Source organism: Paraburkholderia podalyriae, assembly GCF_014397785.1.
Taxonomy (GTDB): Bacteria; Pseudomonadota; Gammaproteobacteria; order Burkholderiales; family Burkholderiaceae; genus Paraburkholderia; species Paraburkholderia podalyriae.
The window spans coordinates 1-43,357 of sequence record NZ_VZQQ01000052.1 but is presented as its reverse complement, the minus strand read 5'-3'; the positions used below and the strand labels follow the sequence as shown (position 1 = coordinate 43,357).

Genomic DNA, 43,357 nt, shown 5'->3' with positions numbered 1-43,357 from the left:
GGATCGTCAACAGGTTTTTATCACTCGCCTGACCTGCCCACGCCGCTGAAACCCCCGCCATCCAAGGCTTCCCGCTTCTCCGTGCCCCGGCGTCCGGAGCACGAAAGAGCGGAATTCTAGTCGCCGCCATCGGGACTTGCAAGCGATATTTTGACGCGCGCGGCGCAACCTACCGCGACCCAACGCACCTCGACTCAAGCAGTCGCATGCGCGCGCATCGCCCGTTCGACCACGGCCAAATAACGGTCGATCTCCGGCGTCGCGCGACCCTTCTCTTTCGCGCGATCGTCCCATCGGCGCAAACGCATCGCGTCTTCCGCGTACGGTTTCTGCATAAACGCCTGCGCCTCTTCCTCGCTGAAGATCCCGCCCTGCAATTGCAGGCTGCGCACCGAGTCGGCGGACAGCTGGCCGAAATAGGTGGCGTCGATCGCGCATAGGCAGCGCTTCGCGTCGACGTGCAGACGAATCGGCTCCAGCACCGCATCCGACAACACCGGCCGCAAAAACGGCAAGGCGAAATACTGATGCAGATCGTCGACACCTCGCTCCGTCGGCGTCTCGCCTTGCAGGTTCAGCAGATGCCCGAGGTCGTGCAAAAACGCCGCGGCGACCAGTTCGTCGCTCGCGCCCTCTGCCTCGGCCAGCGCGCCGCTCTGCAACGCATGCTCGAGCTGCGTCACCGGTTCGCCGCTATACGCGAGGCTGCCGTGTCGCTCGAAAAGCACACGGATATCGTCGAGACTCAATGCCACCTGTTACTCCCAAGGTAACGACAACGACTTCAGATTAGTAAAGCTCTTCATCGCTTCCTGAACGCCTTCCTTAGCCCAGCCCCGAATCCTTGATGCCGCCGAATGGCGTCAGCCCGATCCGGTAGCCCGGGACTTCGCACACATTGACCGTGCCCACGCGCAGCTCATTAATGAAGCGCGTGATCGCGTCCTGCCGGTTCGTACACACGCCCGAAGACAACCCGAACCGCGTCCCGTTCCTAATGCGGATGGCGTCGTCGAGCGTCTCGAATGCCCACTTTGTGCGCGACCTCGTTCATCGGATGATTAAATGGTGTGATCGCGGCGATCACGCCCGCGAGCGGCTCGCGCTGCGAGAACACGCGACGCTTTTTGCCATGCGGCGTCAGATCGGCAGGAGAAGCGCTGAGCGTCGTCGCGCAACGCCTCGATCGACGCAAAGCGGAACACGTCGGCGACGCGGCCGCCCTCGTAACGCGAGTCCTGCTTCGACAGCCCCGACTCGAGCGAGATCAGATCCGACGCCGGTTCGAAGCGCTCGCGCAGCAGCACCGCCGCGCGCTCGAGAATCTGCGAACGCTCGAACACGTCGAGCGTGCGGGCGCGTGTCGCGCGCTCGCCGCCGAGGCGCAGCGCTTCGGCGCGGAACGCCGGATGGTCCCGCAGCGCCGTGTTCATGATGCCGATACGTGATTGAGCGCGACGTCGAAGATATCGAAATTGCGCAGCCGATTGCCTTCGCTGCCGGCGGCCGAAGGCTGAACGCGCCGGTTGAACAGCAGCGGCACTTCCTGCTCGGAAAGTCCGCCATGCGAGCGCAGCGGCACGGTGAGCCCGGACAGGTCGTGCTCGTCGCGCCGCGTGCCGAGCACGACATGCCTGGTGCCGATCACGACGAGATCGCCGATGCGATCCTGGGGCAACCCGAAGCGCGCGCACGCGGCGCGCCGATCGAGCGCGACTTCGATTCCCGGCAGGCGACCGATCCGCGCAATCACGGACACAGCGTCGATCTCGCGCGGCAAATAGACCGTCGCGAACGAACCCAGCGCGCCGTGATGCACGACATACGGGTCGGTGATCGGCAAAATCACGCGCGCCGTCGCCGCGCCGAGCCAGTCATCGAGCAGGTCCTGCAGATAGATCACGTTCGGCTCGCCGGTCTTCGGATCGTGCTTCGCGTTCATGCCGTGGTCGGCGGTGAGGCCAATCACCCAGCCAAGTGCGTCGAGCTTCGCGAGATAGCCGTCCATCATCGCGTAGAACGCGTTCGCGCCTTCGGTGCCGGGCGCCCATTTGTGCTGGATATAGTCGGTCGTCGACAGATACATGAGGTCGAGCTCGCGTGTCTGCGCAAGCCGCACGCCGGCCGCGAACACGAACTCCGACAGCCCCGCGCTATATACGTCCGGCAACGGCAGACCAACCAGAGCGAGCACGTCGTCGATTCCATTTTCCTCGCGCGTCACCTGGTCGGCTTTTTCCGCAGAAAAGCAGATGCCCTTCAACTGCCAGCCGAGCAGCGCGCGCAGTTTGTCCTTCGCGGTGACGACGGCGACCGCGGTGCCTGCGTCGGCGGCGGCCGCGAGCAGCGTGGGCGCGCGCAGGTAGGCCGGATCGTTCATCAGCACCGCCGCGCCCGCGCCGTCGTTCGCGTCGGTGTCCCAGAAGTAGTTGCCGCAGATGCCGTGCACGGACGGCAGCACGCCGGTCACGATCGACAGGTTGTTCGGGTTCGTGAACGACGGGATCACGCAGTCGCCGCGAAACGCCGCGCCGTCCTCGAGCATCGAACCGATGAACGGCGCGACGCCGGCCGCGACCGCCGCTTCGAGATAGGCAAACTCACAGCCGTCGACACAGACGACGACCGTCGGTTGCGAAGGCAGCCGGTAGCTTCGGCCGTTGACTTCGATCGTGCGTTGCTCGAGGTGTGTCATCGCGTGCTTTTCCATTACAGGGTTGTCACTGTCAAGGTTTGATCGCCTGTCGTCCGTTCGCGGGTCGTGTTGCCGAAGCGTTCGCCGCAGCGTCATCGCCCGCGCGAGCGAGCCGCGCCCGCGGCCGCCGGGATGCGTCGCTCGTGCACCGCATCGCCCGCCACCGCACAGGCCGCATGCGCGCGCATCAACTGTGCGGCCTGCTCGGCATCGCGCGACGCAAGCGCGGTCAGAATCGCGCGATGCTCGGCCAGCGAATGCGCCATCGCGTCGCCCTGCACGACCAGCGCCGCTCGCCGAAACAGCTTCAACTCGCTGACGAGCCGGCGATACGTGTCGTACAACTTCGAATTGCCCGCCGCCGCGACGAGCGCATCGTGAAACGCGACGTTCGCGCGCGCATACGCATCGTGATCGTGCGACGCGAGCGCGGCGCGCATCGCGTCGACCCAGTCGCGCAGCACCGCGAGCTTGCCCGCGTCGATGCGCGCGGCCAGCATCCGGCACGCCGCCTCTTCGAGCACCGCGCGGACCGCGTAAATCTCGTCCGCCTCCGCGAGCGACACCGTCCGCACGAACACGCCGCGATTCTTCACGGTGCGCACCAGCCCCGCCTGCTCTAGCGCGCGAAACGCCTCGCGCACCGGCCCGCGCGACACCCGCAGCCGCGCCGCCCAGTCGGCTTCATTGAGCTTCTCGCCCGGCGCCAGCGAGCCGTCGACGATATGCCGCTCGATCTCGTCGCGCACCAGCGTCGTCAGCGAGTGGCGGCGCACGACCTCGATCGGATCGACGGAAGCTGAGTGCATATAGTCAGTCATTTTGACACATTTCGCCACATCGATCGACGCCAACTGGTTGACGTGCGTGCACCAGATCACGAAAATCGCCCGGCGGTCAGTCGGGTCGGACGGGTCAGTCGATCCGGCGGCGGGGAGCGCGCGCCGCGATCAACAGCAGCGCGACCAGCGACACCAGCAGCAGAATCAGCGACAGCGCGGAAGCCGGCAGGTAATAGCCGCGCTCCACCTGCCCGACGACGACGATTGGCACCGTCGCGAAGCCCGGCGGATACACGGTCAGCGTCGCGCCCAGTTCGCCGAGCGAAAGCGCAAAGCCGAGCGCGAGACTCGCGCGGATCGCCGGCACCAGTTGCGGCAACACGACGCGGCGCAGCACCATCGACGGCGGCGCTCCAAGGCTCGCGGCCGCTTCGCGCAGCACGGTCAGCTCGGGACGCAGCGCGGCGGCCGCGCAGCGGTAGCAGAACGGCAGCACCAGCGCGAGCTGCACGAACACGACGATCGCCGCCGAGCTCGATAGATCGAGCGGCCGCTTGTGATACGCGATCAGCACCGCGAGGCCGAGCACCACGCTCGGCACGCCGTTGGGCATCATCGCGATCGTATCGACGACGGCGCCGAGACCGCGGCGGTCCCGTCCTTCGAGCGCGAGCGCGAGCCACAAACCGAGGATCGTGCCGAGCACCGCGACGCCCATGCCGACTTCGAGGCTGGTCGTCAGCGCGTCGAAGTCGCTCGAACCGAGGCGCTCGAACCAGCGCATGCTGAAACCGTCCGGCAGAATCGTGCCGGACCAGTGTGAGGCGACGCTCGACAGCGCAACCACCAGCACCGGCAGCACGAACAGCCAGAAGCACAGCAGCGCGGCGAAGCCGAGAAACAGACTGCCCAACACACGCACCGCGAAGCCGTGCCGCACCGGCCGGCCCTTCTTGTGCATGACCGGCAGCACGGTCGGATCGAGTTCAACGGCCATGACCGGCTCCTTTCACCTTGCGACTATTGACGCGCCGGTACAACGCGTACAGCGACAACGACATCAGCAGCATCACGACCGCGCCGGCGGCGGCGGTCGGCAGATCGAGATCGACGGTGGCGGCGCTATAGATCGCGACCGGCAGCGTGATCAGATGCGCGCTGCCGAGCACCAGCAGAATGCCGAACTCGTTGAGCGTCAGCAGAAAACACAGGATCGTGCCTGCCGCGATACCCGGCCACGCGAGCGGCAGGATCACCTTGAACGCGACCATCAGGCCGTTCGCGCCGAGACTGCGCGCGGCTTCGATCAGCCGCTGGTCGAGCAACGCGAACGATGCCAACGTCGGACGCACGACGAACGGCGTATAGAACACGACTTCCGCGAGAATCACGCCGCCGATGCCGAACAGGAAATCGAGCGGCGGCGCCTGCAGGTTGAACAGCCGCTGCAGCCCGATGCTGACCGAGCCCTGCGAGCCGTACAGAAAGATCAGCGTGAACGCGACCAGAAACGACGGAAACGCGACGAACAATTCGAGAAAGCGCGTGACCATGCGCGCGCCCGGAAACGGCTTGAAGAACAGCAGCGACGCAAGCGCCACGCCGAGCAGGGAAGCGAGGCTCGCGCTCGCAAACAGGATGCCGAGCGTGGTGCCGATCACGCCGCGCGTTTCGGGGTTGCTGAAGAACGTCGCGTACGCGTGGCCCGAGAGGCCATGCGCGTCGGTCAGACTCAGCATCACGAGCCGCACGAGCGGATAAATGACGAGCGGTCCGAGCACCACGACCGCAATGAACAGCAGATGCCATTGCGCGAGGCGCTCACGCCGCTTCACGGCGGCCGCATGCGCCGCGGCGCTCGCGAGACGGCGCGCGGCGGCGTCGGCCTCCGCTTGCACGGCAAGGCCGAGCGGATCAGGCGTGTCAGGGCTTGATAAGGACGACATCGTCAGCCTCGTAACGCAGGGAAACACGCGCGGCCTTCTCCGGCGTCACGCCGTGACCGCGCTGCATCGTGACGAGCACAGGGTCGTTCGGCAGCGCATCGAGCACGACCGATACCGACAAGGCCGCGCCATACCATTCGACCGACGCGATCGCGCCGTGCACCTGCCCTTCTCCGGGCGGCACGATGCGCAGCGCCTCCGGACGCAGACACGCGACACGTTCGCGTTCGTTGTAGCGCGCGTCGTCCATACCGAACGCGACCTGCGGCGGCAGCAGATTGGCCGCGCCGAGGTAACGCGCGACGAAGCCGTCGGCCGGCGTGTCGTACAGCTGCTGCGGCGTGCCGAGTTGCGCGATACGGCCATCACGCATCAGCAGCGTGCGGTCGGACAGCACGAGCGCGTCGTCCTGATCGTGCGTCACGCAGATGATCGTCAGATTCGGCAGGCGCTCATGCAGCGCCTTCAGTTCAGAGCGCACCGACGCGCGCAGATTGGCGTCGAGCGCGGACAGCGGTTCGTCGAGCAACAGCACGTCCGGCTCGATCACGAGCGCGCGGGCGAGCGCCACGCGCTGCTGCATGCCGCCCGACAGTTGCGCTGGCATCACGTGACCGGCGTCGCCGAGTTGTACGAGCTTTAGCGCGTCGGCGACGCGGCGCGCGACGTCGCGTGACGGAATCCGCCGTGCGCGCAAACCGAACGCGACGTTCTCGAATACCGTCAGGTGCGGAAACAGCGCGTAGCTCTGGAACAGCAGACCGAGATTGCGCTTGTGCGGCGGCACGTGCGTCAGATCGCGGCCGGCCACCGTCAGCGTGCCGGCCAGACCGTCGGCCTCGATAAAGCCCGCGATGAAGCGCAGCAAGGTGGTCTTGCCGCAGCCGCTGCGGCCGAGCACGGTGAGCAACTCGCCGCGCTCGATGGTCAACGACAGATCGTCAAGCACCGTGCGCGCGCCGAAGCGGACCGTCAGGTGATCGATCTGCACGCCGCCCGGCGCGTCCGCACGCGCGGCGTCGAGCGCATCCAGCGGAGCGCCAGGCGCAGTTGGGTGAGCGAGACTGGCCGTATTCACCGGGGTCGTCCTCCAACAGAATCAATGCTGAGGCGGCGCCGCGCACTACGCGCGAAGCGCCGCCTGAATCGACTTACTTCGGCTTGACCACTTCGGTCTGTTTGCCCGACGAACCGATCACGTCGCTCTTCCAACGGGCGGTCCAGTCGGCCTTCTTCGCCATCACGTGGTTCCAGTCAACCGGAATCAGCTTGACGCCGCTGATCGCCTGCTTGACCGCTTCGCCGTTCTTGCCCGCGAGCGGCACGTCGCTGCGCCCCGGAATGCCGAAGATGTCCGGCACCTTCGACTGCACTTCGGTCGACATCAGATAGTCGATCAGCTTCTTGCCCTCGGCCTGGTTCGGGCCGTTCTTGATCAGCCCGATCGCGTACGGCAGCTGGAACGTGGTCGGCTGACCGCCGGGGGCGGCGGCGAGGAACACCGGCTTCAGCGACAGTCCGCCGTTGGCCGCGTCGTCGAGATCCATCTGCAGATCGCCGTTGGCGACCGCGATCTCATTACGCGAAAGCAGCACGTCGAGATAGCCCGTGCCCTTGGTGTGGAACTTGGCGCTCTGCTCGAGCTTCTTCAGAAAGTCGAACGCCTGGTCTTCGCCCATCAGCGACGAAGTCAGGATGATCACCGCCATACCGTCGCCGGCGGTCGCCGGATTCGAATACGCGACCTTGCCGCTGAAGTCCGGGTGCAGCAGGTCCGCGAACGTCTTGGGCTCGGTCTTCGTGACTTCCGGGTTGATCGCGAACGAGAAGTAGTTGTTCACGAAGGTCGCCCACGCGCCGTTCGGCGCCTTCGCGATGGCCGGCACGTTCTTGTAGTTGGCGCTCTGGTACGCCTGCAGCAGACCGCTCTGGTCGGCCTGCTGGATGAACGGCGGCAGCGTGACGAGCACGTCGGCCTTCGGCTGATCCTTCTCGATGGTCGCGCGGTTCACGACTTCGCCGCTACCCGCCGTGACGATATTGACCTTCACGCCTTCCTTCTTTTCGAAGGCGGGCAGCACATCCTTGTACAGATTTTCGAGGCCGTCGGCCGTGTACAGCACGACGGCGTCGGCCGCATGAGCCTGCATCGCGGCACCACCGAACGCCGCCGCGGCGACGAGCGCCGGCAGCAGTTTGCGCGCGAGACCGGCCGCGGCGTGAATGGAATTCGTCGTTTTCATGTCGCTCTCTCTCCGAAAGGCTAAAAACCAGACGGTCGGGGATAACCCATACCTGTAGTGATTGAACGGCGGCACGCGCCGCTTGCGTGTTGCCCGCTGCGGTTGCCGCGCCGGTCTGTCGTGGATTGCAGATTGCCGACAACTTTGCCGCTACTCGCCCAGCCTGACTGACAGCCGCCTACGACCCCGCGCCGCCTGCCGCGCCTGAACGGGCACGGCAAGAATCACAAGTTTCGATGACAAGGCCGTGACCATTTTGCCGAATTCCAAAAAAAGACACAATTTGCCAATTCAGGCCAACCGATAGACCTCGCCGCGCCACGCAAAAGCGAAGCGCCGCGCGCCGATACGGTGTGGATCGTACATGGCGAAAATGACGATGTATGCACGATGCGTCGGAGAAATTGCGGAGGGTGCGCCGGCGGCGGCGGCGGGCGGTGCGGTGCTCGCGGACGCGGGACTCGCGTGTCGCGCTGGCCATGCTCGGGGGCCTGCGCAGTGCGGAACCTGAAGCGAAACCCGCAGCTTTTTTTACTTAGATTTTGGCGGGTGCGCAATGGCGCTCAGAACGAGTGGCATAAGAACGCGGCCGAGACCGCCCCACCTGGCCATCTCATGCGATCAGAATCTCGGGGCCATGCGCGGTGATCGTCTTGCCGAGCGTGCGCTCGGGCGCGAGCTCCGTGACCAGATAACGCGCCGACTCGATGCCGTTGATGCGCACCGGCGTCACACGTCCGAACTTCGAATGATCGGCGACGATCAACACCATGTCGGCCGCGGCGATCATGCGGCTGCGCACTTCGGCCGCCATGCGGCTGTAGTCGGTCAGATAGCCGTCGGGTGAAATCCCGCCCGCGCCGATGAACGCAAAATCGGCGTGGTATTGCGTCAGCTGCTGCACGGTGTCGAGGCCGAAGGTGGCGTCCTCGATATCGGACAGCTCGCCGCCGAGCAGCGTCACGCGATTGTCGTTGCGCCGGCCGAGCAGCAGCGCGATGCGCCAGTCGTTCGTGTAGACCGTCAGCCGATGCCGGTCGAGCAGCGCCCGCGCTACCGCCTGCGTGGTGCTGCCCGAATCGATGATCAGCGACGCCCCGTCCGGCACGAACTCGGCCGCGCGCTCGCCGATCGCGCGCTTCGCGCCGGCATTTTCGGTTTCGCGGGTATCGAGATCGGGCTCGCGCCGATCGCTCGACAAGGCGCCGCCGTGCGTCGTCACGAGCAGGCCGCGGCCGGCCAGCGCATTGAGATCGCGGCGGATCGTTTCGCGCGATACGTTCAGTTCGCGCACCAGTTCGGCGACCGACAGCGCGCCGTTCTTTGCGACTTGCGCGAGGATGTATTGATGACGTTGTTCTGCGAGCATCTGTGAAGACCGGAAACCGGCACGCTTGAGTTTCGCCGTGGTTGAGGAAGGCCGCCGTATTGTATTACGCGTATTACACGTTGTTGGTGCTGGTGAGCAGGCGGCGCTAAGGGCGCGCTGTTGGCACGCTCACGTCGCCTCGCACCGCCGTTGCGCGCGAACCCGCCAGCCATGGCGCCGACCTGCTAACCTTGACGGCTCGACTCGTCGACCATGCGGTGAGCGCAACGTCGCCGCCCAGCCGAGTCCCGCGCACAACGCCTCGACCGTCAACCGAACCACCGATGCCGCCACTGTTTCGCCGTCTACTGCTGCTGTTCCACGCGCTGCGTTACGGCGCGCGCCTGATCTGGCTCGCCGCCCCACCCGACCACAAACTGCACTGGATGATCGAGCTGATCGGCCGCGTGCATGCGTCGGAGCGTAGCGGCGAGCAGTTGCATGGTCTGCTGCCGGCGCTCGGTCCGCTCGCGAGCCGCTTTGCGCAGACGCTCGCCGGGCGCCCGGAGCTCGCGACCGGCACGCTGCATGACGCGCTGGATGCAATCGATCACATGGAAGTGCCGCTGTCGCCGGATGACTCCGCGCTGGCTTTGGCGCGCGCTTTCGGCCGGCCGCTCGCCGAGTTGTTCAGCGCGGTCGACCTCGAGCCGGTACGCAGCGGCTTTGCCGAGCAAACCCATTTCGCCCGACTCGCGGTGCCGATCAAAGGTCACCACGAAGTCGCGGTCAAGCTCGTGCGCGCGCGGCAGTTGCAACAGATCGGCGATGAACTCGCGCTGTTGCGCTGGGTCGCGCGCTGGCTCGAAAAGCTGTCGCGCGTCGCACGCCGGCTGCAGTTGCGCGCGCTCGCGCAAAGCTTCACCGACGACATCCTGCGCCGCTTCGACCTGCGCGCGGAAGCCGCAAACCTGAGCCAGACCGGCCACCATTTCGACGGCGACAAGCGCATCGTCGTACCGGACGTGATCTGGGAACTATGCACCGACCACACGCTGACGATGCAGCGCATCAACACGCTGCCCGCGAGCGACCTGCCCGGCCTGCACGCGCACGGCATCAAGCTGGCACCGCTCGCCGCGGATATCGTCGAGGTGGTCACCGAGCAGGCATTCGAGCATGGCTTCTTCCATGCGACGCTCGATGCGCGCCGCGTGCGCGTCAGCATCGAGCCGGACACGTTTGGGCGCCTCGTGCTCGCGGAGTTCTCGATCATGGCGACGCTGTCGAGCGACGAGCGCGAGTTCTTCGTGCACGGCGCGACCGCCCTCTTCGACCAGGACTACGGGCGGCTCGCCGACATGCATCGCGAGGCCGGCCACGTGCCGCCCGACACGCGTGCCGAGACCCTTGAAGCCGAGTTGCGCACGCGCGCCGAAGCGCACTTCGCCGCGGCGCCCGAGGATCGCTCGGCGGGTTCGCTGTTTCATCATCTGCTGCACGGCGTGCAGCCGTTCGACGGCCACGTGCCGGGCCGGCTCGCGACCGCGCAGCGCTCGTTCCAGCAGGCAGAGATGCTCGCGCGGGCGCTGCATCCGGGCGTCGATACCTGGAACATCGCGCGCGGCGTGCTCGCCGATATCGCGCGACGCGATCTCGGTCATCGCGGCTGGCTCAAGCGGCTGTCGCAGGAGGTGCCGCATCTCGCGCATATGCTGCCGCGCGTACCACAACTGGCGGTGCGCTATCTGCAGCGGCACGAGCGCACCGGCACGCCGCAGCAGAATGCGCAGCTGCTCGCGGATCTCGCGCGTGAATACCGGCGCACGCGCTGGCTATTGTGGGCGTGCGTCGTCTGTGGCGGCGTGCTCGGAGCGGGAATGACGCTGCTGGCATGGTGACGGCCCCGAGCGTGCGTTGCAGCTTCGAACAAGACGCGAGCCGCCTGTGCCGCCAACATGGCGGCTTTTTTACGCCGTCCGCTTCAATGTCCGCTTCAATGCCCGCCTCAATGCCCGCTTCGATGCTCGCTACCTTTCTTGCCGCCGTCTTCGTCGTGCTGTGGTCGACCGGTTTCGTGGTCGCCCGCGCGATCACGCCTTACGCCGATCCCAATCGGTTTCTGCTTGCCCGCTTCGGCGGCACCGCGCTGGTCTTCGCGCTGGCCGCGCTCGTCGCGCGCGCAGCCTGGCCGACGGGACGCGACTTCGGCAAGCACCTGGCCGCGGGCGCGCTGCTGCAAGGCGTCTATCTCGGCGCCGGCTACTGGGCCGTCGCTCAAGGTCTGAGCGCCGGCGTGATGGCTCTGCTCGGCGCGCTGCAGCCGCTCGCGACGGCCGCCGTCGCCGCGCCGCTATTCGGCGAGCGCTTGTCGCGGCGCGGCTGGAGCGGCATGGCACTCGGCCTCGCCGGCGTGGTACTGGTGCTCGCGCCGAAGCTCGCTGCCGCGACGCCACCTACGCACGGCAACGCACCCGCGTGGCTGGTCGTGCTGATATCGATCGTCGCGGTGGGGGCGATCACCGCGGGCACGCTGTTCCAGAAGACCTCGCTCGCGAACGCCGACATTCGCAGCGCGAGCGCCGTGCAGAATGTCGGCGCGGCGGTCGTCGCGGGGGTGCTGGCGCTGGCGCTCGGCGAGCATCGCTGGATCGCGTCGCCGACGCTATGGGCATCGCTCGCGTGGGGTGTCGTGATGCTGTCCGGCATCAGCGTCACGTTGCTCGTCTGGATGGTCCGGCGCGGCGATGCGGCGCGCGCGACCGCGCTGATGTTTCTCGCGCCGCCGCTCGCCGCGCTCGCAGGTTATCTGGGGTTCGGCGAAACGCTGCTGCCGGTGCAGATCGCCGGGTTTGCGGTCGCTCTGGCTGGCGTGCTGCTGGCGAGATCGTAACGGCCACCTGACGGCGACGATGCGACACAGCGCCCGTCAGTCCGCCGTATCCGCGCGCGCGGGCATTTTCGCGCGCGCAACCGCGCCGGGCGCCGGCGACCACGCCGGCCGACTCTTGCGCTGCGAATCGACGACGACGATATAGCGCCCCGCCCACGGCATGTTCTGCCGATCGCTTTTCAGCACCCACAGCGATTGGCCGGAATCGACCAGCTGCGCATACCCCGCGTCGAGAATCCCGTAGTGATCGAGAAACGTATTCAGCGACGCGGGTATCCGTATGCAGCCCTTCGAATGGCGAATGCCGAGCAGCGGTTCGAGCCGATCGGGGTCGGTCGCGTGCATCTGGAAGCGCATCTGCGACATGCCGCCCTTGCCCCAGCCGCGTTCGCCCTGCGCCCAGCCGAGGTCGAAGATGCGCATGTCGCGCCGGCCGTAGCCGCGAATGTGGTTTTCGTTCTGCGTGCCCTCGGAGCGGAAATCCATGTTGTCCGGCGTATGCTCGAACACGCCGAGCGGCGTGACGAAGTGATCGTACTCGCCGGGCCGTCCGGTGGATACTGGCGATGCGCCGATCATCTGCCAGCTATCGGCCGGCGCCGGGCGGAAGTAAATCAGCAGCGCCTGCGCGTTCGGATTGCGATCGACGAGCACCACGTACTCGCCCGACAGATTGCCGAGCTCGTTCTCACTGAGCGCCGTCTCCAGACGGCCGGCGTACGCGCGCTGCTCCGCGGCGGGCAGTCTGAGCCGGCGCGTCACGTCCTGCGCGAATATGTCACGTAGCAGGAACGCGCGGCGCGGATCGACAACGCCGGCCGCGTCGGGCGCGGCGATGGTGGCGGCGTCGATCGTGGTCAACTGCCGGCTCGCGCTATTCGATGCTTTGGCCGGATTGGTCAGATTCACCGCATGCGCCGCGGATGCCGGCAGGGCTGGTGACTGTGCGGTGTCGAGCGCCGCGGCATGAACTTGCGTCGCTATTGCGCCGGCACTCGATACAACGCCTGCGCAAACCCACGCGCAAATCCTCAGGCGGTTCAATCCCCGCTGGCCACGCCGATCTGGGTATGTCATCGCGTCTTGGAGCAAACATGATTATTATTGATTGCACGCCGTGTCCCTACGGCGCTCGGAACGAACGATATTACTCAGCGAACTGAGGCGTGTCGATGAAAATACCGTCGAGTCCTCTCTCTTCGAAATGATTGGCTATTTTCCGACAATCGACGTATCAGACAAAAGACAATTAATGCGCGATTAAAACCGCCATCGGAAAATCAAGCCAATAAAGCGGAACACGATTCATTCCACGAAAGATCCACCGAAAGCCGCGGCGCATCCCGATACTCAAACCGTTTTTCAAGGCCGCTTTTAATCCGCTTCAAACGATTTTTCTCACGAGGAAAACAAGATGATGGCTCAATTCGATCCAGCCGACCGCCAGGCCAGCATCGCGGCCGAAATGCACATCGCCGCCGAATTCGACGCGAACCGCGAAATCGAGCGCCGGGTTGATTTTCTGGCGCACTATCTGCGCAGCAGCCACCTTAAAACTTATGTGCTCGGCATTAGCGGCGGCGTCGATTCGACAACAGCCGGACGTCTCGCGCAACTCGCGGTCGCGCGTTTGCGCGCGAACCATTACGACGCGCGTTTCGTCGCAGTCCGCCTGCCTTACGGCAAACAACGCGATGAAGCCGATGCGCAACAGGCACTGCGTTTCATTCGCGCCGACGAAAATGTGACTATCGATATCAAGCGAGCCGCCGATGCGATGCTCGAGTCGCTCGATAAAAGCGGCGTATCGTTCGCGGACGAATCCCAGCGGGATTTCGTGCACGGCAATATCGCCGGATGGGCGATGAAAAGGCCGCCGACGGCTCTCCGATACGAACAAACGCGGTGGGCATGCGCGCGTCGTCGCCCATGTGCCCCGCCGTCGAAAAGAATCGAGCTTACCGCTTGGCCGGCGGTTCGCCGCTGAACAGGTCGGCGCTCGCTTCGAGCGGCTGGCCGCCCAGATGCTTGCCGTGAATCTGCCGCGCGATCACGTCGCCGACATACGGAACGCTCGCGTCGAGTTCGACCGTCGCGTAGGCGCTGGGCTTGCCGGCGTCCACCACCTCGACGTGTTTCGCGTAATGGCCGAGTTCGCGCTTCAGAAATTCCCGCACGTCCTGCTCGCTGCACGATTCGGCGATATTGCGCACGGTCAGGTTCATGCGGCCTACCCTCGCCGCGCCTGACGGTCCGTCCGGCCGTCATGGCTTGAAATGCGCACCGGTCGCAGCGCGGCACGCTGCTTCGCCTGAGCCGCGGCGAGTGCGCGAAGCGCGACGACGCCGGTCGCGCCGGCCAACCCCATAGCGAGCCATGACAAGTAGAAGGCCATCGTTCAAATCTCCTGTGCGAATTTTGTCCTGTTGTCAGGATAGCCCGCTTCGACATCGGACACACTAGACGCAGTGTCCTCGTCGATGCACTGTACCTGAATCAGTCGCGCCAACCCTAAATAAGCATCAGCTGCTTCAGCAGCCGGCATGCCTGGCCGGCCCCGGCCTGGCACGAAGTTGTATCGTCGAAGGCATCGTACGGGGGACGTGGGCGAAGGCGGACTGATTGCGCCGATCAGTCCGCCGCTTGCACGTTCGCCGCGCTCACCCACCAGGCATTCTTGCCCTGCGGCAGACGGACCAGCACGGCGGAAGGATCGTCGACGCCGTCGTCGGCGATCTGGCACACCGGCAGGCCGTCGGGCAGACGCTTCACTTCGCCGGCGGCCTCGAATAGCGCGATGCGCCGCGCATTCAGCGGGCGCAGTTGCCGATACACGTCGAAGCTGAGCGCCGCGGGCACGTCGCCGCGAATTTCGAGCGCATCGGCGCGCGCGCAATGCGCGGGCGCGGCGGCAACTGCGGCGGCGCTGCCGCTCAGGCAGCCGATCGTCAGCGCAACGGCGGCGAGACGGGAATGGGTCATCGTGTTTCTCCGAAAAAAGTGAGGGGGCAGCGAACCGTCGTTTCGCGAGGAATGCGCGGGCGCGCCGATGCGCGACGCGCTCAACGCGGGCTCTCACGCTGACGCACGTCGCCGCGCCGGCTGTCTTCGCTGTCGACGCCATCGTCGTCGCCGGTCGCGACGTCGAGCCGGCTCACGTCGCAGGACGCCTGGCCAAAACCCGCATGTACCGCCGACCAGTTGCCGACGATCGCCGCTTGCGCCTGCGCGAGACTCAGCTTGCCTTCGCAGACACAGCGCTTGAGCATCGCCGCCGCGCGCGCCTTGCGACGCTCACCCTGCGGGCCGGCCCACGGCAACAGATCGAGATTGGCCGGCGCATCGGGCGATCCGCCGAGCACGATCGGCACGCGCCGGTCGAGCGCGAGCCCGGCGCCGTCATCCATCTCGATGCCGCGCGCGGCAAGCATGCGATCCTTGTGCGCCACCAGTTCGTCGAATGGCGGCGCGACGGTTTCCGCATAACCTCGGCGGCAAATCGTTTGGCCGATCGACTGCTGGGTCACGCGTTCGTCGAGCACGGCGCTCTGTTGCGCGACGGCGTCCCCGATGAACAGCGCGAGCAGCGCGCCGACGCTGACGAGCAGCGTACGATGCGTCGCGCGCACGCGCGGGCAAAAGACGCGCTTGCGCGCGAGCCGCGACGCGTTGGCCACGTCATTGCTGCGGGTAGTGTCGCGGGAAAGACCGCGCCGATGTGTGTCTGCGATGCCTGCGTTCATTCGTCTGCGCGCCGGCGGCGGCACGCGGTAATCCAATTCGCCAGGCAATTAAAACACATTCAATCTGGATAGTACAAAAGCCGCATATGGCTGCGCGCGTGCCCGACCGATTCGGCGGGGCCCGCGCGCAGCTTGCCGCCGCTACTTCGCAACCCGCGCCTGCAAAGCGCGGATCCGCCCGAGCGCTTGCGCGTTCGACACTGTCGCTTCGTACATCTTTGCGAGGTCGGCTTTCAGCGCGGTGCGCGAACCGCCGTCGAGATAGACCATATGCCCCGACGGATAGAATCGCGCCGACAGGTTCTGCCGCACCTGCTGACTGAGCAGCGGCATTTGCTGCAGATCGAGCACGGTCTGATAGAACGGCGTGACGAAATCGAAGAAGCCGTTCGCCGATAGCACCTTGAGGTCGGGATTGAGCGCCATCACGGCCGCAAGATCGCCGGCGGTGTACAGAATGATGTCGCCTTTCGAGTCGACGCCCTTTTGCGCGCCGGTCGGATCGATATGGCTGAAATCCCAGTACTTGAACGCCTGATCGTTGAGGTCGGTGAACGACGAGTTCGACGTGTACTTCAACTGCTCGTTCAGATACACGTTCCACATCGTCGTGTAGACGCCGGTAACAGCCGTCATCGTCGGATCGTTGCCGCCGGAGTTCGGGTCGATCTTGCCGGCGATGCCGGTGTCGATTGCGGTCACGCGGCCGTCGTAGGCGCCGAGCGCGAGGCCTTGCGACTTCAGCAACGTGGTCAGGAACAGCGAATTGCCGCGGCTGTCGTAGCCCGCGATGTCGAGGCTCCACGCGAGCAGCGTCGTTTTGTCGATGCCGGTGTATTCGCTGAGTTTTTCGACGGTCGCCGAATCTGTGGTCGGAAACTTGCGCAGCGCGGCCAGGTAGTCGGTGCGCGCGAATTGCGCGACCTCCTCGGCGAACGCGCCGAGATCGGTCGGGCGCGGCGCGGCGCCGAGCTTCTTGTGATACCACGCGTCCGCGGCCGCCGTGGGCAGCGCGCCGACCGGATTGCCCGATTGCGTGTAATCGAGAATCGACGATTGCAGCGTGATGCCGTTCAGATCGACCCCATCCTCGTGCAACCGGTACGCGAGCACGCAGCTACGAGCGGTGCCGTAGGACTCGCCGAACAGATACTTCGGCGAATTCCAGCGGTTGTTCTTCGTCAGAAAACGCTTGATGAACTGCTTGATCGAATCCGCGTCCTGATCGACGCCCCAGAAGTCGCGATTCTTCTTCGGCGCGATCGCCGCCGAATACCCGGTGCCGACCGGGTTGATAAACACGAGGTCGCTTTTGTCGAGCAGACTGTCCGGATTGTCTTCAAGTGAATACGGCGCGGGCGGTGTGAAGCCCGGCATCGACGTTTTGATGCGGCTCGGCGCGAACGAGCCTAGCAGCACGAATACTGACGAGGACCCCGGGCCGCCGTTATAGAAGAACGTGACCGGCCGCGTCTCCTCCGTCTGATTGTCCTGCGTGAACGCGACGTAGAACATCCTCGCCGACGGCTGCGAGCTGCTCGGATCGACGATCACCAGATGGCCCGCAGTCGCCGTGTAGTGGATCTGGTGTCCGCCGATCGTCACCGAATGATGCGTGATCGCGGCCGTCTCGACCGTTTCGGTGACTGAATCGTCCGGGCCGTTGCCATAGGCAACCGGATCGAATAGCGGCTGGTCGCCGGCCTTGTGCGGCGCGCTTGTGGCGGTGAGCGCGCCTGACGAGGCCACGGTATGTGTGTTGTGCGGCGAATGCTGACTACCGGAAGCTGATTCTGTATTCATGATCGCTCCAAGGGTTCGTTTTACGTGCCGTGCGTCTTCGTTCTTACGTCTTGTCGTTGTGTTATGGGCTGTGTTGCAGACTATAGTGCGCCCGCCACCTTCGCGCCATTGGGACTGCCAAGTCCGGTGCAGGCGTCCCAGCCCTTCGACGCCGCGAAGCTGCCGTTGTTGCCCTGCGTAATGTCGTTGCACACGCCCGGCGCCTTGTACAGCTTCGCGTTGACGAAGCCGGCCGGCTGTCCCTTCGCCGCGTTGATGCGCGCGATCAGCGCCGCCCACAGCGGCGCGACCGCGCTGGTGCCGCCCACCACCGTTTGCGTGCCGTCGATCAGCACGTCGTAGCCGGTCAATGGCGACGCATCGCCCGCGACATCCGGCACGCCGCGTCCGCTGAGCGGCTGGCTGCCGCTCCCCGTCGCCGTGGCCGACAACCCCCCCTGCCACGCCGGTACCGGAAACGCCGTGCTGACGCCGCCGCCACTCGCACCGCCCTGCGCGCCGTCGTTCCACACGACCTCGCGCGTGATCGCCGAACCCGACGCGCTCAGGTGCGTGCCGCCGCAGGCGAGCACGTACGGGCTCGACGCCGGGAAGTCGACCGCGTCGCCGCCGCCCGAGCCGTCGCTCGACCCGCTGTCGCCCGAGGCCGCGCAGACCGTCACGCCGAGCGCCGCCGCGGATTGCAGCACGCTATTGAGCGCCTGCATCGACTGGCTGGTCCAGACCGATTCCGGCGCGCCCCAACTGATCGAGATCACCGACGGCTTGTTGGTCGTGTCGTGCACCGCGCGGCTCACCGCGTCGATGAAGCCGGCGTCGCTGTTCTGCGTGAAGTACACGGCGATGGCCGCGCGCGGCACGATCGCACCGACGATCTCGATGTCGAGCGTGACCTCGCCGTCCGGCCCGTTCGGGTCGCCGCTCGGCTGGTTGCCGGCCTGATCGACGCCCACCGGGGTCACGGTCGGCTCGCTCACGCCGAGGCTCGAGAAATAGGTTTTTAGGTCCGACGTGTTGTAGCCGCCGCCAAGCTCGATGATGCCGACGCACTGGCCGCCGCCGTCACCTTGCGGAAACTGGTAAAGCGACGCGAGCTGCGGCGGCGTGTACGACACCTGCAGGGCGCGCGCCGGCACGAACGGCGGCCGGATGCGAAAGTGCGGCCGCGCCTGCGGCCGGTTGTCGAGCCCGAGCACCGCTTCGACGACGCCATGCAGATCGTCCGGCACGCTGATCGCGCCGGCGCGGCCACGGAACTGGCCGGCCACGTGGTGCTGGTAGAGCTCGAGCTTGACCTCGAACGCGCTCTGGAACTGCGCGATGGTGCCGCTTAGCAGAACCGAGCGCGCCGCCGAATCTTCGCGCGCGACGGTGAGCCCATGCGCGGCCGCGAAGGCGCGGACCTTCCCGATGTCCTCGGGCGCCGCGCCGTAGTCCTGGGCGAGCGCCTCGCGCGACAGCGGCTTAACGCTCGCGTCGCCGGCCGCGATGCGTTTCATCAATGCGTCGAACTGCGCCTGCTGCTGGCGGCGCAGTATCACGAAGACCTCGATCCGCTCGGCGGGATCGCATTGCCCGATGACCTTCGTGCCCTGCTCGACCTTCCGCTCGCTGCCCGGCAATGCATGCTTGGTGACCATGGTGTCAATTCTCCTGTTTGCGTGGCGGCGCACACGATCTCACACGACCGCGTGGCCCGGCGACGGGCAAGCACGCCACGCGCCTGCATGGGCGCATCGTTTCGCGATACGCCAGCAGGGGTTGATCAAGAACTTCTTCCAAGCGTCCGACCAAGGCATTCGAACACAGTTCCGGCGCGCGCGGCAGTCGTCCGAATGGCTAACGCGCGGCTGTGGATGCGGCACGCTATGATGCTGAAGCGGCATTCCCGCCGTTTCATTGCCGCGCGCGCCGTCTGCGCGCACGATCGAGAAATCAGAGGAACCCATGTCAATTTCGATGTATCAAGCATCACTGCCTGTGCTGATTCGCGGCCTCACGAATCTGCAGGCGATCCTGGGCAAAGCCGAGGCGCACGCCGCCGCGAAGCAGATAGAGCCGGCGGTGTTCACGAATGCCCGGCTCGCGCCGGACATGCTGCCGCTCGTACGCCAGGTATATATCGCGAGCGATACCGCGAAGGGTTGCGCGGCGCGCCTTGCCGGCGTGGAGCCGCCGAAGTTCGAGGACGTCGAGCAGACTTTCGACGAACTGCGGGCCCGTATCCAGAAGACGATCGATTACCTGAAGGAATTCAACGCGGCGCAGATAGACGGCTCGGAAAGCCGCACGGTCACGCTGAAAATGCGGCCGGGCCCGATCGAGTTCACTGGATCGTCATATCTGTTCGGTTTCGTGCTGCCGAACTTCTTTTTCCACGTGACGACCGCGTACGACATCCTGCGTCATAACGGTGTCGAGCTCGGCAAGCTCGACTATCTGGGCGGATTGCCGCAGTAAAGGAAGCGGGCGGGTCGTCGATCGCGCGGCGCCGCGCTCACGCGTGCAGGCGCGGCTGGAATGCGATCACCGCCATGCCGGCCAGCGTCAGCGCGGCGCCAGCCGCGTCCCACAGCGTGGGTCGCACCTCGTCCACGACCCACAGCCACGCAATCGCGACCGCTACGTACACGCCGCCGTAGGCCGCATACACGCGGCCCGCGGCGGTGCCATGCAGCGTCAGCAGCCAGGCGAACAGCGCAAGGCTTGCCGCACCTGGCAGCAACAGCCATGCGGAGCCGTCCTCCTTTAGCCAGCGCCATGGCAGGTAGCAGCCGAGAATCTCGGCAACAGCGGTCACGACATACAGCAGGAAGGTTTTCATCGACGGACGTGAGAAGGTGGGTTTTCATCGACGGACGTGAGAAGGTGGTTGTGTCGCAGCGGGTGGGCGCGCCCGCCTGTTCTGCAGCGCACCGGTCTCGCGGCCCGCTGCGCTATCGGCTTTATTAACACAATCACCTGGCACTGAAAAAGTAAGCGGTCGGCGACGCCCGTCGCCCGCTGACCGCAACGCCGAGCCTCAATCCAGCGAAAGCCGCAGCGCAAAGCCGATCAACGCAGCCGAAAACGTCCACCGCTGCACCGTCTGCGCCAAAGGATGGGCGCGCAGCCAGTTGGCGATGCGCGCTGCCCCGATCGCATACAACGCGTCGAAGCATACGCCGATCGCGAGCAGCACGACGCCGAGTTCGATCATCTGCCACACCACAGGCCCCGCTTCCGGCCGCACGAATTGCGGCAACAGCACCGAGCAGAACAATAGCGCCTTCGGGTTCAGCAGATTGGTCAGCAGACCTTTGACGAACGCGCTCCGCAACGGCCGCGACGCGTCGGCCGCTTGCGTGTCGCGTGAACCGGCGGGCAACGCGAACCCGGGCGAGAGGAAGATCTGAATGCCGACCCACGCGAGATAGATCGCGCCGGCATAGCGCACCGCGTCGTACAGCCACGGCGCGTTGCGCAGCAGCGCCGCCATGCCGCAGGCCGACAGCGTCACGTGGGTCGCGCGCGACACGCCGAGCCCCGCGGCCGCCGCGAAGCCGCTGCGCACGCCGCGCGCGATGCTGGTTTGCAGGATCAGCGCCATGTCCGGCCCAGGCACCGCATAAACGACGATCAATGCCGCCACATAGACGGCCAGCAGGTGAGCGGAAATCATCGGAGCCTCCTTGTTCTTCGAGGCTCCATGTTGCTATCGGATGTGGAGGGTTTGCTGGCGATTTTCTGTTCCGCACATCTCCGCAATGGTGGAATGCGCTAATATTTCGTCATCCTATGGCGTCTTCCACCCGCCCTCAACAACCACCTCCGGACCATGCCCGCCGACGACCTCGACAAAACCGATCGCGCGATTCTCGCCGCGCTGCAAAACGACGGCCGCATGTCGAATGCGCGTCTCGCCGAGATGGTCGGCCTCAGCGAGACACCGTGCGCGCGGCGTCTGAAGCGCCTGGAGAAGGATGGTTATATCGACCGCTACCGCGCGGTGCTGTCGCGCGCCGCGCTGGGTCTGGGCGTGGTCGCATTCGTGCATGTGCGCTTCGCGGTGCACGACCGCGTGGTGGCGACGCGCTTCGAGCGCGAGGTGCAGGCGATCCCGCGTATCCTGTCGTGCCACAACGTATCGGGCAGCGCCGACTACATCCTGCAGATCGTCGCGCGCGACCTCGACGACTACGGCACGTTCATGCGCGACGAACTGCGCGGCCTGCCGGGCGTGACGTCGGTCGAATCGGCCTTATCGTTGCGCGAAGTGAAAGCGTATGGCGGTCTGCCGCTCTCCTGAGCGCGAACGTGGCATAGTCACCCGTTAGTCCCTTTTTGAGGCGGCGCGAGCCGTTCCGACGCAATCCGACGACCCCGGAGTTCTCATGGATCACGACAAGGCGCGAGCCGAAGAAACGGCCGCAATGGATCGCGTGTTGACCGCGACCACGCGCGTGCAGACGGCGTTCGCGTCGTTGCAATCGCAATTCCCGCCGGCCGGCAGCGGCAAACCCTCGCAATTTGCGCTGCAGACATTCGACGCCGCGCTGCAGGAACTCGAAGACGCGCAGGCCGCGTTCGACGAACTGCTCGGCGATCTGCTCGACGGCAATCGTTGAGCGCTAGCGGGCGTTAGGCCGGCGTGTAGCCGGCTTCCCGCACGCTTCGCGCCGCCGCAGGCGCATCAACGCGCGTCCGTCTCCACCACCGGCTCGCAGAGAATCGGAAAGTTGATCGAATTCGCGACGTAGCACTTCTGATGCGCGACGTGATGCAGATGCGCGGCCCGTTCGACGTCACCGCCCGCGCGGATCGTCACGCGCGGGCGCAGCACGATCTGCGAGAAGCGACCTTCCTGCGCGGTGTCGAGCATCGTGCCTTCCGCGTCGTCGCGATAGTCGAGCACGACGATGCCCGCGTCAGAGCACAGATGCAGATACCACAGCTTATGACACGCGCTCGCCGACGCGACCAGCAGCTCCTCGGGATTCCAGCGCGTCGCGTCGCCGAGAAACGCCGGGTCCGACGAGCCCGGAATGTCGGGCTTGCCGCCAGAAGCAATCACGTGATCGCGGCCGTAGTCGCGGTAGCCGGACGTGCCGCTGCCACGGTTGCCGGTCCATTGCACCGATACGTGGTATTTGTGTTCGCCGTGCGCCATTCGCTTCCCCCGGTGGTCGGATCGGACCTGCATTCTATATGCGCTGCGCTAGCGCGGCGGCGCCGCGCGGCCGCTCACGTTCGGCGCGCGCGGGTCCGGATTCATGTACAGCGCCGTGCCGTTCGCGCGCATGTTGTTGGGTGCGGCACCCGAGCCGGTCGCGCCACCGGAGCCGAGGCCATACGAGCCGCCCGCCGACATGCCGGGCCCCGGCACGGCACTCGGGCTGACGCCAGTACCGATGCCCATCGCGCCGCCGACAGCCGCATTGCCGGTGCCCGCGCTAGTGCCGGCATTGGTGCCCGCACGGGTTCCGTTTTGACTACCGCCAGAATTGCCCAGTTGCTGGGCCTCTACCGCCCGCACGGCTCCAACCGCCAACAGAGCCGCAAGCAACACCAACCGCACGATCCCACCTGTTGCTGTCTTCATAGCTACCTCCGAGTGCATCGATCCGCCGAGCCACGACATCCATTCTGAGCCGATCGCCCGAGCGATGCAGCGGCGCCGCTCCCGCCCGCGCCCACGGCAATTCTGTGCGCGTTATGATCGGTCGTTACGCTCGAACGGCCGACCGCGCACGATGGAGCACGCCTACATCCACCTTTTGCATCTGCTCGCCGGCCACTCGACGTGGATGCTCGCGGTCGTGTTCCTCGCCGCTTTTCTCGAAGCGATCGCGGTGATCGGCACCTTCATTCCCGGCAGCACCGCGATGTTCCTCGCCGGCGCGCTGACGGGCACCGGCACACTGAGTCTTGCGTGGGTCTTCGCGTGGGCGATCGTCGGCGCGGTCGCCGGCGACGGCATCAGCTTCTGGCTCGGCGATCGCTACAAGGAACGCATCGTCATTCTGTGGCCGTTGCGCACGCATCCCGGCGTGCTCGACGCGGGTCAACGCTTCTTTCTGAAGCATGGCGCGAAGAGCGTCGCGCTCGCCCGCTTCATCGGCCCGTTGCGGGCGATCGTGCCGGTCGTCGCGGGCATGATGGGCATGCGGCCGCTGCGCTTCTTCGCGATCAACGTGCTGTCCGCGTTGCTGTGGGCGCCCGCGCACATCCTGCCCGGCGTCGTATTCGGCGCGTCGGTGCTGCTCGCGGGCGCGGTGTCGTTCCGGCTCGTCGTGATCATCGCGATGCTGGTGTGCATCGTTTGGCTCAGCTTTCGCGGCGCAGGGTTTCTGATGTCGCACGCGAACGCGTGGTCGAGCGCGGCGGGCCGTCGTCTCGGCAGTTGGGCATGCCGCCATCCGGGTCCGCTCGGGCGGGTCGCGCGGCGCATGCTCGACCCCGACACGCCCGATGCGACCCACCTCCTCGTGACGTCGCTAATCGTGCTGATGGCCGGCGCGCTTTTTTTCGGGGTCCTCGAGGATGTCGTCAGCGGCGATCCGCTGACCACCGTCGACCTGTCCGTCTATCATTTCCTGCAATCGGTGCGCACGCCGTGGGGCGACTCGGTGCTCGCGGCGCTCGGGACGCTCGGCAGCGGCATCACGCTGATCGCGCTGATCGTCACGGTTGCCCTATGGATGGTATGGGAGCGGCGCTGGCGCACGATCACCTACTGGCTCGCGGCGGTCGCGTTTTCGCAGCTGCTGATTCTCGGGCTGCAACTCGCGATGCGCCGCGCTCCGCCCAATGAGCTGGTGACGAGCCACTTCGTGTTTCCGAGCAATCACGTCGCCGCGACGGTGATCGTCTATGGCTTTCTCGCGTTCCTGCTCGCGCGCCGGGTCGGCAAGCTCGAAGGCGTGCTGGTTGCGGGGGCGAGCATCATCGTCGTGATCGTGGTCGCGCTGGCGGGGGTCTACTTCGGCCGCTACTGGGTGTCCGACGCGATCGGCGGGGCGGCGCTCGCGTATGTGTGGGTCGCGCTGATCGCGCTGACGGCGATCTGGCGGCATCCGCAGCCGCCGCCGCAGCGCCGTTTGATGCCGCTCGTGGTGCTCGCGGTCGTGGCGCTCAGCGTTGGCCTGCAGCTCGGCGTCGCGATGCCGACGCCGCCGGACAGCGCGCCGCAACCGCCGCCCGTGCAGCTCACGCAGGCTCAGTGGCAGCACTCCGAGTGGAAGCGTCTGCCGTGCTTTCGCTCCGATATGGGCGGTGATCGCAAGGAGCCGCTGACGCTGCAATGGGTATCGGAGCCTGCTTCGATACGCGAGCAGTTGCGCGCGCAGGGCTGGGTCGAGGGCACCGACGTGTCTGCGCACAGCCTGCTGTCACTCGCCTCGCCCGACGTCGCGGCCGTGTCGCTGCCGGTGCTGCCGAAGCTGAACAACGGCGTGCCATCGTCGCTGGTCTTCATGCGGCCCGGCGAATCGCGCGAGGAGCGCTACGTGCTTCGCTTGTGGCCGAGCGGCTACACGGTCGACGACGGCACGTCCGCGGCGCCGCTGTGGGTCGGCGCGCTTGCTCACGAGCGGCTGACGCGGCCGTCCTGGCCGCTGAACATTCTGCACATCGAGCGCGACGCGAGCCCGTCCGAAGCGCGCACCAGGTCGGGCGCCGGGCTCGGCGCGACGGTCCTCGCGGAGGTCGATTGTCGAGGCGTGCCGGTGTCGCTGCTCGTCTCGCCGACGGAGTGAGCGGCATGTCCAGGCATCCGGGGAAGCCCAAGGCACCCCCAACTCAACGATTCGATAAAGGAGACAACCGTGGGCCGCTTTGCGACCGAACGACTCGATGACGCGTCTATGGGCAATTGGCGTCACGCGCGAAGCGCCTGTTGCGCCATATGCCGCGGGTGAGCGAACTCGAAAATGCGTCCGCGCCGGAGCGATACCGGCAATTCGCCTATTGAAGAAAGCATTCAGCCGTCCCATTCGCCGCGCAACGAATTGCCGAAAAAGCGACTCGCCGATTGACGCGCAATTGCCATAACGAAAATGACTGATCCGGCGACGGGAAATACCAGCTCGCGATTGACACGCGATTTGACATTAAACCTTCGTTGCGCAAATGCAACGACACGTCCGCATTACCCGCATTTCCGCCCGCTATTTGCTCCGATAGCGCTGCTGATTCTTTTTTCCACTCACGCAATAGGTAATGGCACTGGCAGAATGGGCAAAAATCCGGATTGCGGGAACCGGCATGCGTCGGCGTTTCCGAAAGAAACACGCCGGCCCTGATTCTGTACCCAATTGCGCGCTTCAACCCTATCGTCTGATTGCGACCCGAACTCGTAGACCAATAGGAGCTCCCTGTGCGGAATCGATTGATGTCTCGCGTGAAGAAGGACCGCCAGTTCGCCGTGCGCAGCCACCGCTCGCGAGTTCCCGGATTATCCTCAAGTCCATTTTCCAGCTCGTTTTCCAGCTCGTTTTCCAGCTCATTCTCCAGGCTACTGCCCCGCTTATCGCTTTGCATCGGCGCGCTGGTGCTCGGCAGCTACTCTGTGTATAGCGTCGCTGGCGTTTCCGTCTTGCGTCCGCCGCGCGAAGCGCTATCGAGCAGTCCGCTCGAAGTGACGGTCGTCTATGCCGGCGATCAGCCCGGCGGCACCGAAGTCGACGTGCCGGCGCAATTGACCATCGCGATCAGCAATGCCGACACGATGCCGCACCGGTTGACGCTCACGCGCGAAAGCGGCGCGCCCGATCATCTGAAGCTCGCCGCCGGCGAAATGAAGGCGGTCCGCTATACCGGCAGCTGGCCCGAATGGGCGCGCGGCGCAATGCAGATCGACGTGCCGGAACTCGACGTGTCGCCATCGTATGTGCTGCTGACGCGTCCGCGGCACTCCGGCAACGACGCGGCGCTCGCGTCGGCCGGCAATGCACATGGAACAATGGCGGCAAGCACGGCGAGCGGCGAACCGTCGTCGACCAGCTTGATCGCGTCGTCGCCCGCACCGTCGCGACCCGATGCGCCGGTACCGCAAATCAACACTTTCCTGAGCCGCTTTTCCGCGTACGAACCGACCTATTTCGCCGATGGCTCGAACGGCGACAACCTCGCGAAATTCCAGCTGAGCTTCAAGTTCCGTCTGGTCATTCCGGACGATCCGCGCTCGCGTGGGTTGGTGGACAACCTGTACTTCGCTTATACGCAAACCTCGTTGTGGGATATCCGCGAGTACTCGGCGCCGTTCCGCGACACCAGCTATAAGCCGGCACTCTTCTACTATCTCGAAGACACCGGCTGGAAGAGCAAGTGGTGGAGCAGGATGGGCATGATGGCCGGCTACGAACACGAATCGAACGGCCGTGACGGTCCCGAATCGCGCGGCATCGACATTCTCTTCGTGAAGCCGATCTGGGATTTCGGCGATCTCAACGGCTACCATCTGACGGTCGCGCCGAAGATTTATTACTATGCGCACGTCGCTGGCGAGAACCACGACATCGCCGACTATCGTGGCTATGTGGACCTGCGGCTCATCTACGGCAGTCACGACGGCTGGCAACTGGACACGACACTGCGCAAAGGAACGCGGGGCGGCAAAGGCAGCGTCGATACGCAGTTTACCTATCCATTAGCTAAGCTGATCAATAGCCGCTGGGGCGGGTACCTGTGGCTTGGCTTCTTTTCCGGTTATGGCGAGGACCTTCTCGACTACAACCAGCATCGCTGGATGGCGCGAATCGGCTATAGCATCACCCGCTAATCCGGAGTTCGCCTGAGATGCAAGCAAAGGACCGTCGAGCGGTCCTTTTTGACATTCAATTACGGCGCGCGACGCGCCGTAATACATCGAAAGTTTTACCGACATTCTTTCAGAAGTTCGCCCAAAGCCGATTCCCAGCCGGCGGGCAGCTCTTCTCAGAGCGCTCTTGAATGCCTGTGTGCACGAACAGACGGGCGCATTCGCGCGGATTTCTCTAGAGTTGATGGGTCGCCGGTCCGACCGGCTGGCCACGCCGCGCGCTGACTTTTCCAGCGTCTATTCAAAACCAAGGAAAAACCAATGAAAACCGCTCTCCTTCGAGACGTGTCAATTGTTTCAAACGAGCCAACCGGACTTCTTTTGCATCGGAATAGTGCACCGATCGAGCTCAAACACGAAATTCGCCCGGAGCAGATCCGCGATAGCTTGCCGACCCGTCAGGGGGGTGTCGGTTTTCTGTTTCACGCGACCGACTGGGAAACTCTTTCATTTTCTTTTCATAACGTTCGCGAACGAAGCGAATCGTTCGAAGAGGAATTGTGGAAAACCAGGCCTTTCATCGCGTCGCCGATCTATTCAGGCTCGCAGGTGATCGGAGCGAATATCGCGTGCCCGGTGCCGCTGGAAATGTGGCTCGGCAGCCCGCGCGGCATCAAGCGTTTTCGCGAGACGCAATTCTTTCCGGCGCTCGAACTCGCCAGAAAGGCGGGCTTGAACATGGTCGCGATGGGCGCGTCGACGCCGTACGCGTGCAATTACGGCGCGCTGCCCCGGCCGATCAAGCCGCCGCACATTACCACCGGGCACGCGGCGACCGCGGCGATGCTGAAGGACTGGGCGATGCATTGCTGCGAGCAGCTCGACCTCGAACTCGGCAACACGAAGCTCGCGCTGTTCGGCGCGGCCGGCCGGCTCGGCACGACGGTCGCGAAGTATCTGCTGTACAAGGATGCGCCCAAGGAGCTGGTGTTGATCGATCTGCCGGACAAGATCAACCTGCTGATCGATCAGGCGAAGGAACTGCTCGCGTCGGACCTGCTCGGCAAATCGAAGGTCTCGGTCCATACCTTCAGCCCCGACACGCCGCTGCCGGACTTCGACGGCGCGATTCTCGCGAGCAGTACGAGCGTGCCTTACCTTACCGCGGCCGATCTCAAACGCGCGCAATTCTGGATCGACGACTCGCATCCGCGCGCCGCAAGCGTCGAAGCGGAACTCGCTTCTCGCGGTCACACGCTCTATATTGAATGCTTCGCGCGTGGCCCCGCCGGACTCGACACCGCGTTCCCGTTCAGGCTGCCGTCCACGCGCGACTGCTACACCTGTTTCGCCGAAGGTTATTCGGCGTGGCAGGAAGGGATCGCATCGGATTTCATCATCGGCAGCCCGCCCGTGTGGTCGGTCTCTTATACTCATGGTCTTCTGAAGAAGTACGGCTTTTCGGTCGGACCGTTCCACGGCAAGAACGGCGATTCGCTCGCCGAAGTCGTCGCAGCAGAACAATGCAATACGCATGAAATGATGGGGTCCTGATGAACTTGGAGGCCTGATGGCGATACCGCGCGAAAGCATGCGGGATATGCTGGAAAGAAGCAGGTTCGCAATCCGATGGGGAGGCGCACTCGGCCTCCTGTGTCACCCCATCTATTACGTCGTCTGGACCTACATCCTTCCGCAGCCCTACGATAACCTGCTGCTGCGGCTCAGCGCGGCGGCCGTCTGCGTTCCGCTGCTGTTCCATGCACGCTGGCCGAGGCGCTACAACCCCGCGCTGCTGGTCTACTGGCATTGCTGCCTGATCTACGTGCTGCCGTTCGTCTGCACGTTCCTGACCGTCAGAAACGGTTTCTCCACAATGTGGATGATGACCGAGGTCATGATGATCTTCATTCTGGCGCTGTGTATCGACAACCCGCTGCTGCTGATGACCTGCATCGGAATCGGTGTGTTTTCCGGCGGGCTCGCAGGCGTGCTGAGCGCGCCGACGCCGGTCGTTCTCAGCGCGCAGGACAAGTCCAATCTCGCGCTGCTGCCGGTGGTCGTGCTGTGCAGCATGGCGTTCAGTCACGCGATCAGCAAGGGACGCATCTTCGTCGAAAAGAACCGTGCGTTGCAGGCGCTCGCGGGTTCCATCGCGCACGAGATGCGCAATCCGCTGAGCCAGTTGCGGCACGTGCTCGACCGGGTCGAAGAAGCGCTGCCGGCTGCGAGCGAAGCGGGCGCGGCGCCCACGCTGACGGACGGCACGGCCTCGCTGATGTACAACCATCTCGCGCAGGGGCAATTGTCGATCGAGCGCGGCCTGCGCATCATCGCGATGACACTCGACGAAGTCAGCGCGAAATCGATCCGCCCGGACAGCCTCAGCTACCTGCATGCGGCCGCGACCACCCGCAAGGCGCTCGCCGAATATGGCTTCGACAACGACAGGGAACGCGCGAAGGTAAGCCTCGTCGTCAGGCGCGACTTCGTGTTCAAGATCGACGAGACGGTCTATCTGTTCACGCTCTTTAACCTGATCAAGAACGCGCTGCATCACGTCGTCGCGTATCCGCAGGCGACACTGACCTTGACCGTCGACCACGACTCGGTAATCGTGCGCGACACCGGCCCCGGCATCGCGCCGGAGATCCTGCAGCATCTGTTCGAGCCGTTTCGCACGGCCGGCAACTCGGGCGGCACCGGGCTCGGGCTCGCATACTGCCAGCGCGCGATGCGCGCGTTCGGCGGCAGCATCGACTGCGAATCGGAATCCGGCAAGTTCACCGCGTTCACGCTGCGCTTTCCGCCGGTGGCAGCCGACGAGGTCGCGGAGCACGAGCGGCGCCTGTTCGAACGCGCGATGCCGGCGTTCAAGGCCAGGCGCGTGCTCGTCGTCGACGACGACGACACGCTGCGCGCCCGCACCCGCCGCGTGCTGACGAAGGCCGGCGCCTATGTCAGCGAGGCGTCGAACGGCGAACTCGCGCTCTCCGCCTTGCAACGCGTACCGCTGTATGACCTCGTGCTGATGGACATCAGCATGCCTGAGATGGACGGCTACGCGGCCACCGAGCGCATCCGTGCCGCGCGCGATTGCCCGAACCGCAACGTGCTGATCGCCGCCTATACCGCCGAGCCGGGCAACGCGGTGCGGCTGCGCGCGAGGCGCGCCGGCATGGACGAGATCATCAGCAAGACGTCGAATGTGCAGGAGCTGATCACCGCGGTGCAGGCCCTCTTCGACAACGGCGCACGGCATTTGCAGGGCGAGCCCCCTGACGGCTTCGCCGGCAGGACGTTCGTGATCGCCGACGACGACACCTACAGCCGGCTCGTCGCGAAGGCGTATCTGGAACGCTGCGGCGCGAGCGTCATCGAAGCCGACCACGGTCAGGCGGTGCTGACCAGGCTGCACGAAGACGGTTTTATCGATGCGATCCTGATGGACATGAACATGCCGGGTATGAGCGGCATCGACACGACGAAGTCGATCCGCGCGCGCACCGATGCCTATGCGACGGTGCCGATCATCGCGCTGACCAGTCATTCCGATAGCGAAGCGGTGCAGGCGTGCTTTGCCGCCGGGATGAACGAGGTGTTGATCAAGCCCGTGCAGGCCGGCTCGCTGTATGCCTGTCTCGCGCGGCAGTGCGGCACGCGCGGCGCGCTGGTTACGGACGCGCCACAACGAATCGTGGAAACCGCGGGCGCCACGGGGCAAACGGATTTTGCGGCGACGCCGGTGGCGTTGACTCCAGCTGTCAGCGCGCCCGCGTCCGCGATCATCGCCGAAGAAAACCTGCTCGACGAACCGCACCTCGAGGAACTGGTCTCGCTCGATCTGCTCGACGAATCGTTCCTGGGCGGCATCGAACAGATTCGCTTGCTCATCGAGCGGCTCGCGGCAAACAGCACGGCCGTGGACATCAAGGCGACGCACGTAAGCTTGCACGCGCTGCTTGGTGTCAGCGGCAACATCGGCGCGAAGGCGCTGCATCGCTACGCGCGGCAGATCTATCCACGCGTGATCGCCGGTGAGTGGCCGGTTGAAACCGACTGGCTCGCGCGGATCCGCACGTTGGGCGCGCGCTCGACCGATGCATTGGAGCGGTATTACGCGTCGACGAAAGGCCAGCGCGCTCATCGCGACGCGCTGAGCGATTGAGCAATCTCGCAGCGCGCACCGCCAAGGGCGCGCCGTCGCCGTTAGAACTTGTGCAGCACGCCGATCGCCACCGCCAGCTGGTTCGCACCGGTCTTCACGGTCGTCGTCGCCACCGAGGTCGCCCAACCCGTCGCGCTCAGCGCGGCCTTCGAGCTGTTGATCACATACGTGATGTCGGTGTACAGCGCCGTGCGCTTCGACAGCCAGTAGTCCGCGTTGACGCCGGTGCTCAATGCGTGCGCGTCGACCCGGCGATACGCGTGGTAGTAAGTCGCGGCCGCGAGGTCCAGCGCCGGCGTCACTCGATAGCGCACGCCCGCGAACGCCATCGACTGCGGCGGCGATGCGGCGAGCGTCGACTGGACATTGTTCAGCAGCAGTTCATAGCCGCCGTACAGCGTCGCCTTGCCGAGCTGATACGACCCGCCGGCCACGTAGCGCCGCTCGCTGTCGCCCGAAGACGCGATCGCCGAGCCTTGCCGCTGCTCGTACACGAACGTCAGGTTCAGCGGCCCCTGTATATAACGTCCACCGATGTCGTACTGCTTGCCGACGCGGAACGAGCCGGCCACCGGCACGCTGTAGGTGACGGCGTCGTAGCCGAAGCTGTAGAGCGCATTCAGCTCGAACGGTCCGACGTGGCCGAGATACGAAACCGAGTTATCCGCGCGACCGACGAACTGCGCGTCCTGCGCGGAAAGGCCGTAACTCGAATAACCGAGCGGATCGAGCGCGAGGGAGTAGCGATACATCGGCGTCATCTGCCGGCCGAGCATCATCGCGCCGTAGCGGTTCGATTCGATCCCGACGAACGCCTGGCGGCCGAACAGCCGCCCCCCTTGCTGCAGCGCGCCGGTGTTCATCGCCATGCCCGATTCGAGCGTGAAAATCGCTCGCAAGCCGTTGCCGAGATCTTCCTTACCCGTGAAACCCCAACGCGAGTTCAGCCGATTGCCGCTGCCAAGGGCGACCTGCGTGCCCGACGATCCCTGCGACGTGGCAGCGTGGGTCACGTAGGTCACGCCCGAGTCGACGATGCCATACAGCGTGACCGACGACTGCGCGTGAGCCGCGCCGCTGATGCCGATACCGCACGCGAAAAGGACCGTCGACGGCCCGGCGAGAGGCTTGTGCTTCACCATGTGTCTCCTGCTGGAAATTAAATTGTTGTGTAGAGCGAGATAGCAATCGTTCGACCGCTGTCGTCAGGGAAGCGATCATTCGCGTGCAATGTGCGGGTTGACGAAGAACATCGCGACGACCGCGATGGCGGGTCCGATCGCGAGCGTGAAGAGCGCGAGCATGAACGAATGGCTCGCGCCATACAGCGAGCCGACCACCATCGGCGACACCGCGCTGCCGGACTGCCAGATCGCATTGGTCCAGCCTGCGCTCGCGCCTGCGAGACGCTTGCCGGACGCGTCGCTGATCTGTGCCATCAGCACCGGCAGATAGCCGAACGAGAACGCACCGAGAATCGGCGCGACCAGGTAGAACTGATGCACCGTCGAGCAATAGCCGAACACCAGCAGCGCGATCGCGAACGCGGTCAGGCAGCCGATCGACATCATCCGCCGCGACGCGCCGGGCAGGTCGGATATCCATCCGAGCGTCGGCTTCGCGATCACCGCGCCGATGCCGAACGACGCGACGATCGATCCGGCGACGACCGGCGCGATTCCGTATTGCCGGGTCATCAGCGCGTTGCCCCATGCACCGAAGCCGACGGTCGCCCACAACCCGCCGCAGCCCGCGATCGAAAGCGCGACCAGGTTACGGTTGCGCAACAGGCCGAGCATTTCCTGCATGGTGTTGCGCGCGGGTTTCGGTTCGTTCGACGGGCGGTTCTTCAGCAGCAGCAACGTGACGATGCCCCACGCGAACGTGACGATGCCGAGCATATGGAATGCGTTCGACCAGCCGTGGCGCGCGGAGAACGACGGCACGACCGCATTCGCGATCACGACGGCGAGCGACGTCGCGGTCGTATAGAGGCCCATGGCGCGACCACGGTCGCGCGTGAACCATGCGGGAATGATCTTCATGCCGGCCGAGTAGTCGGCGCCCGCCGCGAAACCCATCGCAGCCTGAATCATGATGCCGAATCCGAGCGAATGCGCATAGCCGAACGTGAACGTGAGCACGCCGAGCGGCAGCAGCGCGAGCGTCAGCATCGCGCGGCCGCCGAGCAGGTCGGTCAGCATGCCGCCGACCACATTCGCAATCACATAGCCCGCGTAGAAAGCGGTCACGAACGCGCCGAGCATCGACACGCTGATGCCGAGCGACGCGCCGACCGGCGCGGCCACCGTACTCCACGCAACGCGGACCACATAGCTGAGCAGAAACGCGGCCCAGACGATGAACAGCGCGACCCAGCGATACGGACTCGCGTCGGCGCTACTCGCATCCCGCGCACCGTTCGCCGTCCAGACGCTCGCGGGCACACCCTCCGACGAGGCCAGATTTTTCTCCATGACTCCTCCAATGCCGGGCGTGCCAGCGGCCCCCCGTTCTCTTTCTTTCCGATGGATGGCGCCGGCCGCCTGATGCGGCCGGGCCGGCGATTGCCGTTACAGGTCGAGCACGAGCACCCTCGACTTCGCACGTGAGCAGCACGGCAGGAACTGGTCGTTGAGGGCCTGCTCCTCTGGCGACAGAAACAGGTCGCGGTGATCGGGCTCGCCTTCGAGCACCCGCGTGATGCAGGTGCCGCAGATGCCCTGCCCGCACGACACCGGCACGTCGACGCCCGCCGCCGCGAGTGCCTGCGTGACCGTGCAATCGGCCGCAATCGACACGATCCGACCGGAGCGCGCGAGCCGCACGTCGAACGACGCGCCATCGCCCGACGGCTGCGTCGCCGCGAAGTATTCGTAGTGCAGACGCTCATCGTTCCAGCCGAGCGAGCGCGCCATGTCGAGCGCCGCGTTCATGAAACCTTGTGGGCCGCACACGTATAGATGCCGGTCCGCACCGGCGCTTGCCAGCAGCGCGTTCAGATCGAGCATGCCGTGCGCGTCGTCGAAGTGGTATTGCACGTTATCCGCCCACGACGACGCGGCGATCCGCTCGACGAACGCCGCACGGCTCTTCGAGCGCGCACAGTAATGCATGTCGAACGCCGCGCCCATCGCTGCCAGATGCTCAGCCATGCAGAGAATCGGCGTCACGCCAATGCCGCCCGCGAGCAACAGCGGCTTCGCGTCCTGCTGCGCGAGCGGGAAGTGATTGCGCGGCACACCGATGCGAATCGCGGCGCCTTCGTTCACTGCGTCGTGCATGCGCCGCGATCCGCCGCGCGACTCGGCATCGCGCAACACCGCGATCTGATACCGGTGACGTTCGGCTGGCGCATTGCACAGCGAGTACTGCCGCACCGGCCCACCCGGCACGTAGACGTCGATATGCGCGCCCGCCTCGAACGGCGGCAACTCGCGGCCGTCTACGTCGACGAACTCGAAGCCGACGATGCCGTCGGCTTCGTCGCGCCGCGCGGCGACACGCACCATCAGTGTGGAATCGGTCATGTTCATGCGGGCACCTCCGCTCACATTGCCGACAGGCCGCCGTCGACCATCAGCGTCGTGCCGGTGATGTACGACGCCTCGTCGCTCGCGAACCACAGGACCGGCCATGCGATCTCTTCGGGCGACGCCCAGCGGCCGATCAGCGACGTGTCCTGGCGCTGCGTCTTCAGCACTTCGACGCTCTTGCCCGATGCAATGGCCCGCTTCACGTGGAATTCGGTCAGCGTCGAACCGGGGCACACCGCGTTCACGCGCACGCCGTTCGCGGTCTCCTCGAACGCGAGCGTGCGGGTCATCGCGAGCATGCCGGCCTTGGTCGCGTCGTACAGGCCCATGCCCTTGCGGCCCGTCACCGCGTAGCACGACGATACGTTGACGATACTCGCGCGGCCCGCGCGACGAAGGAACGGCAGCGCCGCGCTGCAATAGTTCGACGTGCCAACCAGGTTGACCGACACCATCGCCTGCCACTCGGCCGGCGTCGCATCGGCGAGCGCGCTGTAGTTGCGCATCGCCGCGTTGTTCACCAGCACGTCGAGCCGGCCGAACGAATCGGCGGCGAGTTGCACCGCGCGCACCGCATCGGCGTCGTGCGACACGTCGGCCGCGAACGTCTCGACACGCGCGGACGGATCGGCCGCCTTCAGTTCGTCGGCAACGCGCGCAAGCGCCTCCGGGTTCGCATCGACGAGCACTACGGCGGCGCCTTCCGCGCAGAACACGCGCGCGGTCGCGGCGCCGATGCCACCCCCGCCGCCGGTGATCAGCGCGACCTTGCCCTCGAGTCTTTTACGTTGCTGCATTACATGCCGGCGCGAAGCCGGCCTCCTTTTGCGGAATAGGCGGGATGTCCAGTCGGACCGGACAAAACCACGCGGGGCCAGACCGACGTCCGGCGCGGCGATGCATCAGATCGAGTAGATCGGCTGGTCCTTGCCGTCGTGAAGATGGATCACTGCCCATTCCTGCGGCTTCTGATCGCGCGGCAGCAGCACGCCGGCCGCACGCACGCGCTGCTGGTCGGCGTCGATCGCGGGCGGATCGGTGTCGGGTACCAGCGCCGTTGCTGCCTCGTACATCATGCGGCGCGCCATCACGATCGCGCGGTCGGTCGGCAGCAGCTTTTCCTTGCTGTGGTCCTGGATCGGACCCATGCTTTCCTGCAGCGACGCGTCCTGCATCGCGAAGCCGAACACGCCCGAGTACGCGCGCTTTTCCTTCTGTGCCTGGCGGTCGATCAGGTAGTCGTTGTCCTTGTTCGCTTTCGGACGGAACGTGCCCGGCTCGTACTCGCAGTGAATGCCCTTGCCGGCGTTCAGGTCGGCCAGTTCCTGCTCGTCGAGCGGACGGTCCGGGCGGAAGTTGATGCTCCACGCCCAGCAGGTGTGATCGTCGATCGGCACCCACACGTGGCCCGCGAGCGAGTGATCGCCGAACGGCGGGATCAGCGTGTACCACGGGAACAGCCACTGCGTAACGCGCCAGTAGTACGAATCCGGCTCGCCGTTGCGGCGGCCGAACAGCGTGAGGCCGAACGGCTGTTTCTCGATCTCGAAGATCACGTTGCCGTCCGCCTTGATGTAGTCGAGCGCCTTCGTGCCCTGGTGCATCGGGTCTTCGTCGACCTCGTAGCGGTGCACGTAGGACACGTGGCTCGTGTCGATCCCGCCTTCCATCGCCTGCAGATAGTTCGATTCCTGCAGGCGCTTCGACACGAACACGTGGCTCTCGGGCAGGTTGCACCACTCGAGATCCGGCGGCGCCGGCTGGCGGTCCTTCGGACCCATGTACGCCCATACGATGCCCGCGCGTTCGATGCATGGATACGCGGTGATGCCCATGTGCTTGCACGCCTGCGGTGCGGACGGCACTTCCACGCAGTTGCCGTCGCGGTCGAATTTCAGGCCGTGATACGCGCAGCGGATGCCGTTCTCTTCATTGCGGCCGAAGTAGAGCGACACGCCGCGATGCGAGCAGAATTCGCCGATCAGCGCCGGCTGGCCTTCGGAATCGCGAAACGCAAGCAGCTTTTCGCCGAGGATCTGCACGCGTACCGGCGGGCAATCGGGCTCCGCGATTTCGCTCGCGAGCAGCACCGGCACCCAGTAGCGGCGCATCAGATTGCCCATCGCCGTACCTGGGCCCGTGCAAACCAGGGTGTCCGACATGTTCTTGTCCATATTTCCTCCGAATCCGGTTGTCCGTTGTATGAGAATGTAGTCTCATTGTACGGACAGAACAGTCGACGTCAAGTTCTTGCCGCTAGGGAGTTTCACTACAATGAGCAATCGATGCGGCCAGACGCAGAAAGGAAATTTCAAATGGAAGAAAAAAAGCCGCACGAAAACGTGCGAGCAGTCGAACGGGCGCTAGAAATTCTTCTGGCTTTCCGTCCGGGGGACAAGGAATTGACCGTCGCGGAGTTGCTGACCCGCGTGGATCTGAGTCGTCCAACGCTGTACCGGCTGCTGAACACGCTCGAACAGAATGGCTTTCTCGCGTCGTCCGGCGAGCCGCAGCGCTTCAGGCTTGGCAGTTCGGTCGCGCAACTCGCGCACGCGTGGATGGCGAACAATACGATCGCGCAACTCGCTCAGCCGATGCTGCGCGAGCTTTGGGAGGCGACATCGGAGACGGTCGCGTTGTTCGTGCCGGAGGGCACGTACCGGATTTGCGTAGCCGAACTGGAGAGTCCGCAGCCGCTCAGTTTCCGCCGCGGGGTCGGATATCGCGAAAAGCTCGTGCTCGGCGCGAGCGGCCGCACGATTCTTTCGCAGATGCCGCTGTCGGCGGACGATCTGCGGCGCTATCTGACCGATTCGAATCAGGACGTCGCGGCGCTCGCCGCCGACCTCGACGCGGTCCGCGCACAAGGCTTCGGCACCAGCCATCACGAGCTGATCGCCGGCGCAGTCGCGGTGGCCGCGCCGTTCTTCAACGGCGCGAACCAGGTGGCGGGTTCAGTGTGCATCTTCGGGCCGAGCGTGCGCGTAACCGATGAGCGGGTCGCGCAGTTCGCCGAGTTGCTCAAGCGAGAGGTGGGAAATCTGTCACGTGCGCTTGGCCAGCAAGGGGAAACCGGACGCGGGTTGGGCGGGACGCGCCGCTGAACTCGGCATCGGTGATGCCGGCCAACGACGGGAGTGTCGTCGGGAAATCGACGCTCTGTTCCCGCTCGCGCTGATTCAGGGCTGAAGCAAAAAACTCACGCGTCTGACTGTGCGTTCATCACGCGCCGCGCGAGCGTCGCATAAGCGAGTGGTTCGAAACGATCGAGCCCATCCTTGACGCCAGCAACGTCGTGATTCCTGGCTTGCTCTTCCATCTGAGCGCACGCATTGGCCACTTCGGCCTCCCGAATCATCGCGAAGGAGCCGCGTACCGAATGAAGATGAGCAAGCACCGTTTTCATATCGCCACGTTCGATGGCGACATACAGCGCCTGCAGCGATTCCTTCAGCCCCTCGACGATCGCGGCATGGATGGGCTCGGGCAATGGCCCGTGCGAGATGTCGCGCCTGTCCGCGGTGTCAGTGGCGGGGCGCTTGCCGGCCTCGTTGACCAGCCGCCGCACCGTCGCATCCATGGTGCCAAGCAGGACGGGCTTGAGCAGGATCTCGTCAATCCCGGCGTTCGTGCATCGCGCACGCACTTCCGCCGCCACGTGCGCAGTGATCGCGATGATCGGCACCGTCGCGCCTTGGTCGCGCAGGCACCGCGCGAGCGCGTATCCGTCCATTCCCGGCATATTGATGTCGGTCATCACGAGATCATAGTGGCGCTCGTTAAAGCGCCGCAATGCCGTGCCGCCACTATCGGCCATATCGGCTTCATAACCTAGCGTGGCAAGTTGCGCGACGATCAACTCACGGTTCGCAAGCTGATCGTCGACCACGAGGATGTGAATCGCCTGGGCGTCGATCCCGGCGGACTCAAATTCAGCTTTACTGTCTAGTGGGGCGCTGACCGGGGCGCCTGTACTCACCGGAAGCGGCAACGTCACGACAAAGGTACTGCCGGCATTCAACTCACTCTTCACCAGGATCGTGCCCTGCATCAATTCGGTCAGGCGCAGACAGAGCGCGAGTCCGAGTCCTGTTCCGCCATAGCGCCTGGCAATCGACGAATCAGCCTGTGTGAATGCATGAAACAGCGTCTCCTGCTGCTGGGGCGTCATGCCGATGCCGGTGTCGCTCACGCCAATGACGACCGGGGAATCGTCGGCCGTGTCGTCCTTAAGGTAAACCTCGAGCAGTACGTCGCCCGTGGCGGTGAATTTAATCGCGTTACTGACGAGATTGACCGCAATCTGCCGGATTCTCGTTGGGTCACCCAGATAGTGCGGGGCGAGCGCTTCGTCAACCATGCAGTCGAATTCGAGTCCCTTCGCATGCGCAACGGGTTCGAACATCGCAGCGACTTGTCGAATGACTTGACCGAGATCGAAGCTGATCGACTCGAGCGTCATCTGCCCGGACTCGACCTTCGAAAAATCGAGAATGTCGTTGATGATGCCGAGCAGCGCAGTGGACGACGATGTCACAACCCCTACCCGCTCCTCCTGCGACGGTGACAACGGCGTGCGTCCCAGCAACTCGAGGTTGCCGAGAATGGCATTGAGTGGCGTACGTATTTCGTGGCTCATCATCGCGAGGAACGCCGATTTCGCATGGTTGGCAGCGTCCGCCGCCGCACGCGCCTCGTCTAACTTGCGCTCGGTGTTCTTCAAAGTCGTGACGTCGGAAAAACTGCAAAGCAGCACGTCTTTTCCGCGATACTTGGTGCGCACCATGTTCACTAGCAGATCGTCCACGCGGCCGTCGGCAAGTCTGAGCGGCATCTCCAGATCGGACTGCCACGCGGGCGTGCCGGGGCTGCGGTCATACAGACTGAGCAAGCGCGCGTGCAACCTCGGTTCATCCGGATGCGTATTCGATTCGTAGGTCCGCATCAGGTTGCTCTGCAACAGAATCTCGCCCTGCTCTAGAGACAGCAGCGCGAATCCGGACGGTGCCGCAGCAACCATCGTGCGATTCAACGCTTCACTTTCGAATATTCGCTGCGAACGTTCGTAGTCTGGCTTGAACAGCTTTTGATCGAGCATCAACAGAAGCACCCACATGAAACCCACTACCAGTAGCATCGCAGCAAAGTAAACCGCGAGGCGTGCACCTATGTCACGCCAAATAGTGCGCCACGTGAATGCGTGAACGAGCGTCCAGCCGGAGTCCGTTACCTGCGCGCTGGCCATGAACAGTCCATTCCGGGAGCGATGGACTCCTCCCGCGGGTTGCATTGCTTGCGCACGGGAATTGAGAATCCGTTGTGTCAGCGCGGCGCCGGTACCCGGCTTGGCTGTGCTGAGGATCACATTGCCGGCGGAATCGAGCAGCAGCGATTGTTCATCGTAGCGCCCCTCCCCGGTAAGCATTTCGATCAGGGGGCCCACGTAAATCTTGCGGACAGCCACGAGGAATATCTTGCCCTCGCTAAAGGCCGGCATGACCAGACGGATGGCGGGCTGTTCGCTAAACGGATCGGTGGCTGGCGGGAACCAGGTCGAACTCCTGTCCTCGCGTAACCGCTTGACCACCGTTGGGTCCGCTAGGTCACCGATGTCCGGTGCGATGCGATCGAGGAGCTCATGGACGTCTTTCGCGCCGCTCTGCTTGAGCACATCGTCGGACGCCGGGGCAGGAACAATGCCGAAGAAGCGCCGGTCAGGTGAATAGAAATAGCCCGCTACGGGATTGGTCTGCACCTTGGCCCAAGGTCCCAGACGATAGTCAAAGTCAACACCGAGCGCCAGATACGGCGCGAAACCGGATGCGGGCTGCGACGGAGTGACATCGCCGAGCATCATCACGGGGTCGAAATTCGCGTGCCTCTGCAGGATGACTCGTCCATGCTGCGCGGCAAATTCGTCGATGAGGGCCTGGGGTGGAGGTGCTCGCGTGCCCCACGTCGATTCTTCATGCAGGATGGCGGCTCTCAGCGTTCTTTCCCGCTCCAGAAACTCTAGTTGCAGGCGAGTCTGCCGTAGAGCGAAATCAGTATAGCGATCCTCGATGTAGTCCGTGACCGCCGATCTCAGCACGACGCCGGTCAATAGCACCAGGACCAACGAAACAGCAACGCCCGCCCCCATGACGAGTGTCCGCTGATAGCGGTTCAGTCTGCTCGGCTCATCGACGCGTGAATCGCCGTTGGGCGTGTGAACCACGCGTTCATGCCTGCTTGAATCTGTGCTCTGTGATGGCATGGCGGACCTGAATCAGGGACGCAAGGAATGATTTCCGCATCATACGGCGATTCCGACTCGTTGCGTGTTTGATGTCGATTGAGCCGCCTGTGGCGGGTGGTGTTTGCGGTTTGCGCCTGTCCTCGCCTTCACTTCTGGTGGTCGCCTGTTACGTGAAGCTCGACTAGACCCCGTTCGGCGCGCCGTTGCACTCGTCAGCGCAAGCATTGGAGACGGGCATTGCTGAACTGCTGATAGTTGATGGAAGACATGGGGCACCCCTTTCCATGATCTGCCGTCCCTTCAAGATTTCTGACCTTGCCACGCTCTCCGCGTTAGCAGGCAGTACCGCCATCTCAAGCGCTGCAGCGCTCAAATACAGGCGCGCGCCGATTCGGACCTGACCTATTTTTGCCTAATCTCAAAAATATAGACTGAACCCAGTTACAGAGATTTAGCAAAAGCCGGCCCTGGATTGACTCAGCAGAAATCTGGCCGATTCGTACTGCGGCCATGAGCTTTCTGGATCGTCATCACTCCCGTTTTTGCAGCTGATATTGAACAGCAAGAAATGGCAACGGCGATTTTGCATTAGTTCGCATAACTCAATTCTTTTTCAAACTTTAAAAGGAATCATGTCATGAACAAATCCTATGTCAGCATCTGGAGTGAAGCCCTTGGGTCGTGGGTGGCAGCCTCGGAGAATACGGTTACGCGCGGCAAGCGTAACAAGGCAAGGGTTTGTGCAGTTGTGGCGACTGCGGTTGTGGCCGCGGCATCCTGGGCACCGGTAGCGCACGCTCAGTACAACGCGGGCGGTGGTGTTGCCAAGGGATTGCATTCGATTGCAATCGGCTCAGGGGCCAAGACTGATGGTACGAATGTCAACAGCATAGCCATGGGTTATAACGCTTTCGCAACTTCTGGTACGACGGCAGGTGCATATAGTGCTACTGCTATCGGCACCAATGCGAACGCAGACGGTGATGGTGCTGCCGCGCTTGGTGATAACGCCAGGGCCATTGCGGACAAGGCGACTGCAATTGGCCGCAGTGCAATAGCCGACGCGACCAATTCGAGCGCAATCGGCGCAGGCGCCGCAGCTCGCGGGAACGGCTCGACAGCAATCGGCGGAGATTCCGTGGCGAGCGGGGACGGAGCTACAGCAGTCGGCCTTCAGTCGACCGCATCGGCTCAGAACTCAGTCGCTTTGGGGTTTGGTGCGGTCAGCACAGGTGACGCTGGCATTGCGATTGGGCAGCTAGCTACTGCGAAAGGGAATGGCTCTATGGCGATGGGTGTATACGCTTCTTCGACAGGGGACTACTCAACTGCAATTGGTCTGCTCGCTGATTCAGCAGGGGACAGCTCGGTGGCACTGGGTCGTGGTGCCTCTGCATTCGCGGCGAATTCGGTCGCTTTGGGTGCGGACTCGACGACCGCCGCCGACCTGAGCGCAGCGGCCTACACTCCAGCGGCGTCGACTCTGTCCGGCACTGCGCCGGCAGGCGAAGTATCGATAGGGTCGTCTGGCCAGGAGCGGCGCTTGACGAATGTGGCGGCCGGTTCGTCACCGACGGATGCGGTGAACGTCAGCCAGTTGCAGTCAGAAACAACGAAGTCGAACGCGATTGGGGCGAGCACGGCGGCGGCGCTGGGTGGCGGATCGAGCTATAACCCGACTACCGGTGCGATCAGCGCGCCGAGCTACAGCGTGGGCGGTACGACGGTCGGCAGCGTGGGTGATGCAATTACCAACATCGACGGCCATATGACGCAGAACACGACGAACATCGTCAGCAACGCGACGGCAATCACCAACCTGGACAGCCGCGTGACCACGGTGGACGACCGCGTCACCAGCATCGACGGCCGCGTGACCAACGTGGAAGGCTCGGTCACGAACCTGACGCAGCAACTGGACGGCGGCAGCGTCGGCCTGGTGCAGCAGGACGCGACCAGCAAGGTCATCACGGTGGCCAGGGGCCTGGACGGCACGACGGTGGACTTCGGTGGCACCGATGGCGCGCGCACGCTGAGCGGCGTGAAGGCTGGCGCGCTGGGCGACACCAGCACCGAAGCGGTGAACGGTTCGCAGCTGCACGCGACCAACCAGAACGTGACGACCAACGCGGCCGGCATTGCGACCAACCAGACGGCGATCACCAGCATCGACGGCCGCGTGACCAGCGTGGAAGGCTCGGTCACGAACCTGACGCAGCAACTGGACGGCGGCAGCGTCGGCCTGGTACAGCAGGACGCGAC

37 protein-coding genes and 2 pseudogenes are annotated in these 43,357 nt (G+C 64.6%); 12 read left to right on the top strand and 27 right to left on the bottom strand.

The window, feature by feature from the left end:
* Positions 1-194 precede the first annotated feature (194 nt).
* The 9 genes and pseudogenes from F6X42_RS33545 to F6X42_RS33505 form a co-directional block, all read right to left on the bottom strand.
* Positions 195-755 carry a phosphonate degradation HD-domain oxygenase gene (locus F6X42_RS33545; RefSeq protein WP_187638291.1) on the bottom strand — a complete coding sequence of 187 codons (561 nt, stop codon included), beginning with the start codon at positions 753-755 and terminating at the stop codon, positions 195-197.
* Positions 756-758: 3 nt separating this feature from the next.
* Positions 759-1,433: pseudogene (locus tag F6X42_RS33540) on the bottom strand (aldehyde dehydrogenase family protein).
* Positions 1,430-2,695 (bottom strand): phosphonoacetate hydrolase, encoded by a 1,266-nt coding sequence (phnA, locus tag F6X42_RS33535; RefSeq protein ID WP_246530339.1) that lies wholly within the window; start codon positions 2,693-2,695, stop codon positions 1,430-1,432. Before phnA ends, F6X42_RS33540 begins: the two are co-directional and overlap by 4 nt.
* 92 nt (positions 2,696-2,787) lie before the next feature.
* Positions 2,788-3,516 (bottom strand): phosphonate utilization associated transcriptional regulator, encoded by a 729-nt coding sequence (locus tag F6X42_RS33530; protein WP_187638289.1) that lies wholly within the window; start codon positions 3,514-3,516, stop codon positions 2,788-2,790.
* A 94-nt stretch (positions 3,517-3,610) separates the two neighbouring features.
* Entirely contained in the window at positions 3,611-4,474 is an 864-nt protein-coding gene (phnV, locus tag F6X42_RS33525) for a 2-aminoethylphosphonate ABC transport system, membrane component PhnV (RefSeq protein WP_187638288.1), read from the bottom strand.
* On the bottom strand, positions 4,464-5,423 hold the full coding sequence (locus tag F6X42_RS33520) for a 2-aminoethylphosphonate ABC transporter permease subunit (protein WP_187638287.1): 960 nt from the start codon (positions 5,421-5,423) through the stop codon (positions 4,464-4,466). The genes phnV and F6X42_RS33520 overlap by 11 nt, the downstream gene beginning before the upstream one ends.
* Positions 5,401-6,501 carry a 2-aminoethylphosphonate ABC transport system ATP-binding subunit PhnT gene (gene phnT / locus F6X42_RS33515; RefSeq protein WP_187638286.1) on the bottom strand — a complete coding sequence of 367 codons (1,101 nt, stop codon included), beginning with the start codon at positions 6,499-6,501 and terminating at the stop codon, positions 5,401-5,403. Before phnT ends, F6X42_RS33520 begins: the two co-directional genes overlap by 23 nt.
* Before the next feature lie 73 nt (positions 6,502-6,574).
* Entirely contained in the window at positions 6,575-7,666 is a 1,092-nt protein-coding gene (gene phnS, locus F6X42_RS33510) for a 2-aminoethylphosphonate ABC transporter substrate-binding protein (RefSeq protein WP_187638285.1), read from the bottom strand.
* Positions 7,667-8,279: 613 nt separating this feature from the next.
* A complete protein-coding gene (locus F6X42_RS33505) occupies positions 8,280-9,035 on the bottom strand; it encodes a DeoR/GlpR family DNA-binding transcription regulator (RefSeq protein WP_187638284.1) in 756 nt (251 codons plus the stop codon).
* A 284-nt stretch (positions 9,036-9,319) separates the two neighbouring features.
* On the opposite strand from F6X42_RS33505, the gene F6X42_RS33500 reads away from it, so the two are divergent.
* Together F6X42_RS33500 and F6X42_RS33495 are read left to right on the top strand one after the other, a co-directional pair.
* Positions 9,320-10,876: an ABC1 kinase family protein gene (locus F6X42_RS33500; RefSeq protein ID WP_187638283.1), complete on the top strand. Its 1,557-nt coding sequence runs from the start codon at positions 9,320-9,322 to the stop codon at positions 10,874-10,876.
* A gap of 122 nt (positions 10,877-10,998) precedes the next feature.
* Positions 10,999-11,868 carry a DMT family transporter gene (locus tag F6X42_RS33495; protein ID WP_187638282.1) on the top strand — a complete coding sequence of 290 codons (870 nt, stop codon included), beginning with the start codon at positions 10,999-11,001 and terminating at the stop codon, positions 11,866-11,868.
* Positions 11,869-11,904: 36 nt separating this feature from the next.
* On the opposite strand, the gene F6X42_RS33490 is transcribed toward F6X42_RS33495, so the two are convergent.
* Complete coding sequence (locus F6X42_RS33490; protein WP_187638293.1) at positions 11,905-12,852, bottom strand: L,D-transpeptidase; 948 nt, start codon at positions 12,850-12,852, stop codon at positions 11,905-11,907.
* A gap of 433 nt (positions 12,853-13,285) precedes the next feature.
* On the opposite strand from F6X42_RS33490, the pseudogene F6X42_RS33485 reads away from it, so the two are divergent.
* A pseudogene (locus F6X42_RS33485) lies at positions 13,286-13,720 on the top strand (adenine nucleotide alpha hydrolase family protein); the annotation flags it as partial.
* Positions 13,721-13,826: 106 nt separating this feature from the next.
* On the opposite strand, the gene F6X42_RS33480 reads toward F6X42_RS33485, so the two are convergent.
* From F6X42_RS33480 to F6X42_RS33455, 6 genes are all read right to left on the bottom strand, one after another.
* On the bottom strand, positions 13,827-14,093 hold the full coding sequence (locus F6X42_RS33480) for an RNA recognition motif domain-containing protein (protein ID WP_187638281.1): 267 nt from the start codon (positions 14,091-14,093) through the stop codon (positions 13,827-13,829).
* A gap of 5 nt (positions 14,094-14,098) precedes the next feature.
* Positions 14,099-14,263, bottom strand: coding sequence for a hypothetical protein (locus F6X42_RS33475; RefSeq protein WP_187638280.1), 165 nt, complete (start codon positions 14,261-14,263; stop codon positions 14,099-14,101).
* Between the two features lie 236 nt (positions 14,264-14,499).
* Positions 14,500-14,850, bottom strand: a complete 351-nt coding sequence (locus F6X42_RS33470) for a hypothetical protein (protein ID WP_187638279.1) — start codon at positions 14,848-14,850, stop codon at positions 14,500-14,502.
* An 80-nt stretch (positions 14,851-14,930) separates the two neighbouring features.
* Complete coding sequence (locus F6X42_RS33465) at positions 14,931-15,611, bottom strand: hypothetical protein (protein ID WP_187638278.1); 681 nt, start codon at positions 15,609-15,611, stop codon at positions 14,931-14,933.
* 141 nt (positions 15,612-15,752) lie between these two features.
* Positions 15,753-17,417 (bottom strand): S10 family peptidase, encoded by a 1,665-nt coding sequence (locus tag F6X42_RS33460; RefSeq protein WP_187638292.1) that lies wholly within the window; start codon positions 17,415-17,417, stop codon positions 15,753-15,755.
* 77 nt (positions 17,418-17,494) lie between these two features.
* Positions 17,495-19,054 carry a S53 family peptidase gene (locus F6X42_RS33455; protein WP_187638277.1) on the bottom strand — a complete coding sequence of 520 codons (1,560 nt, stop codon included), beginning with the start codon at positions 19,052-19,054 and terminating at the stop codon, positions 17,495-17,497.
* 307 nt (positions 19,055-19,361) lie between these two features.
* Between F6X42_RS33455 and F6X42_RS33450 the strand changes: the two genes are divergently transcribed.
* Positions 19,362-19,874, top strand: coding sequence for a DUF1993 domain-containing protein (locus F6X42_RS33450; RefSeq protein ID WP_187638276.1), 513 nt, complete (start codon positions 19,362-19,364; stop codon positions 19,872-19,874).
* Between the two features lie 37 nt (positions 19,875-19,911).
* Here F6X42_RS33450 and F6X42_RS33445 read toward each other — a convergent pair whose 3' ends face one another.
* Entirely contained in the window at positions 19,912-20,238 is a 327-nt protein-coding gene (locus tag F6X42_RS33445; protein ID WP_187638275.1) for a YnfA family protein, read from the bottom strand.
* Positions 20,239-20,436: 198 nt separating this feature from the next.
* Complete coding sequence (locus tag F6X42_RS33440; protein WP_187638274.1) at positions 20,437-21,075, bottom strand: LysE family translocator; 639 nt, start codon at positions 21,073-21,075, stop codon at positions 20,437-20,439.
* 156 nt (positions 21,076-21,231) lie between these two features.
* On the opposite strand from F6X42_RS33440, the gene F6X42_RS33435 reads away from it, so the two are divergent.
* Both F6X42_RS33435 and F6X42_RS33430 read left to right on the top strand, forming a co-directional pair.
* Positions 21,232-21,702 carry an Lrp/AsnC family transcriptional regulator gene (locus F6X42_RS33435; RefSeq protein ID WP_187638273.1) on the top strand — a complete coding sequence of 157 codons (471 nt, stop codon included), beginning with the start codon at positions 21,232-21,234 and terminating at the stop codon, positions 21,700-21,702.
* 85 nt (positions 21,703-21,787) lie between these two features.
* Positions 21,788-22,021 carry a hypothetical protein gene (locus tag F6X42_RS33430; RefSeq protein WP_187638272.1) on the top strand — a complete coding sequence of 78 codons (234 nt, stop codon included), beginning with the start codon at positions 21,788-21,790 and terminating at the stop codon, positions 22,019-22,021.
* Positions 22,022-22,086: 65 nt separating this feature from the next.
* On the opposite strand, the gene F6X42_RS33425 is transcribed toward F6X42_RS33430, so the two are convergent.
* Complete coding sequence (locus F6X42_RS33425; protein ID WP_187638271.1) at positions 22,087-22,563, bottom strand: OsmC family protein; 477 nt, start codon at positions 22,561-22,563, stop codon at positions 22,087-22,089.
* A gap of 48 nt (positions 22,564-22,611) precedes the next feature.
* Complete coding sequence (locus F6X42_RS33420) at positions 22,612-22,995, bottom strand: hypothetical protein (RefSeq protein WP_187638270.1); 384 nt, start codon at positions 22,993-22,995, stop codon at positions 22,612-22,614.
* Between the two features lie 151 nt (positions 22,996-23,146).
* Here F6X42_RS33420 and F6X42_RS33415 point away from each other — a divergent pair, with 151 nt between their 5' ends.
* Positions 23,147-25,150: a bifunctional DedA family/phosphatase PAP2 family protein gene (locus F6X42_RS33415; RefSeq protein ID WP_187638269.1), complete on the top strand. Its 2,004-nt coding sequence runs from the start codon at positions 23,147-23,149 to the stop codon at positions 25,148-25,150.
* Positions 25,151-25,358: 208 nt separating this feature from the next.
* On the opposite strand, the gene F6X42_RS44490 is transcribed toward F6X42_RS33415, so the two are convergent.
* Positions 25,359-25,934 carry a hypothetical protein gene (locus F6X42_RS44490; protein ID WP_246530337.1) on the bottom strand — a complete coding sequence of 192 codons (576 nt, stop codon included), beginning with the start codon at positions 25,932-25,934 and terminating at the stop codon, positions 25,359-25,361.
* A 10-nt stretch (positions 25,935-25,944) separates the two neighbouring features.
* On the opposite strand from F6X42_RS44490, the gene F6X42_RS33410 reads away from it, so the two are divergent.
* The 3 genes from F6X42_RS33410 to F6X42_RS33400 all read left to right on the top strand — a co-directional run bounded on the left by F6X42_RS33410 (position 25,945) and on the right by F6X42_RS33400 (position 31,321).
* Positions 25,945-27,174, top strand: coding sequence for a phospholipase A (locus F6X42_RS33410; RefSeq protein ID WP_376776488.1), 1,230 nt, complete (start codon positions 25,945-25,947; stop codon positions 27,172-27,174).
* A 300-nt stretch (positions 27,175-27,474) separates the two neighbouring features.
* Complete coding sequence (locus F6X42_RS33405) at positions 27,475-28,707, top strand: hypothetical protein (protein ID WP_187638267.1); 1,233 nt, start codon at positions 27,475-27,477, stop codon at positions 28,705-28,707.
* A 16-nt stretch (positions 28,708-28,723) separates the two neighbouring features.
* On the top strand, positions 28,724-31,321 hold the full coding sequence (locus tag F6X42_RS33400) for a response regulator (RefSeq protein WP_187638266.1): 2,598 nt from the start codon (positions 28,724-28,726) through the stop codon (positions 31,319-31,321).
* A gap of 41 nt (positions 31,322-31,362) precedes the next feature.
* Here the strand turns inward: F6X42_RS33400 and F6X42_RS33395 are convergent, their stop codons facing one another.
* From F6X42_RS33395 to F6X42_RS33375, 5 genes are all read right to left on the bottom strand, one after another.
* The gene (locus tag F6X42_RS33395) at positions 31,363-32,463 is read right to left on the bottom strand and encodes a porin (RefSeq protein ID WP_187638265.1); all 1,101 of its coding nucleotides are present in this window, start codon (positions 32,461-32,463) and stop codon (positions 31,363-31,365) included.
* A gap of 75 nt (positions 32,464-32,538) precedes the next feature.
* Positions 32,539-33,798 carry an MFS transporter gene (locus tag F6X42_RS33390; protein WP_187638264.1) on the bottom strand — a complete coding sequence of 420 codons (1,260 nt, stop codon included), beginning with the start codon at positions 33,796-33,798 and terminating at the stop codon, positions 32,539-32,541.
* Between the two features lie 96 nt (positions 33,799-33,894).
* Positions 33,895-34,857, bottom strand: coding sequence for a PDR/VanB family oxidoreductase (locus F6X42_RS33385; protein ID WP_187638263.1), 963 nt, complete (start codon positions 34,855-34,857; stop codon positions 33,895-33,897).
* A 14-nt stretch (positions 34,858-34,871) separates the two neighbouring features.
* On the bottom strand, positions 34,872-35,654 hold the full coding sequence (locus F6X42_RS33380) for an SDR family NAD(P)-dependent oxidoreductase (RefSeq protein ID WP_187638262.1): 783 nt from the start codon (positions 35,652-35,654) through the stop codon (positions 34,872-34,874).
* 105 nt (positions 35,655-35,759) lie between these two features.
* On the bottom strand, positions 35,760-37,031 hold the full coding sequence (locus tag F6X42_RS33375) for a Rieske 2Fe-2S domain-containing protein (protein ID WP_187638261.1): 1,272 nt from the start codon (positions 37,029-37,031) through the stop codon (positions 35,760-35,762).
* Positions 37,032-37,172: 141 nt separating this feature from the next.
* Between F6X42_RS33375 and F6X42_RS33370 the strand changes: the two genes are divergently transcribed.
* Positions 37,173-37,961 carry an IclR family transcriptional regulator gene (locus tag F6X42_RS33370; protein ID WP_187638260.1) on the top strand — a complete coding sequence of 263 codons (789 nt, stop codon included), beginning with the start codon at positions 37,173-37,175 and terminating at the stop codon, positions 37,959-37,961.
* Positions 37,962-38,056: 95 nt separating this feature from the next.
* Here the strand turns inward: F6X42_RS33370 and F6X42_RS33365 are convergent, their stop codons facing one another.
* On the bottom strand, positions 38,057-41,074 hold the full coding sequence (locus tag F6X42_RS33365) for a sensor histidine kinase (protein ID WP_187638259.1): 3,018 nt from the start codon (positions 41,072-41,074) through the stop codon (positions 38,057-38,059).
* Positions 41,075-41,732: 658 nt separating this feature from the next.
* Between F6X42_RS33365 and F6X42_RS33360 the strand changes: the two genes are divergently transcribed.
* Positions 41,733-43,357 (top strand): ESPR-type extended signal peptide-containing protein (locus F6X42_RS33360; RefSeq protein ID WP_281394064.1); only part of this gene is annotated, 1,625 nt, incomplete at its 3' end.

What these genes read in the sequence shown, in the direction of transcription:
- F6X42_RS33435 (WP_187638273.1), top strand. Translation starts at nt 21,232, where the DNA reads ATGCCCGCCGACGACCTCGACAAAACCGATCGCGCGATTCTCGCCGCG.
- F6X42_RS33450 (WP_187638276.1), top strand. Translation starts at nt 19,362, where the DNA reads ATGTCAATTTCGATGTATCAAGCATCACTGCCTGTGCTGATTCGCGGC.
- F6X42_RS33400 (WP_187638266.1), top strand. Translation starts at nt 28,724, where the DNA reads ATGGCGATACCGCGCGAAAGCATGCGGGATATGCTGGAAAGAAGCAGG.
- F6X42_RS33465 (WP_187638278.1), bottom strand. Translation starts at nt 15,611, where the DNA reads ATGAACGCAGGCATCGCAGACACACATCGGCGCGGTCTTTCCCGCGAC.
- F6X42_RS33505 (WP_187638284.1), bottom strand. Translation starts at nt 9,035, where the DNA reads ATGCTCGCAGAACAACGTCATCAATACATCCTCGCGCAAGTCGCAAAG.
- F6X42_RS33430 (WP_187638272.1), top strand. Translation starts at nt 21,788, where the DNA reads ATGGATCACGACAAGGCGCGAGCCGAAGAAACGGCCGCAATGGATCGC.
- F6X42_RS33375 (WP_187638261.1), bottom strand. Translation starts at nt 37,031, where the DNA reads ATGGACAAGAACATGTCGGACACCCTGGTTTGCACGGGCCCAGGTACG.
- F6X42_RS33475 (WP_187638280.1), bottom strand. Translation starts at nt 14,263, where the DNA reads ATGGCCTTCTACTTGTCATGGCTCGCTATGGGGTTGGCCGGCGCGACC.
- F6X42_RS33385 (WP_187638263.1), bottom strand. Translation starts at nt 34,857, where the DNA reads ATGAACATGACCGATTCCACACTGATGGTGCGTGTCGCCGCGCGGCGC.
- F6X42_RS33425 (WP_187638271.1), bottom strand. Translation starts at nt 22,563, where the DNA reads ATGGCGCACGGCGAACACAAATACCACGTATCGGTGCAATGGACCGGC.
- F6X42_RS33480 (WP_187638281.1), bottom strand. Translation starts at nt 14,093, where the DNA reads ATGAACCTGACCGTGCGCAATATCGCCGAATCGTGCAGCGAGCAGGAC.
- F6X42_RS33415 (WP_187638269.1), top strand. Translation starts at nt 23,147, where the DNA reads ATGGAGCACGCCTACATCCACCTTTTGCATCTGCTCGCCGGCCACTCG.
- F6X42_RS33470 (WP_187638279.1), bottom strand. Translation starts at nt 14,850, where the DNA reads ATGACCCATTCCCGTCTCGCCGCCGTTGCGCTGACGATCGGCTGCCTG.
- F6X42_RS44490 (WP_246530337.1), bottom strand. Translation starts at nt 25,934, where the DNA reads ATGCAAAGCGATAAGCGGGGCAGTAGCCTGGAGAATGAGCTGGAAAAC.
- F6X42_RS33405 (WP_187638267.1), top strand. Translation starts at nt 27,475, where the DNA reads ATGAAAACCGCTCTCCTTCGAGACGTGTCAATTGTTTCAAACGAGCCA.
- F6X42_RS33440 (WP_187638274.1), bottom strand. Translation starts at nt 21,075, where the DNA reads ATGATTTCCGCTCACCTGCTGGCCGTCTATGTGGCGGCATTGATCGTC.
- phnV (WP_187638288.1), bottom strand. Translation starts at nt 4,474, where the DNA reads ATGGCCGTTGAACTCGATCCGACCGTGCTGCCGGTCATGCACAAGAAG.
- F6X42_RS33495 (WP_187638282.1), top strand. Translation starts at nt 10,999, where the DNA reads ATGCTCGCTACCTTTCTTGCCGCCGTCTTCGTCGTGCTGTGGTCGACC.
- F6X42_RS33500 (WP_187638283.1), top strand. Translation starts at nt 9,320, where the DNA reads ATGCCGCCACTGTTTCGCCGTCTACTGCTGCTGTTCCACGCGCTGCGT.
- F6X42_RS33530 (WP_187638289.1), bottom strand. Translation starts at nt 3,516, where the DNA reads ATGACTGACTATATGCACTCAGCTTCCGTCGATCCGATCGAGGTCGTG.
- F6X42_RS33380 (WP_187638262.1), bottom strand. Translation starts at nt 35,654, where the DNA reads ATGCAGCAACGTAAAAGACTCGAGGGCAAGGTCGCGCTGATCACCGGC.
- F6X42_RS33455 (WP_187638277.1), bottom strand. Translation starts at nt 19,054, where the DNA reads ATGGTCACCAAGCATGCATTGCCGGGCAGCGAGCGGAAGGTCGAGCAG.
- phnS (WP_187638285.1), bottom strand. Translation starts at nt 7,666, where the DNA reads ATGAAAACGACGAATTCCATTCACGCCGCGGCCGGTCTCGCGCGCAAA.
- F6X42_RS33390 (WP_187638264.1), bottom strand. Translation starts at nt 33,798, where the DNA reads ATGGAGAAAAATCTGGCCTCGTCGGAGGGTGTGCCCGCGAGCGTCTGG.
- phnA (WP_246530339.1), bottom strand. Translation starts at nt 2,695, where the DNA reads ATGACACACCTCGAGCAACGCACGATCGAAGTCAACGGCCGAAGCTAC.
- F6X42_RS33520 (WP_187638287.1), bottom strand. Translation starts at nt 5,423, where the DNA reads ATGTCGTCCTTATCAAGCCCTGACACGCCTGATCCGCTCGGCCTTGCC.
- F6X42_RS33370 (WP_187638260.1), top strand. Translation starts at nt 37,173, where the DNA reads ATGGAAGAAAAAAAGCCGCACGAAAACGTGCGAGCAGTCGAACGGGCG.
- F6X42_RS33420 (WP_187638270.1), bottom strand. Translation starts at nt 22,995, where the DNA reads ATGAAGACAGCAACAGGTGGGATCGTGCGGTTGGTGTTGCTTGCGGCT.
- F6X42_RS33445 (WP_187638275.1), bottom strand. Translation starts at nt 20,238, where the DNA reads ATGAAAACCTTCCTGCTGTATGTCGTGACCGCTGTTGCCGAGATTCTC.
- F6X42_RS33395 (WP_187638265.1), bottom strand. Translation starts at nt 32,463, where the DNA reads ATGGTGAAGCACAAGCCTCTCGCCGGGCCGTCGACGGTCCTTTTCGCG.